This window comes from Trichocoleus sp. DQ-U1 (assembly GCF_039961925.1).
Lineage (GTDB): Bacteria > Cyanobacteriota > Cyanobacteriia > Cyanobacteriales > FACHB-T130 > FACHB-T130.
Genome location: NZ_JAMPKB010000026.1, coordinates 1 through 57671, shown reverse-complemented (window position 1 = coordinate 57671; position 57671 = coordinate 1). Strand labels below are relative to the sequence as shown.

At 45.9% G+C, this 57671-nt stretch carries 57 protein-coding genes and 1 pseudogene (1 of these 58 running past the window's edge); 32 read left to right on the top strand and 26 right to left on the bottom strand.

Annotated features, from left to right (window positions below; all coding sequences use genetic code 11):
- Positions 1 to 94 carry the 3' portion of an aldolase/citrate lyase family protein gene (locus NDI34_RS13145; protein WP_190685564.1) on the top strand. Its footprint begins 668 nt before the window's first position, so 94 of the gene's 762 nt are visible here — the last part of the coding sequence; its start codon lies off the left edge, out of view; it ends in the stop codon at positions 92 to 94.
- 220 nt (positions 95 to 314) lie between these two features.
- Positions 315 to 986 (top strand): 2OG-Fe dioxygenase family protein, encoded by a 672-nt coding sequence (locus NDI34_RS13140; protein WP_190410567.1) that lies wholly within the window; start codon positions 315 to 317, stop codon positions 984 to 986.
- A 305-nt stretch (positions 987 to 1291) separates the two neighbouring features.
- On the opposite strand, the gene NDI34_RS13135 is transcribed toward NDI34_RS13140, so the two are convergent.
- The 3 genes from NDI34_RS13135 to NDI34_RS13125 form a co-directional block, all read right to left on the bottom strand.
- Complete coding sequence (locus tag NDI34_RS13135; protein WP_348232877.1) at positions 1292 to 2878, bottom strand: glucose-6-phosphate isomerase; 1587 nt, start codon at positions 2876 to 2878, stop codon at positions 1292 to 1294.
- A 233-nt stretch (positions 2879 to 3111) separates the two neighbouring features.
- Positions 3112 to 3369, bottom strand: coding sequence for a cytotoxic translational repressor of toxin-antitoxin stability system (locus NDI34_RS13130; RefSeq protein ID WP_190410569.1), 258 nt, complete (start codon positions 3367 to 3369; stop codon positions 3112 to 3114).
- 107 nt (positions 3370 to 3476) lie between these two features.
- Positions 3477 to 3695, bottom strand: coding sequence for a hypothetical protein (locus NDI34_RS13125; protein WP_190410570.1), 219 nt, complete (start codon positions 3693 to 3695; stop codon positions 3477 to 3479).
- Positions 3696 to 3811: 116 nt separating this feature from the next.
- Between NDI34_RS13125 and NDI34_RS13120 the strand changes: the two genes are divergently transcribed.
- The 6 genes from NDI34_RS13120 to NDI34_RS13095 all read left to right on the top strand — a co-directional run bounded on the left by NDI34_RS13120 (position 3812) and on the right by NDI34_RS13095 (position 8976).
- Complete coding sequence (locus NDI34_RS13120) at positions 3812 to 4705, top strand: branched-chain amino acid ABC transporter permease (protein WP_190410571.1); 894 nt, start codon at positions 3812 to 3814, stop codon at positions 4703 to 4705.
- Positions 4706 to 4817: 112 nt separating this feature from the next.
- Positions 4818 to 5573, top strand: coding sequence for an ABC transporter ATP-binding protein (locus tag NDI34_RS13115; RefSeq protein WP_347276889.1), 756 nt, complete (start codon positions 4818 to 4820; stop codon positions 5571 to 5573).
- Between the two features lie 10 nt (positions 5574 to 5583).
- On the top strand, positions 5584 to 6777 hold the full coding sequence (locus tag NDI34_RS13110; protein ID WP_339380866.1) for an alpha/beta hydrolase: 1194 nt from the start codon (positions 5584 to 5586) through the stop codon (positions 6775 to 6777).
- A gap of 13 nt (positions 6778 to 6790) precedes the next feature.
- Positions 6791 to 7663, top strand: coding sequence for an alpha/beta hydrolase (locus NDI34_RS13105; RefSeq protein WP_348232876.1), 873 nt, complete (start codon positions 6791 to 6793; stop codon positions 7661 to 7663).
- A 136-nt stretch (positions 7664 to 7799) separates the two neighbouring features.
- Entirely contained in the window at positions 7800 to 8342 is a 543-nt protein-coding gene (locus tag NDI34_RS13100) for a CAP domain-containing protein (RefSeq protein ID WP_348232875.1), read from the top strand.
- Positions 8343 to 8352: 10 nt separating this feature from the next.
- The gene (locus NDI34_RS13095) at positions 8353 to 8976 is read left to right on the top strand and encodes a ribonuclease H-like domain-containing protein (RefSeq protein ID WP_348232874.1); all 624 of its coding nucleotides are present in this window, start codon (positions 8353 to 8355) and stop codon (positions 8974 to 8976) included.
- Positions 8977 to 9102: 126 nt separating this feature from the next.
- Here the strand turns inward: NDI34_RS13095 and NDI34_RS13090 are convergent, their stop codons facing one another.
- The 13 genes from NDI34_RS13090 to NDI34_RS13030 all read right to left on the bottom strand — a co-directional run bounded on the left by NDI34_RS13090 (position 9103) and on the right by NDI34_RS13030 (position 24007).
- Positions 9103 to 9480, bottom strand: coding sequence for a rhodanese-like domain-containing protein (locus NDI34_RS13090; RefSeq protein WP_348232873.1), 378 nt, complete (start codon positions 9478 to 9480; stop codon positions 9103 to 9105).
- A 971-nt stretch (positions 9481 to 10451) separates the two neighbouring features.
- A complete protein-coding gene (locus NDI34_RS13085) occupies positions 10452 to 10808 on the bottom strand; it encodes a DUF760 domain-containing protein (RefSeq protein WP_190410577.1) in 357 nt (118 codons plus the stop codon).
- 141 nt (positions 10809 to 10949) lie between these two features.
- Positions 10950 to 11438 carry an SMC-Scp complex subunit ScpB gene (gene scpB / locus NDI34_RS13080; protein WP_190410904.1) on the bottom strand — a complete coding sequence of 163 codons (489 nt, stop codon included), beginning with the start codon at positions 11436 to 11438 and terminating at the stop codon, positions 10950 to 10952.
- An 89-nt stretch (positions 11439 to 11527) separates the two neighbouring features.
- Positions 11528 to 12376, bottom strand: coding sequence for an ABC transporter ATP-binding protein (locus NDI34_RS13075; protein WP_190410578.1), 849 nt, complete (start codon positions 12374 to 12376; stop codon positions 11528 to 11530).
- 8 nt (positions 12377 to 12384) lie between these two features.
- Entirely contained in the window at positions 12385 to 12669 is a 285-nt protein-coding gene (locus tag NDI34_RS13070; RefSeq protein WP_190410579.1) for a TIGR02450 family Trp-rich protein, read from the bottom strand.
- 229 nt (positions 12670 to 12898) lie between these two features.
- Positions 12899 to 13093, bottom strand: a complete 195-nt coding sequence (locus NDI34_RS13065) for a hypothetical protein (protein WP_348232872.1) — start codon at positions 13091 to 13093, stop codon at positions 12899 to 12901.
- A 29-nt stretch (positions 13094 to 13122) separates the two neighbouring features.
- Positions 13123 to 14091, bottom strand: a complete 969-nt coding sequence (locus NDI34_RS13060) for a transposase (protein ID WP_348232871.1) — start codon at positions 14089 to 14091, stop codon at positions 13123 to 13125.
- On the bottom strand, positions 14088 to 16058 hold the full coding sequence (locus NDI34_RS13055; protein WP_348232870.1) for a S9 family peptidase: 1971 nt from the start codon (positions 16056 to 16058) through the stop codon (positions 14088 to 14090). Before NDI34_RS13055 ends, NDI34_RS13060 begins: the two co-directional genes overlap by 4 nt.
- Positions 16059 to 16426: 368 nt before the next feature.
- A complete protein-coding gene (locus tag NDI34_RS13050) occupies positions 16427 to 17209 on the bottom strand; it encodes a hypothetical protein (RefSeq protein WP_348232869.1) in 783 nt (260 codons plus the stop codon).
- A 161-nt stretch (positions 17210 to 17370) separates the two neighbouring features.
- Positions 17371 to 18282, bottom strand: a complete 912-nt coding sequence (gene truB, locus NDI34_RS13045; protein WP_348232868.1) for a tRNA pseudouridine(55) synthase TruB — start codon at positions 18280 to 18282, stop codon at positions 17371 to 17373.
- 20 nt (positions 18283 to 18302) lie between these two features.
- Positions 18303 to 19046 carry a DUF1963 domain-containing protein gene (locus NDI34_RS13040; protein WP_348232867.1) on the bottom strand — a complete coding sequence of 248 codons (744 nt, stop codon included), beginning with the start codon at positions 19044 to 19046 and terminating at the stop codon, positions 18303 to 18305.
- A 7-nt stretch (positions 19047 to 19053) separates the two neighbouring features.
- Entirely contained in the window at positions 19054 to 20913 is a 1860-nt protein-coding gene (locus NDI34_RS13035) for an alpha/beta hydrolase (protein ID WP_348232866.1), read from the bottom strand.
- A gap of 40 nt (positions 20914 to 20953) precedes the next feature.
- Entirely contained in the window at positions 20954 to 24007 is a 3054-nt protein-coding gene (locus NDI34_RS13030; RefSeq protein WP_348232865.1) for a response regulator, read from the bottom strand.
- A gap of 637 nt (positions 24008 to 24644) precedes the next feature.
- Between NDI34_RS13030 and argF the strand changes: the two genes are divergently transcribed.
- The 5 genes from argF to NDI34_RS13005 all read left to right on the top strand — a co-directional run bounded on the left by argF (position 24645) and on the right by NDI34_RS13005 (position 28685).
- Positions 24645 to 25565, top strand: coding sequence for an ornithine carbamoyltransferase (gene argF / locus NDI34_RS13025; RefSeq protein WP_190534898.1), 921 nt, complete (start codon positions 24645 to 24647; stop codon positions 25563 to 25565).
- A 136-nt stretch (positions 25566 to 25701) separates the two neighbouring features.
- On the top strand, positions 25702 to 26340 hold the full coding sequence (gene lexA, locus NDI34_RS13020) for a transcriptional repressor LexA (protein ID WP_190410589.1): 639 nt from the start codon (positions 25702 to 25704) through the stop codon (positions 26338 to 26340).
- Between the two features lie 262 nt (positions 26341 to 26602).
- Positions 26603 to 27862 (top strand): AmpG family muropeptide MFS transporter, encoded by a 1260-nt coding sequence (locus tag NDI34_RS13015; protein ID WP_190410905.1) that lies wholly within the window; start codon positions 26603 to 26605, stop codon positions 27860 to 27862.
- A 57-nt stretch (positions 27863 to 27919) separates the two neighbouring features.
- A complete protein-coding gene (locus tag NDI34_RS13010; protein WP_348232864.1) occupies positions 27920 to 28144 on the top strand; it encodes a hypothetical protein in 225 nt (74 codons plus the stop codon).
- 1 nt (position 28145) lies between these two features.
- On the top strand, positions 28146 to 28685 hold the full coding sequence (locus tag NDI34_RS13005; protein WP_190429519.1) for a GNAT family N-acetyltransferase: 540 nt from the start codon (positions 28146 to 28148) through the stop codon (positions 28683 to 28685).
- A gap of 180 nt (positions 28686 to 28865) precedes the next feature.
- On the opposite strand, the pseudogene NDI34_RS13000 reads toward NDI34_RS13005, so the two are convergent.
- Positions 28866 to 28964 (bottom strand): annotated as a pseudogene (locus NDI34_RS13000) (IS1 family transposase); the annotation flags it as partial.
- A 1344-nt stretch (positions 28965 to 30308) separates the two neighbouring features.
- On the opposite strand from NDI34_RS13000, the gene NDI34_RS12995 reads away from it, so the two are divergent.
- The gene (locus NDI34_RS12995; RefSeq protein WP_190410906.1) at positions 30309 to 31073 is read left to right on the top strand and encodes a HEAT repeat domain-containing protein; all 765 of its coding nucleotides are present in this window, start codon (positions 30309 to 30311) and stop codon (positions 31071 to 31073) included.
- 10 nt (positions 31074 to 31083) lie between these two features.
- Here the strand turns inward: NDI34_RS12995 and NDI34_RS12990 are convergent, their stop codons facing one another.
- A complete protein-coding gene (locus tag NDI34_RS12990) occupies positions 31084 to 31791 on the bottom strand; it encodes a uracil-DNA glycosylase (RefSeq protein WP_348232863.1) in 708 nt (235 codons plus the stop codon).
- Between the two features lie 262 nt (positions 31792 to 32053).
- Between NDI34_RS12990 and NDI34_RS12985 the strand changes: the two genes are divergently transcribed.
- Positions 32054 to 32770 (top strand): phosphoribosyltransferase family protein, encoded by a 717-nt coding sequence (locus NDI34_RS12985; protein ID WP_348232862.1) that lies wholly within the window; start codon positions 32054 to 32056, stop codon positions 32768 to 32770.
- A 112-nt stretch (positions 32771 to 32882) separates the two neighbouring features.
- The gene (locus tag NDI34_RS12980) at positions 32883 to 33182 is read left to right on the top strand and encodes a hypothetical protein (protein WP_190410594.1); all 300 of its coding nucleotides are present in this window, start codon (positions 32883 to 32885) and stop codon (positions 33180 to 33182) included.
- 114 nt (positions 33183 to 33296) lie between these two features.
- On the opposite strand, the gene NDI34_RS12975 is transcribed toward NDI34_RS12980, so the two are convergent.
- Positions 33297 to 33674 carry a VOC family protein gene (locus NDI34_RS12975; protein WP_348232861.1) on the bottom strand — a complete coding sequence of 126 codons (378 nt, stop codon included), beginning with the start codon at positions 33672 to 33674 and terminating at the stop codon, positions 33297 to 33299.
- A 147-nt stretch (positions 33675 to 33821) separates the two neighbouring features.
- On the opposite strand from NDI34_RS12975, the gene NDI34_RS12970 reads away from it, so the two are divergent.
- From NDI34_RS12970 to NDI34_RS12955, 4 genes are all read left to right on the top strand, one after another.
- Positions 33822 to 34940 carry an aldo/keto reductase gene (locus tag NDI34_RS12970; RefSeq protein ID WP_190534885.1) on the top strand — a complete coding sequence of 373 codons (1119 nt, stop codon included), beginning with the start codon at positions 33822 to 33824 and terminating at the stop codon, positions 34938 to 34940.
- A 205-nt stretch (positions 34941 to 35145) separates the two neighbouring features.
- Positions 35146 to 36228, top strand: coding sequence for a class I fructose-bisphosphate aldolase (locus NDI34_RS12965; RefSeq protein WP_190534881.1), 1083 nt, complete (start codon positions 35146 to 35148; stop codon positions 36226 to 36228).
- A gap of 317 nt (positions 36229 to 36545) precedes the next feature.
- A complete protein-coding gene (locus NDI34_RS12960) occupies positions 36546 to 37712 on the top strand; it encodes a pyridoxal phosphate-dependent aminotransferase (RefSeq protein ID WP_190410599.1) in 1167 nt (388 codons plus the stop codon).
- A 378-nt stretch (positions 37713 to 38090) separates the two neighbouring features.
- A complete protein-coding gene (locus NDI34_RS12955) occupies positions 38091 to 38348 on the top strand; it encodes a hypothetical protein (RefSeq protein ID WP_190429512.1) in 258 nt (85 codons plus the stop codon).
- A gap of 95 nt (positions 38349 to 38443) precedes the next feature.
- Here NDI34_RS12955 and NDI34_RS12950 read toward each other — a convergent pair whose 3' ends face one another.
- On the bottom strand, positions 38444 to 39490 hold the full coding sequence (locus tag NDI34_RS12950) for a 3-deoxy-7-phosphoheptulonate synthase (RefSeq protein ID WP_348232860.1): 1047 nt from the start codon (positions 39488 to 39490) through the stop codon (positions 38444 to 38446).
- Positions 39491 to 40090: 600 nt separating this feature from the next.
- Between NDI34_RS12950 and ggt the strand changes: the two genes are divergently transcribed.
- Entirely contained in the window at positions 40091 to 41647 is a 1557-nt protein-coding gene (ggt, locus tag NDI34_RS12945) for a gamma-glutamyltransferase (protein WP_348232859.1), read from the top strand.
- 8 nt (positions 41648 to 41655) lie between these two features.
- Here the strand turns inward: ggt and NDI34_RS12940 are convergent, their stop codons facing one another.
- Complete coding sequence (locus NDI34_RS12940; RefSeq protein ID WP_348232858.1) at positions 41656 to 41952, bottom strand: acylphosphatase; 297 nt, start codon at positions 41950 to 41952, stop codon at positions 41656 to 41658.
- A 141-nt stretch (positions 41953 to 42093) separates the two neighbouring features.
- Positions 42094 to 42441: a hypothetical protein gene (locus tag NDI34_RS12935; RefSeq protein ID WP_348232857.1), complete on the bottom strand. Its 348-nt coding sequence runs from the start codon at positions 42439 to 42441 to the stop codon at positions 42094 to 42096.
- 408 nt (positions 42442 to 42849) lie between these two features.
- Here NDI34_RS12935 and NDI34_RS12930 point away from each other — a divergent pair, with 408 nt between their 5' ends.
- Together NDI34_RS12930 and NDI34_RS12925 are read left to right on the top strand one after the other, a co-directional pair.
- Positions 42850 to 43455 carry a CPBP family glutamic-type intramembrane protease gene (locus NDI34_RS12930; RefSeq protein WP_348232856.1) on the top strand — a complete coding sequence of 202 codons (606 nt, stop codon included), beginning with the start codon at positions 42850 to 42852 and terminating at the stop codon, positions 43453 to 43455.
- A 514-nt stretch (positions 43456 to 43969) separates the two neighbouring features.
- Positions 43970 to 45475 (top strand): adenylate/guanylate cyclase domain-containing protein, encoded by a 1506-nt coding sequence (locus tag NDI34_RS12925; protein ID WP_348232855.1) that lies wholly within the window; start codon positions 43970 to 43972, stop codon positions 45473 to 45475.
- Here the strand turns inward: NDI34_RS12925 and NDI34_RS12920 are convergent.
- Positions 45468 to 45761: a DUF3593 domain-containing protein gene (locus NDI34_RS12920; RefSeq protein WP_190410606.1), complete on the bottom strand. Its 294-nt coding sequence runs from the start codon at positions 45759 to 45761 to the stop codon at positions 45468 to 45470. The two genes, NDI34_RS12925 and NDI34_RS12920, sit on opposite strands and share 8 nt — an antisense overlap.
- Positions 45761 to 46102, bottom strand: coding sequence for a DUF2499 domain-containing protein (locus NDI34_RS12915; protein WP_348232854.1), 342 nt, complete (start codon positions 46100 to 46102; stop codon positions 45761 to 45763). The genes NDI34_RS12920 and NDI34_RS12915 overlap by 1 nt, the downstream gene beginning before the upstream one ends.
- A 144-nt stretch (positions 46103 to 46246) precedes the next feature.
- Between NDI34_RS12915 and csaB the strand changes: the two genes are divergently transcribed.
- Complete coding sequence (gene csaB, locus NDI34_RS12910; protein WP_348232853.1) at positions 46247 to 47299, top strand: polysaccharide pyruvyl transferase CsaB; 1053 nt, start codon at positions 46247 to 46249, stop codon at positions 47297 to 47299.
- A 43-nt stretch (positions 47300 to 47342) separates the two neighbouring features.
- On the opposite strand, the gene NDI34_RS12905 is transcribed toward csaB, so the two are convergent.
- On the bottom strand, positions 47343 to 47897 hold the full coding sequence (locus tag NDI34_RS12905; RefSeq protein WP_190410908.1) for a GNAT family N-acetyltransferase: 555 nt from the start codon (positions 47895 to 47897) through the stop codon (positions 47343 to 47345).
- Between the two features lie 135 nt (positions 47898 to 48032).
- Here NDI34_RS12905 and NDI34_RS12900 point away from each other — a divergent pair, with 135 nt between their 5' ends.
- Positions 48033 to 49592 (top strand): hypothetical protein, encoded by a 1560-nt coding sequence (locus NDI34_RS12900; RefSeq protein ID WP_348232852.1) that lies wholly within the window; start codon positions 48033 to 48035, stop codon positions 49590 to 49592.
- A gap of 169 nt (positions 49593 to 49761) precedes the next feature.
- On the opposite strand, the gene NDI34_RS12895 is transcribed toward NDI34_RS12900, so the two are convergent.
- Entirely contained in the window at positions 49762 to 52005 is a 2244-nt protein-coding gene (locus NDI34_RS12895) for a flavin-dependent dehydrogenase (protein WP_348232851.1), read from the bottom strand.
- Between the two features lie 229 nt (positions 52006 to 52234).
- Between NDI34_RS12895 and NDI34_RS12890 the strand changes: the two genes are divergently transcribed.
- The 7 genes from NDI34_RS12890 (at position 52235) to NDI34_RS12860 (ending at position 57448) form a co-directional block, all read left to right on the top strand.
- Positions 52235 to 52465, top strand: coding sequence for a hypothetical protein (locus NDI34_RS12890; protein WP_190429539.1), 231 nt, complete (start codon positions 52235 to 52237; stop codon positions 52463 to 52465).
- 20 nt (positions 52466 to 52485) lie between these two features.
- On the top strand, positions 52486 to 53241 hold the full coding sequence (locus tag NDI34_RS12885; protein ID WP_348232850.1) for a phosphatase PAP2 family protein: 756 nt from the start codon (positions 52486 to 52488) through the stop codon (positions 53239 to 53241).
- Between the two features lie 41 nt (positions 53242 to 53282).
- The gene (locus NDI34_RS12880; RefSeq protein WP_348232849.1) at positions 53283 to 53768 is read left to right on the top strand and encodes a glutathione peroxidase; all 486 of its coding nucleotides are present in this window, start codon (positions 53283 to 53285) and stop codon (positions 53766 to 53768) included.
- A 12-nt stretch (positions 53769 to 53780) separates the two neighbouring features.
- Entirely contained in the window at positions 53781 to 54209 is a 429-nt protein-coding gene (locus NDI34_RS12875) for a DUF1824 family protein (protein WP_348232848.1), read from the top strand.
- Positions 54206 to 55027 (top strand): SDR family oxidoreductase, encoded by an 822-nt coding sequence (locus NDI34_RS12870; protein ID WP_348232847.1) that lies wholly within the window; start codon positions 54206 to 54208, stop codon positions 55025 to 55027. The genes NDI34_RS12875 and NDI34_RS12870 overlap by 4 nt, the downstream gene beginning before the upstream one ends.
- 245 nt (positions 55028 to 55272) lie before the next feature.
- Complete coding sequence (locus NDI34_RS12865; protein WP_348232846.1) at positions 55273 to 56442, top strand: pyridoxal phosphate-dependent aminotransferase; 1170 nt, start codon at positions 55273 to 55275, stop codon at positions 56440 to 56442.
- 70 nt (positions 56443 to 56512) lie between these two features.
- Positions 56513 to 57448: an aldo/keto reductase gene (locus NDI34_RS12860; protein ID WP_348232845.1), complete on the top strand. Its 936-nt coding sequence runs from the start codon at positions 56513 to 56515 to the stop codon at positions 57446 to 57448.
- Positions 57449 to 57671: the final 223 nt, after the last annotated feature.

The window sequence follows — 57671 nt, the reverse complement described above, 5'->3', positions numbered from 1 at the left end:
GATTGATGCCGGAGTTCAGTACATAACTCTCGGTGTGGATGTCGGTATTTTCCTGCGAGCGTGCGAGGCTTTGGTAAAAGCAGTGCGAACTTAAGGCTGCCAGTTCAGTAAAATCCCAGAGAAGGAAGAAATATGTAAAACTATATCTAAATTTTTACATTTCACTGAGTCATTGGGAGGGAATCTTTATCAAAAATTTGTATTAATTTTGTATCATAAACAACCAAATTAAAAATTCTAAGTTTATGCTTAAAGAATAGCCTTCCTAAAGTAGGAAGGAAAACTGGGGATCGAAGCGTACTGGAGAAAAAGCGATGCAAACGCTACCGGGATCGACGGATTTGGCTTATGCCATGATGTTCACCTTACACAAAGTCCATTCCGTAAAGATAGAAGGTTTTAAGCCATTCTTTAGCGATCTTCCTGTTGACCCTTACATCAAGAATAATTATCGTTTCAGAAGATTATCTCGGTTCAAAGTATTTGGAAATGACTTAGTCAAACTACCGCATGGTTACTTGTTTCAAAGCAAGCAATACAATCCATTAGTCGGCGATATCAAGCGAGAGTATGCCGAACTAGATGATGCCATTACGAAGCTTGAAGATTTCAAAAAACTTGTTTTGGCATTTATTGATTACTGCCAACTCGACCCAGAAGCTGTTGAAATAGGAGTTCATCAAATTAGAACGACCTGTTCGCCAGATAATTATGGAAACCCTGCCCCTGAAGGGATTCATCGGGATGGGACTGATTTTGTCGGCATATTTTCTGTAGGGCGGGAAAATATTCAAGGTGGAGAAACCCATCTCTACAAATCCAAAAAGCATGACCCGGTTTTTTCTAAAGTTCTTCATCCGGGCGAACTGCTATTAGTCAACGATCGGGAATTTTTTCACTATACAACTCCCATTCAGCCACTATTTCATGGTGAAGGAACAAGGGACGTATTTGTTCTGACTTGTCCCAGCTTATTGACAAATTAAGAAGGAGAAGGATTGAATTTCTCAGTTTTAGCTGTGCTTTTTTAGTTACTGTTTTGAGCAGCTTGAACGAGCGTCTCGGCATTGAGAGGTAGAGTCTCTAAACTTTCGTATTAGCCATAGGGGCACGGCATTGCTGTGCCCCTACTTAAACTTAAACTGAGGGGATGTAAAACTTAGCCACTCCCCTGTTTGCAGAAGCTAGCGGACAGACCTCAATTTCCTTGATTAGAGCCGTATTCAGCATCCTTTGAGTTGAAGCTTTGTCTTCGCTCTAAAATGCCAAATTTATGATAAATCAGAGCCATTTAAATGGCGGAAACCCTCAAACTGCTGGGTTTGCCCAAATTGCCTTGTAAAACAACACTCCGCTGATTGGCATCAAGGTGGCGCAGAATTTTGTAAATTGCCTCAATTTGATCGGAGGCACCCGCTTTCTGAGCCAACTCAGTTAAAGAAAGGGGCGCGCCTTCCTCTTGTACTGCCTGTAAAACTCGTCTTTGCAAGTCGAGAATGGCGGCGGCAGCCTTTTTACCCGCTTCTACCCCTGGCTGGTGATAAGCATTGATATTGACCAGGAAACCATAAAGTCCGACAGCCCGGTCATACAAAGCAATTAACGCACCTACCATCCGGGGATTTACCTGAGGAATCGTCACGGTGACAGAATCCCGCTGGTTTTCATACAGAGCTTGTCGGGTTCCCTGGAGTAAACCAGAGAGATAGTCGCCGGATGTAACTTCCGGCTCGACGAAGGGGGAGTTACCCTGTCGGTCTTTTAAGACTTCAATGAAGGTCAGAAAGAAATTCGGGACACCCTCTCGCAACTGCTGCACGTAAGCGTGTTGGTCGGTTGAGCCTTTGTTGCCATAAACAGCAATCCCTTGGTAGACGATATTTCCGTCAAGGTCTTTTTCTTTGCCCAAAGATTCCATGACTAGCTGTTGCAAATAGCGGCTGAATAGCAGCAGGCTGTCTTTGTAGGGCAACACCACCATATCTTTTTCACCTTTGCCATTTCCGGCGAAGTACCAGCTCATCGCCAGTAGTGCGGCTGGATTTTTCTTGACTTGGGGCAGGCGAGTGGCAGTGTCCATTTCTTTGGCACCGGCAAGCATGGCGCGGATATCGATGCCCTGCAAGGCGGCTGGGAGCAATCCTACGGCTGACAGTTCCGAGGTACGTCCTCCCACCCAATCTTCCATTGGGAAGGTTGCCAACCAGCCTTCTGAGTTTGCCTGTCGATCTAATTTGCTGCCTTCCCCAGTGATGGCAACAGCTTGAGGGGGAAAGTTCAGATTCTGCTCAGCAAAGGCTTTTTGCACTTCTAGCATGCCATTGCGGGGTTCTGGCGTTCCCCCTGATTTGGAGATGACTAAGACGAGGGTGCTGTTCAGCCGATCTTTGAGCTGGGAGAGGATACGGTCAATGCCCGCCGGATCGGTGTTGTCAATGAAATGGATGGCGAGGGGCGGGAAGTCTGGGGCGATCGCTTGGGCGACAAATTGGGGACCGAGTGCCGATCCGCCGATACCGATGGAAACAATATCGGTAAACTTAGGAGCGTTGGGTGGATGAATTTCGCCGCTGTGGATTTTTTGGGCAAATGCTTCAATCTGCTCTAAAGTTTGGACAATCTGTTGTTTGATTTCCGGAGTGGGCGCTAAATCCGGGTCGCGCAGCCAGTAGTGACCTACCATGCGGTTTTCATCAGGGTTTGCGATCGCGCCTCCCTCCAGTGCCTCCATCTCCTGAAACGCCTTCTCAAACCTCGGCTGCATCGCCTCGACAAACTCATTATCAAACCGCATCCGGCTGACATCGAGGTAAAAGTCTAATCCCTCATGGTAGTAGAGCCATTCTTGGTAACGTTGCCAAAGTGCAGCAGCATCCATAAGTAAATCTCAATAAGCGTGTTTCCAGTCAACACAAGTTTAAGGTAAGCTTCAGCATCACTTTTGACGAATTAGCCTGTCAATTCGTTAATTGGGTAATTCTCCTACCCCAAATTGAGATTCAGAATTCCTTTAGAGTCCTGTACAGCTAGATTTATCTGAGATAGCCAGGAAAATTCAATTAGACCGCTCTATTCGGTCTTACAACGACCAGCTTTCAACTCGAAAGCCTCTTAAAGACGCGGTTTGGGCAGAACCCGCAGAAATTTAACAAGATGCCCGGTCACTTCAATCGCAATCAGATAGTCATCTATCGTAAAGCGGTAGAAGATACTATCAGACCCGATTCCCCGGAGTTCCGGCAAATCGGTAATTCGCTCGATCCGCATGAACTCCTCAAAGACGAATTCATATATCCGCTCTCTAGCTGCGTATTCTAAGTTCTTCAGGTCTCGCAGAAAAGACCGGGCATAGCGCACTTCTAGTTTCACAGGGCAACTGGCTCTTACTCCAAATGGCAGATACTTTTTCTTTTTACTGCGAAATTTGACTAAAAGCGATTTTTACCCCTTGATTCAGCCGACGAACAGGGGAAAACTTAGGGGAAGTGCAACATCCGGAGAGCTTCTTCGCGAGTTAGGGTTTCCCCCGGCTGTACGGTATGCTTCGACTCTTGGATGGCTTTGAGCATATACAGGTCATAATAAATCTGTTGTAGAACTTTCCAGGCGTCATCCAAGTTGTCATCAGCGAGTTGATCGATTAAATCGGGTAGCTGAGCAGTTAAGCGTTGTAATCGACCTCTGAGAAAATTCATAATTAAACACTGGCGAACAACGTAACATTCCCTAGAGCCTTCTTGTTAGAGGGATCTTGGACAATCTAAAGCTTAGAGCTTAGAGTTTATAGTTTATTGAGTCTCACAAGCGTGGCATGGTTGGCTATCTCATCTTTTTGACAATTTCTACGACAATTTTTGCCCTGTTTAGCTTGGGTTTAAATTTACAGTGGGGCTTCACCGGACTGATTAATTTTGGGCATATTGCCTTTATGACAGTCGGTGCATACACCACAGTGTTGTTGAGCTTGCAGGGGGTTCCCCTAATTTTCGGGGTGGCTATCGGTGCTGTTTTAGCAGCGCTGCTAGGACTGTTAATCGGATTATCAACTCTACGGTTGCGCGAGGATTACTTAGCAATCGTGACCATCGGCGTTTCCGAATTGCTCCGTTTAGTTGTCAATAATCAGCCATTGCCAATGGGCAAAGAATTTCGGCAAGGATCGTTTGGGGTATATGGATATGCCTTGCCACCAGGAGATAAGCTTGGTTTGATGGTGTTGTCGCTGCTGGTATTGGGGTTGACGTTTTGGCTGCTGGAGACGTTGGTGCGATCGCCTTGGGGTCGAGTGCTAAAAGCGATTCGAGAAGATGAGCAAATTCCTAAAGCATTAGGAAAAAATGTCTTTTGGTACAAATTACAATCTTTCATGCTGGGAGGCGCGATCGCCGGAGTCGCTGGGGCTTTTTTGGCATGGCAGACGACAACGGTTTACCCGAATAACTTTGAGCCACTGACGACTTTCTATGCTTGGACGATTGTTGTCTTGGGCGGTGCGGGTAACAACGTGGGCACAATCCTGGGAGCGGTGATTTTCTGGGGTTACGATAGTTTGACTCGCTTTTACTTACCTCAGTTGGTGCAACTGGATGCCTCGCGGGAAGGGGCATTTAGAATCATGGTGATTGGTTTAATCCTGATGGTGCTGATGGTTTGGCGTCCACAAGGTATCTTAGGGAAAAAAGAGGAACTGACCCTTGGCAAATAACTCGCACATTCCGCCCAATCGGTTGTCTGAGGGGTCTTTAAACGGGGGCGGCAAGCATCTCGAAGAAAGCCCCGATTTAGTCGAAGCAGACCCAAAACCCCCACTCTCAGAAATCGCTTTACTCGCTGCCAGCGGACTCTGTAAAAGTTTCGGCGGAGTTCGGGCTGTCGATAATGTCGAGATTACGGTACCGCAAGGCAGTATCACGGGGCTGATTGGCCCGAATGGTGCTGGCAAAACGACGCTATTTAATCTCCTCTCAAACTTCATTCATCCAGACAAAGGGCGGGTGATTTTTGACGGCGAACCGATTCATTCTTTGCAGCCGTATCAAATTGCTCAGATGGGAATGGTTCGCACATTCCAAGTCGCGCGGGTGCTATCGCGGCTTTCAGTGATGGAAAATATGCTGCTGGCAGCTCAAAAACAGACGGGGGAAAATTTTTGGAAAGTTTGCTTTCAACCCCATCTGGTGGCTAAGGAAGAACGGCAGCAGCGAGAAAGAGCCACGATTCTGCTGGAATCAGTAGGGTTGGCCGCGAAGGCGCAGGATTACGCCGGGGCGCTCTCTGGAGGGCAACGCAAGCTGCTGGAAATGGCACGGGCGCTGATGACGCAGCCAAAGCTAATTTTATTGGATGAACCGGCGGCTGGAGTGAATCCGACGCTGATTAGACAAATTTGCGACTACATCACCCAATGGAATCAGGAGGGCATGACCTTTTTGATTATTGAACACAATATGGACGTAATCATGTCTTTGTGCGATCGCGTCTGGGTTGTCGCTGAAGGTCGCAATCTTGCTGTGGGGACTCCGATTGAAATTCAGCGCAATCCACAAGTCTTAGAAGCTTACCTGGGGCAATAGAGCAGCGATTGTGTCTCATTGGTTAGCAGTAATTACCCAGACGTTAGTTTTGCTCTTGAGTGGCGCGGCACTTTTCTTAAGTTCCTGGATTGTGGTTCCAGCGCCCACAATGTCCTTACTGCCATTAGGGGTAGGGGCACCGGAAGTCAGTCCTTGGTTGGTGATGATAAACGCGATCGCAAGTCTGTTGGTGCTGGTAACGATCCGTCGCACTCCGTGGCAATTTCTGGCTTTGGCTGCTAGTTTGCTAGCACTGCTTTTGAGTGTTTTGCCACTTTTGCAGATGCCAGCGACACAACAGCATCTAGCAGCAGCAATGCGCGATGGTCTTGGCGACTACAGCGTAAATTTGCCCAGTTCTCAGCAAAAACGGATGCGCCAACAACCGTTCGTGTTGGCTGATGTGTTTCGAGGCATCAATCCCGGTGAGAGTCGTTATACCTCTGGCATCGTCTTTTCACAACCAGATGGTGTCCCCTTGAGCATGGATCTTTACCGACCGCCGCAAGTCGGCAATTATCCAGCGCTAATTATCATCTACGCTGGGGCATGGCGGAGCGGCGACCCAACCCAAAACGCTGATTTCAGCCGTTATATGGCTGCGAGGGGCTATAGTGTTTTTGCCATTGATTACCGACACACGCCGCGCTACCGTTTTCCGGCGCAGCTAGATGACGTGCGTGCTGCCTTAGCCTTCATCCACCAACACGCCGCCGAGTACGAGGCCGATCCCGAACGGATTGCCATCGTGGGACGTTCCGCTGGCGGACATTTGGCAATGTTAGCGGCTTATGAGCCGGATGCACTGCCTGTAAAAGCAGTGGTTAGCTATTATGGCCCAGTGGATCTGCCTGGAGGCTATGCCAACCCGCCACGCCCCGATCCCATCGATACGCGAGCGGTTTTAGAAACATTTATGGGGGGAACGCCTGCGACCATGCCCGATCGGTATCGTCTTGCCTCACCGATTAGTTATGTTAGGCGATCGCTACCACCAACTTTATTTGTACATGGAAGCCGCGATAATCTAGTGCAATTAAAATTTATCCAGCAAATGCACCAACGGCTGCTTGCAGATGGAAATACATCGGTTTTGCTGGAAATTCCTTGGGCTGAACACGCTTTTGATGCTGTCTTCCAGGGGCTGAGCAACCAGTTAGCGCTCTATCATACTGAGCGATTTTTAGATTGGGCACTGCGTTAATTCAAAAATGACTATGTTCGCTAATTTTGATGTGACTAAAATTGATACCCCTGAAGCAAGAATCAATTTAGTCAAGGCGGGATCTGGCCCTGCACTACTGTTGCTGCACGGCTATCCTCAAACCCACGTCATGTGGCATAAAATAGCACCTCGTCTCGCTGAGAATTTTACAGTAGTGGCACCGGATTTGAAAGGCTACGGCGACAGCTCTAAACCGGAAGGCGAACCAGATCATCGGAATTATTCAAAACGAGCGATCGCGCAAGATCAAGTCGAGGTGATGTCAAAATTAGGTTATGAAGAATTTTATGTAGTCGGTCATGACAGAGGTGCAAGAGTCGCTCATCGCATGGCTCTCGATCATCCTAACCAAGTTAAGAAACTAGCATTATTAGATATCGCGCCCACCCATAAAATGTACGCGACTACCGATCGAGATTTTGCCACGGCTTACTACCACTGGTTTTTTCTCATTCAACCCGATGGCTTACCCGAAACCTTGATTGGCGCTAATCCTGAATATTACCTCCGCACCTGTTTAGAAAGATGGAGTCAAGATTTTTCTGCCTTTGTTCCGGAAGCCTTGGCTGAGTATATTCGGTGCTTTAGCGATCGCGCTACGATTCATGCCACCTGCGAAGATTATCGCGCCGCTGCTACCATCGATTTAGAACACGATACCCTAGATATGGAGAAAAAAATTCTCTGTCCGGTGCTAGCTCTTTGGGGCGGAAAAGGAATTATTGGGCGCAAATATGATGTTTTAGAAACCTGGCGCGATCGCGCAATTGATGTACGCGGTAAGGCTATCAATTGCGGTCACTTTCTACCCGAAGAAGCGCCAGAAGAAACTTATCTTGCCCTGTATGAATTCTTGGCAACGTGAAGGCGAGATCCCGGACTTTTTTAAGGAGGCGGGGATCTGAAGAGATGGCTGACAAAAAATAGAATTGCTACAGTGAAAATTTATATTCTCATCCTAAAAAAATTGCCAAATTGATTCTCAAATATATCCAGAACTCATGCAAAAATTAGCTGCGGGGCTTGTTTTCGGAATGCTTGTCCTGGCTGTTGGCGCTGGAGGCTGCGATTTGATCCCTAGCCCTGATGGTGAAATTTCGCCAGATGAAACATCACCAGCTACCCCAAGCCCCACGCCTACTTCCTCTAGTAATTTCCTAACCTTGGAAGAGTATACTCACGAACTCATCAACCAATATCGAAAGTCCCAAAATTTGCCACCTCTGACGCTAGATCCTCGAATTAGCAAAGAGGCAAGGGCACACAGTCAGGCAATGGCAAATGGTGCGGTTCCTTTCAGCCATAATGGATTTGAGCAGCGAGCGAAGGCAATTGGTAAATCAATTTCTTATGGCGGTGCATCTGAAAATGTGGCATACAATCAAGGCTTTAGCGATCCAGCCAAGCAAGCAGTAGAAGGTTGGCTAAAAAGCCCCGGTCATCTGAAAAATATTCAAGGTCAGTATGATTTAACTGGGGTAGGTGTTGCCAAGAACGCAAAGGGCGAGTATTACTTAACTCAAATATTCATTAAACGCCGCTAAGGAGAGAGAATTGGAAGATTTTCAAGTATACGATCGCGACCTTTCCGAGGAGATATTGTCTCAGTATCTGCAAGAGTCAGCGATCGCAGTGGATACGGAAACAATGGGATTGGTACCCCAACGCGATCGCTTATGCTTGGTGCAGCTGTGTGACGCTCAAAACCGGGTTACAGTCGTGCGAATTGCTAAAGGACAGATAGACGCTCCCAAATTAAAACAACTGATGGAAGCCCCCAATGTCCTAAAACTATTTCACTTTGCCCGTTTCGATGTTGCCCAACTACGGCAAAATTTAGGCATCTATGTAACTCCCATTTTTTGTACTAAAATTGCCAGCAAGCTTGCTCGCACCTATACTTCCCGCCACGGTTTAAAGGAGTTGGTGCAAGAGCTAGAGAAGGTAGAACTTGACAAAACGGCTCAAAGTTCAGATTGGGGAAATGCTGCAAACTTATCCGAAGAACAACTCCGCTATGCAGCGAATGATGTTCGTTATCTACTCAGCGTGCGACAAAAACTAATTGCAATGCTGCAACGCGAAGGGCGGTGGGAAGTTGCTCAGCAATGTTTTGAATGTTTGCCCACGATTGTGACTTTGGATTTGCTGCAATATAAGGATATTTTTGAGCACTAAAAACGTGGATACAATAACTTATAAAATTCACGTCCTCTAGGGGCATGGTAATGCCATACCCCTACACAAGAAATAGCGGTTAAATCTACGTTTCTCATCTATTAGCGATTACGGGTTCACAACTCATTAACAGCTAGCAGTCAGAATCGTCTCAACTGGAAAGCCTACTGCTTTCCACGCCGCTACGCCACCTCTGATTTCAGACACTTGTTGATAGCCAGCCTCACGTAGTTTTGTAGCACCAACTGCGGTTTCTTCATCGGTTTCACCGTAAATGTAAATATCACGGGTGAGTTCCAATTTGGTGAGGGCGCGATCGACTAATTCGTTCATCGGCATGGGGATAGCTCCCATGATGTGGCTAATATTAAATTGGCTGCGATCGCTTACATCAATAATCGTCAAAGCCGGTTCACCCCAGTCTAGCCGCGCTTTCAGGTCATAAACACGAGATTGGGCTTGCAGCGTTGGCGGTGACGGAATAATCCAAAAGAACTTATTCATCGCTGGGTATCATTCTTCTATGGCGTTCCCTGAAATTTAACAATAATTTTTAACATTTGCAAATTTTTATAGATAAAGTATTTACACTTGGGGGAATTTATGCCTATTTGTATAGGTGAAATTACTTAGAAAGTATAATCATTAGCTTTGACGATAAATGGTAGAAAAAATCTAAGATTTTGTTTTCCTGTATTGGCTGATTACTAAGTATTTTTTAAAATTTATTTTCTGAGAACTTTCAATCGTATTAAACGCAAAATAACCTTTACCAAAGGCATTTTGACAAAACTATAGGAAATTTTTTTCAATGAACTGAAAGCTTTAACTGCAAATCAGGCAAAAATGCTTGATAGAAAATGGCTGTAATAAGATTTAAAATATAAGGTGTTTCAGGACTGGCATTAAGTAAAAATGTTCCCTGTCAAATCCGTCTCATCATAAAGTAATCCAACCAGGCTTGGGGAGCCGGGTTAGGTTTCGGGAATTGCAGGAAGAGAATGTAATGAATTAGCTAGATTAAATTTAAAATATTTAATCTAGCTAATTCATTACATTTTGAAATCATAATTTATTCTGCTTATTGCTTCTGAAGAAACGATTGCCGTGTTAGAATCGCTATCGATTAGATGAGCTTTAGTAGTGGTGCAAGAAAATGGAATTCAATGAACTGTTAACCTTAGCGCTGATGCTTAGTCCGGGTCTTTTACTGTCAATTTTGATATTGGCTGCTTTTGCGGCTGGCGGCTAAGACTATTTTTAGGTTCAAATGGGAAATTCCCTGAAACAGGAAGCCAATTGGCTAGTTGCCAACTATGCGATCGCAAGTTGGTAATGGAACGAGCAACTTTAACCGAAGCGATCGCCTAAAATGCCAAAAATAGGCGATAACTTCTCATCGAAACAATATCCTCTCTTGAGCTAGAGACAGAATTGCGATCGCAGATGACATATCGCTGAGAATTTGACTAAATTTAATCAGCGAATTTTTCGCTGTTAGAAGGTTTGTGAGACAGGGAAGAACCAGTCAACGATTCATCCAGCTGCATCCGTTGTTCAAGCTGGCGTAAGAAATAGCCAGTCATCATGGCTGATGCCAATAGACCTGCTAAATTTTCTCTGTCGGTCGTAATTTGAACGTTAAAATTCTCTGAGGGAAGCATTCCCACCAATCCCTGAACGTTCTGCGAGACGATTTGCTTAATGTCCGGCGTGACAGATTTGGCAACTCGCGCTAAAACTTCTGGAGATTGGTGCTGAATATATTGGAGGAGCTGATTGACTTGTGCATCTTCAGGCTCGCGGTCGAACAATTCAGGGTTAAACACCATTGGAATAAAAAGATTTGAGTAGCTTTCCTTCTACTGTAAACGATTGTGTTGTTTGGCTACTCCATACTATTGGTTATCAAATGTAAGCCGATAGAGAGATTTTTTGAAAAATATGCTCTGTGAAACACCAAATGGCTGGTTTTACGGTACATCCTGCTGAGTCAGTTGGGGGAGTTGTTCGACTTCAAAATATTGATGAAATTTTTCCGTAACCTGTAACCAGTAGGAACGACCATCGGCTTGTCGGCGCTTGCGGATAAACCCAAGTTCGACAAGTTCCTGGACGTGCTGATAAGCTCCCGAACCGCGCAAATCGACCAACTCAGATTGGGTAATGGGACCTTTGAGGGCGATCGCTGCCAGCGTCCTTAAGGCTCCCACGCCTAAGTCTAGCGGCACTAACGCCTCTACCAAACCTTGGAAAGGCGAGCGCAATTGTAAGGTAAAGCCTTCAGGCGTTTCCACCACTTCTAGGGCGCTATCCCGGTGGGCATAGTCAGTCATGAGTTCAATCAGGGCATCTTCGGCGTTATCGCGATCGCATTCAGCATATTCGGCAATTTCGCTAACCGAGATCGGCTTACCCTTGAGATAAAGAATGGCTTCAATTTTCGAGGCGAGGCGAGGCATCATTAGTCATTCGTCATTAGTCAGTCATTCGTCATTCGTCATTCGTCATGGGGAAGAGACTCTGAACAAAAGACGAATGACTAAATGGATTAGTCTAGCTGGCGTCCTGTGAGTTCAACGAAAATATCTTCTAGATTGGACGGGCGAACCATCATACCAGTTTTATCCGGTGCAGCGTCAAGATAAGCATTGGCTTGTTCCAGATTGGGGAAGAATTTGTATTCCCAGCGATCTCCTTGTTGTTTCATCACCAACCCTTCGCCGTGTTTAGAGCGCAGCTGTTGCAAGGTGCCAAGTTCAATCAACTGACCGGCATCCATGATACCAATGCGATCGCACAAATATTCCACCTCATCCATATAATGAGTCGTCAGCAGCATTGTCATCCCTTGCTTATTCAAATCCCGGATAATTTCCCAAAGACGGCGGCGTGTTTGCGGATCTAATCCCACCGTTGGCTCATCCAAAAAAAGAATAGAAGGTTGATGCAATAAGGCTCTGGCAATTTGCAATCGGCGCTTCATGCCACCTGAAAGGGTTTTTACCAAGCTATCTCGCCTGTCTACCAGTTCCACATATTCCAGCCATCGATCGATGTCCTGCTGTCGCTGGTGCTGGGGAATATGGTGCATCCGCCCATGCAGTTCCATATTTTCCCAAACCGTCAAATCGGCATCCACGCTGATTTGTTGCAATACCACCCCAATATTTTGTTTTACCTGCAAAGGTTGTCGTACCACATCATATCCAGCGACCTCAATTTGACCTTCACTGGGTTTTGTCAATGTGGTTAGCATCCGAATTGTCGTAGATTTCCCTGCACCGTTAGGGCCAAGGAGTCCAAACATCTCTCCAGATTTAATCGTAAAGGAGAGGTCGTTGACGACAGGGATTTTGTTGTAGAGTTTGCGGACGTTCTCAAGGGAAACAGCAGTCATAGGAATTATTAAAAATTAGAAATGATTGGACTTTCAATATTTAATTCGCTATTTTCCTTTTCCTCCATTTCTTGCAAAGATTGCCAGCCTGCTTGCCACTGGGAGGGATTTTTTAGCAGCTTTGCGTTAATCCAGAAACGCACATTTGGGTCGCAGGAAGCAACCATTTCTGCAAAAACAAACTTGCCTTGGTTTTTGCGATTCACTACCTGAAAATGTCGCCATCCCCACGTTTTTTGCTGGGCTGTCCATTTGGAACCAACTAAGTAGGGAAATTTTTGTTTTTTCTGCATTTTCTATTTAATAAAATATTTTTCAACAAAAAATACTAAATCATGTTGCTAGATTTTTGGCACTTCTGAATTAGATTTATTGCACGGCATCATCAGGACAATTTGCTCTTGATTTTACGCACGCAACAGACGAGACGAATGAAGAAGTGAAGGATGCGATAGCGAAGCGCCGACCTGTCGGTTCGCTCTTCCCATCCCTCACAAGCGCGATCGCATCCTACTACTGGCTTTACTCAAGAGGGTGTTTTGAATCACTCTCAGCCAAGTAAACATTTTCTAGAGATTCTCTAGCCGTGTCGAGATTCTCTTGTTCTTGTGTGGTTCCCGCTGGTGATTCGACTTCGCCTGCTTCAATTTGCTGCTGAAATTCTAACAGCGTCTCATACATTTCTTCGTTAATGTTGAATATGGGTTCTTCAGTCATGAATTAATCTCCGTTTAAAAATTGTGACTTTAAGCTGTTTCCGATTCTTCCTGAGAGGGAAGCTGGGCGATCGCTTGTTGGAATTCTTCCACCGAGCTGATGGTAATTGCCCGTCTATGAAGCTGTTTTAGCAAAGCTGGATCTTCTATGCTAGTGACGCTCTCGACAATTGAGCTAGGTACCGTTTCAAACCGCGTCTCCAGAACTTCAATGATATTCTCTCTAGAATTCTGTAAGATTCCCTTGCGGATGCCTCTCCGCTCAATTGGCGTGATAAAGGGCATTCTTCTTTCCTCCTCGTAACGACTTAGTGTTTCTTCAAACCCAAACTGTAATTCCTCTGGTAACACCATCATCCATTCAATTAACCGGAACAACTCTAGGATGTTTTCCCGGCTGTAACCTCGTTCATATAGCCCTCGAACTAGGCTCAATTTCCACTCTAACCGCCCTTCGGGATTGCGGCGCGTTGCCTGTGCTTTCAGATGAGCCATGATGATGACAGCAAAAGGATTAGTGCTTTGCTCTAAACTTTGCCACTGCGCTTCATAGTCCACTAGTTTGACAGTGGGAAACCGCAAACTAACTCTTGCGCCCCAAATTTCATAGCCATAACTCTGCGGACGCCAAGACACTTGCTCGTCTGCTAAAACTGCTAAGCTGGCAACTTGCCGCCGGTATCGGTCAAAAAGGCGGTAATTATAGACATACATCCGCTCAGCAAAATTAGCATCGACTTTGCTTTGAACTTCGATGTGAATCAGTACCCAAGTTTCTTCGCCGTTTTGTCGCCAGACTTTTACCAGTTTATCGACCCGACGCCGCCCCAGTTCTGCATCGCGGACGACTTGTTGCAGTTCGGTGTCGAGAAATTCGTAGCCCTGCGACCAGTTGATGTCAGCATAAGCTTGGGGGAAGAAGAAAGCCATGAAGTCGGTAAAATAAATCTCCAAGGCTTCCTTCCAAGGGCTATCGTAATCAGCCTGAGGGTTGGTCATGATTCAGGAAGATTCGCGATCGCAACTGGCTCCACTGGATCGGCAAGCTCAAACCGGAAGACGCGAGAATAAAAGTAAAATTCCCCATCAATGGCGCGTTTAATATTCTCTGAACGGCGAAAACCGTGTTGTTCGCCCTCAAAAGGAACATAAGCAACGGGCAACCCTTTTGCACGTAGCGCCTCTACCATCATTTCTGCTTGGTTGGGTGGGACAACTTTGTCTTCTAGCCCTTGAAAGAAAATGACCGGACAAGAGAGATTCTCCGTAAAGTAAATAGGCGATCGCTCCTGATAAATATCTTGCCGTTCTGGGTAAGGGCCAATCAGCCGATCCAGATAGCGCGATTCAAATTTGTGGGTATCTCTAACCAGCGCCTCTAAGTCGCTGACGCCGTAGTAACTTGCACCTGCCTTGAAGATATCGCGGAAAGTCAGGGCGCACAGCGTCGTGTAGCCACCCGCACTACCACCAGCGATCGCCATCCGGTTTCCATCCGCCAAGCCTTGCTGAGCCAGATACCGCGCCCCATTCACGCAATCATCCACGTCCACAATTCCCCACAGCCCATCTAGCCGCTGATGGTAGGCGCGTCCATAGCCGGTGCTGCCGCCATAATTCACATCTAGATAAGCAAATCCCCGACTTGTCCAGTATTGAATCCGCAAGTTCAGCTGGCTAGAGGTGGCTGCTGTCGGCCCTCCGTGGCTTTTAACGACTAAGGGCGGCAACTCTCCATCTGGTGCGGTATAGTCGCGATTTTGGGGCGGATAGAAGAAGCCGTGAGCGGTTAATCCGTTCTCGGTCGGAAATTCAATCGGTTGCGGAACAGACAAATACCCAGAGTCAATTTCTAACTGGCTCGATCGCTGCAACACTTCTATTTGCCGCGTCGCCATATCCATTTGGATAATCGAGCTAAATTTGGTCGGTGAGCCAGCAATGAATCCCACACGACCCCCAGAGGCTTTGAGAGACGAAATCTCAGTGTAATCCGTCTCAATTTGCTCCAGTCCTGTCTCCGTGTCGAGGCTCGCCAAATGCCAAATGCCTCGCTGAGTATAGGTGCAGATAATGCGTTCTTCAGATTCAAAGGCATAGGTAGACATCCCAAAAACCCACTGCGGAAGCCCAAATTCAGCCTCCATCTCGCACAGCGGTTCAACCTCTTTTTCCCCCTTTTTAAGGGAGGTTAGGGAGGATCGAGATTGCCATCTGTAGAGATTCCACCAGCCACTGCGATCGCTAACAAAGTGTAAAATGCCATCCGGCGACCATTCTGGCTGAAAAATAGACTCATCAACGCCACCAGCAACCCGTTGGCTTTCACTCAAGGAACCATCCGCTGTTATCTTTGCGACCCATAATTCCGTTCCATCCCACGGCAGATTTGGATGATTCCAAGTTAACCAAGCCAGTTGAGAACCGTCAGGACTGAGGCGTGGAGATGAATAAAAGTCGTTTCCAGACACCAGCACCCGAATATCGTCCCCATCTTCCAAGTTGATGCTAACTAAGGTATTGACTGGTTCGCGATCGCCTGTAGTATGGTCTTCGCGCACAATATACAGCCGCTGCTGTTTCCGGTCAATTACTCCATCTGCATAGCAGAAGCTTCCTTCTGGTGTCAGCGGTTGCGGTTCTGCACCTGGAGTCTGCCGATAAAGGCGCTGATCCGCAAAATTAGAAAAATAAATAGTGCCATCAGCGACGCAGAAGGCACCGCCGCCGTATTCATTGACGCGAGTGCGGACGTTAAAGGGAGGTGGCGTGACATCAATGGTTTTCCCATCTGGGGTACGTCGCACAATGACACTCCGACCCGCTTCTGCGGGTCGCCCCTCAATCCAGTAAATATCCTCGCCATCAAGGGCAATCTGCCCTACTCCAATCGTCTCAGAAACAATTAAGTCAGAGGTGATGGGCGATTTCCAGGAACCAAAAGGTGCTACTTGGGCTAGGATCATTTATTTACTCTTATAGGGAAATATTAATGAATGTATCTACTTTAGGGCTAAATTACTTGCTTTTTAGGATTTGATTACTGGAGTTTAGTCAGTTGGTTTTCGTTCTTTAACCCAATACAAGGTTTTGGTTCCTGCATATTTAAAACCAAGCTACCAATTCAGGAATCTTGGGCACAAATAAAGTTTGTGTCGAGGTGAAACGTGGTATCTCTATCGCCATCTTATTTTGATTTTGAGAGGCTAGCGGTTCAGATATCCAGCTTCTCTAAGAAGGCGAGTATCTCGTTACAAATTATTTAGGACTTCTAGATAAAATTTTATATTCCTAAAATAATTTAGTGATATCTTAATATGCAATGGCTTAACTTCTATTGAGGAGGAAACTGCTGCTCATCGACGATAGCAAATTCCGAAGAAACCGAGCCGTAAGAACGAACCTTATCCAGAATCCTCACTAATTCCCTTGAAGCTTTCCGGGTAGAAATCCTCTGACGAGACCTTTTTTGAAAATTAAATACTTCTATGGGGCCTGGTTCGCTAGGATTCTCGCAGGCAAAAACTATCTCAGAAGATGAAATAAATCCTAAATAGGAATTGCTTTCAAATCCTTCACAATTAGAAAAAGCCAATATTTTATAGCGATTAAGAGTGTCTAAAACTAAATGATTAACCCAAGAATTATTTAATCCATCAAAAACATCTAATCTTAACACTAAATATCTATCATCCGGGGAAAAAGAGACTGGATTAGCAATAACGTAGTTATGAATATTGTTACTTAAGCCCAGAATATCTCCCAGCCTTGTTGTACTCGATAGTCCATCCTTTTCAATCACTAATTCTCCAAGAATTTTATCAGCAGTATTGGGATTACATTTTATCAACAAGTTATTGTTTGCCCGACTGTTGGCTTGACCAACTCTCCGAATATTCATATTCAGATAAACTGAATTACGACCATTCGGTGAGGTCAACTTCTGGGATTGATAACGAACTTGCGTAGAACCCCGACAATTCCCATTCAATCTAGTAATAATTTCCCGACTTAAAGTGACGAAATCGGAATCTTGAGCCGATGATTTGTTAATATAGCTCGCAACAAATCCTAGAGTAATTGCAATATAAATTAACGTTGATTTTAGCGATCGCATCCAAAATTCTCTCCAAAAGCAGCTAAGTCGCTCGCAGACAGCTATCATGCTGCCAGTTCTAACTCTAAAACGATTATCCTGACAATCGGATGGCAGAGGCATCGGTGCGATCGCGCACGCGAGAAAGCGGGTGTTCCTCTAAATATGGCTCAAAATATGGCTCAAAGTGGCTCAAATACCATCAGAGGAACCAGTAGATAGCCAGTTTCTAAGGCAAGCAAGCAACCTATGCCCAAAAAACGACCCTCTTCATCGTTCAGCCGCAACTTTCCCTCTTCAGCGTCCGTCAAGGCAGGAAAGGAAAGGGGGCGAAAAGGAATGCGCTGACCTTGGCACCAGGCTTTAGCGTCTGTTGCTTGTAAGGTGACAGCTGGGAGATGCCCCAAAGCTGCCGACGCTAGAATTGGATGAAACGTTCCTTGTTTGAGCTGTTCTTCCAATTCTTCAAAAGTCAGGCTATCTGATAGCTGGAAGCCGCTACTCTCAGTGCGAGTCAAGGCGGCAAGGGTGCCGCCAGTTGCACACGCTGAACCTAAATCGCGAGCGATCGCTCTAATATAAGTTCCAGGGCCACAAGCGATTGCTACATCTAATTCGGGAAAATCGCGCTCGCGCCACTCTAATATTTCTAGCTTATAAACTTCCACCTCTCGCGCCGGAACTTCAATGATTTCACCTGCCCGTGCCTTATCGTACAGGCGTTTTCCCTCAACTTGAATAGCGCTATAATTTGGGGGCACTTGCTGAATTTTGCCCTCAAATTTCTTTAGCGTTGCTTTCACTTGTTCTAAGGTTAATCCTGATACTGGCTGGGCGCTGATAATTTCTCCTTCCAAGTCATCAGTCGTTGTCCTTACCCCCAGTCGAATCGTCCCCCGATAAGCCTTATCCTGCCGCAGATATTGCAACAGCCGCGTCGCCTTGCCCAGGGCAATTGGTAACACGCCAGTCGCAGCCGGATCTAAAGTTCCCGCGTGTCCCACGCGCTTGAGGCGCAAGAGTTTTCGCACCTTGGCGACACAATCGTGAGAAGTGAATCCAACTGGTTTGTTTAAGTTAAGAAATCCTTGCATTTAATCCTATAAGTTTTTAATTAGTGGCACTGCCACACTAAAGTAACTTGTTCCTTATGTTCTGGGCATTGTAGGAGATATGCTGCTCCCATATCACCCCAGTTATAAGGAATATTAATAGTGTCATCTCCTGAATCAATTTGAAAAATGAATTGATTCATTTCGTGGTTACAAGTTGGACAATTTGGATATTCAGGATCTTGTACCCAACTAGGCCAACCAGCCAACTTGTCTTCTCTTCGAGGGCGCTTGTAGACAATATCAAAAGCTTTATTATCTAGTGTATTGTTATCTAGCTCTATCTCTTGCCTGTCAGGGTACTCGTCCCTTTGTTCCCATCCCGTAATTAACTTAGCAGCAAATAAATCTTCTATTTCTGGTATGTCCATCTCTGATGGTGTGGTGTTTGGTTGAATAATTCTCGCAAGTTTAGTTTTTGCAAATGGTTCCCAAGCCTCACAATCAACCTCGCAAAGAGGCTCGTCGTAGCTAGTACAATAAAAAAATTGTACTAAACCGCTGCCAAACTTTCCATTCAAGCTTTCAGGCAACTTGTCAAGATTCAGTTGCAGAAAAAACTGCATTGGCTTTTGACAATTAGGACAAGTAGGCCAAGTCTCATTGGCACTCAGCCAAGGTTTTCCAGCAAACTTTGATGCAGTTAAATCTCCATAACCTTCTTGAACGATAGGTTTCCAAGCTGAACGCCTAACACTGCTTAGTTTTTGTTTTAGTTGAGCTAATTTCAAATCATCCGATTGCATATTCTAGTTAAGGTGTAGGAGCAATATTTTTCGGGTAAGGCACACCTAACGCCTCTACCCTATCCCCTGGCAGAGAAGGGGAAGAATTCCTCTCGTCCCCTTGCAGGGGAAGGGCTGGGGGAGAGGTTAACTGAAAAGTATTGGGTGTAGGAGATGGGATTGGCTGAGCAGTAGAAGTATTGCTGATTCCCTGCAATTGTTCCTCTGTTAAAGACTGAATCAAAACTAAAGGAATCTCATCTCGACTGATATATTGAGCGTAAGAAGCATTCAGGTAGCCTTGATATTCTGGCTCGTTAGAAACATAGGTTTTAAAAAAAGCTAGGCTCAAGGCTTTCACATATCCAAAAGCAGTCACGGGATTTGGCCCGGCAACTTGCGGCGGGATTTTAACTACGCCAGTGCCTTCAAACGCTTCTCCCAAAGTGGAAAAATGCGTTGCCTTTTTCATTAAAACCAGATATTTGTTGGGAGTTGTCAGCCAGGTGAAGGGTTTAATTTGTTCTGATAAAGCAGGTGCGGCGGTATCGTTACTGCTGGCAAATAACATTATCGGAACTTTGATGCCGCTCATCTCAGTTTTTCCGAAAATACTACTATCAACTGGATTGATCGCGATCGCTGCCTTAATTCGGTCATCCCCCAATTGATAATCAATTTGCGGCAACAGCAGCGCCCGACACTGGAGCAACAGCGACAGATTCAACGAACTATTGATGGCAGTGCAATCTTTTTCCAGGTTCTCAAAATTAATTTCTGCACCTGCCAGTGCCAACGCTGTGTAGCCGCCAAACGATTGACCAAGGACGCCGACGTTTTGCATATCTAGTCGTCCTCGATAAGTAGCTGCCAGTTGATCTAGCAAATACTTCATATCCAGAGGACGGTCAACTGCCTCGCTGGGAGGAGCCGCATCGCTTGTCAGACCGCTAATTAGAGCCTGCAACTGCTGGGAATTACTGCCTGGATGTTCTGGTAGAGCCACTGCAAATCCATGAGAGGCTAGGTGTCTCGCCAGGTAGGCATAGGACAAGCGATCGCTTCCCAGCCCATGAGAAATTACAATCACGGGTGCGGCTCGTCCGCTCAACTGCGGCAGATAAACATCGACTGGGAAGGTACGGCTGCGGCTGAGGTCATTGAGCGTCAGGGTTTGCATTTCCCAGCTTAGCGGCCCTGGTTGCTGTAAATCCCGCCCTGCGGGAATATTAGACGGTGTTGCCATTTGTGGCCCTTGAAAGGGCAGCTGAGTGGATGACTGAGCTGAGATTTCAGCCAAAGCTTCCTGTTCAACAGCAGCGATCGCTCCTTGCGTTTTCCCAATCAGGTTGCTCAGTTCATCAATAATCTCAAAGCCCCGATCCGAATTAATCCGAATTGCGTAAGTCGGAAACTTTCGCAGTACATTCAATGGCGTCAACCCTGCGGGATCGGCAGCAGCTTGAATTAAAGCAGCTCGAATTGCATAAAAACCTGGTTGAAATGCTTTTGTTTGAATAATTTCGCCGACTCGTCGCAGCAAAATTTCCCCCTGCGGCGTGTAGAGAAATTGAGCCACTGCCACCGGACTCACATTCGCACGAGTTTGCAAAATCCTCCGTAACTGCTCTAGCTGTTCCGGCTTAAAAAATTGAGCATAAAACCCTAAATCCTGATTGATTTTGCCTTCCCTGGCATATTCTTCCAGTGCCGAAACCGGAAGGGATAACTGTATCGGTCCATAGGAAATAAATATTTTTTCCGCAGCCAAAACCCGACTCGGCATTAAAGTCGTTACAGAAGGTAAGACCATTCCTAGACAGAGACCTGGAAGGCTTAAAAGCAAGCGTTTAATTACGGAATTGGTAATCGGCGATGCAGGTTGCAAAAGCAACCCCCTCTCTAAACATTTTCTCCTGTCGTTTTGCCTAAAAGGCTTCCTCGAAAGACTCAATTTCGTCCCATCTTTCATCGGTTCCCTGTTTTTGCAATCTCTGGCAACGTTTAACATAGAGGCTAGCCGCTTTATCTTGATTATTTTGCTCTAAGACGTTCTTGAAAATTTCCTCCGCAGAGGCATATTTTTTGCTGTAATAGAGATGAATTCCCCATTCAAAAGAGCTTCTGGTTTCGCTTTTTAGCTCTAAAGCCTCTAAGATAACACCATCAAAAACTTCAAAGATAGGCGATAAATCTTTACGACCTTTAATATGAACTTTATCCAAAAATCTATAGTTATATCGAGTGGGATCTGCTAAATCCAGCAAAGTCTTTTCACTAATAATAATAGAAGCTCCGTAGGCTTTGGTCAAATCTTCCAGACGAGACGCCAGATTCACTGCATCTGAAATCACTGTCCCTTCCATACGCTGTTCATCTCCAATTGTGCCTAGCATCAAACTGCCGCTATGGATGCCAATGCCGATAGCGATAGGAGGTAAATTGCTTCTTCGGCGTTCCATATTGTACTGCGAAACTTGTTTTTGCATTTCAATCGCTGCCCGCAAAGCATCTTCAGCGCTTTCCGGGAAAAGCGCCATCACCGCATCTCCAATATATTTATCTATAAAACCATTATTATTCCGGATAACGGGACTCACCCGACTCAAGTAGGAATTAATAAAATTAAAATTCTCTTTGGGTGACATCGCCTCTGAAAGGCTCGTAAAGTTGCGAATGTCAGAAAAGAGGATTGTCATGTCTTTCTGCACTTGATCGCCTAGCTTTACATTAACAATGCTTTCTTCTCCCAGCAAACTAATAAATTGACGGGGCACAAATCGACCATAAGCAATATTTATTTTGGAAAGCTCAAGATGAGTCTCTATTCGTGCTATCAATTCGTGTCTAGAAATTGGTTTGGTTAGATAATCATTGGCTCCTGACCCAAAGGTTTCTAATAAATTAGCAACGCTATGCGCTTCTGTCACAATCACAATTGGTAATTCATTGGCAGGGAAAGTTTGGCGAATTTTTTTGCAAACTTCATAGCCTGACATTTTTGGCATCATTACATCAAGTAAAATTAAATCAGGCTTTAGACCTTGCGCAATGGCTTCTAAAGCAGCGATTCCATTCCTCGCTTGATAAACCGTATAATTTTCCAAATAGAGATAATTGTTAAGGATCTGAAGATTAACCGGATCGTCATCTACAATTAAAATTTTAAATTTTCCTTCTTGGGGTGCAGGTTGTAGGTAATCTTGTAACCTTTCAAACTGAAAGTTTTGAATTTCAACCTCTTTTGAACTGAGTTCTTTGGAAAGCGTTTGTTGTATACTTTCCAATTTTCCTGCCAGCGGTAGCGTAAAAGTAAACCGCGAACCTTTTTTTAGAATGGATTCTACGTAAATTTTGCCGCCATGCAATTCCACCAGTTGTTTAGTAACTGCAAGGCGGATGCCCGTCCCCACGTAAGGTCTAGAAATAGATTCTTCGGTAAGTTCAAAAGCATCAAAAATGGTATTTATTCTATTGATTGGAATGCCAATTCCGGTATCTGCAACCGTAATTTCCATGTAATTATCCGCAACTGAAGAAACAACTTGTATACTACCTGTATCAGTAAATTTAATCGCATTACTAACTAAATTATGCAGGATTTGTTGAACTCTATTTTCATCAGCACATACCATTGGTACAGTAGGTTCAATTCGATTAATCAAGCGCAAACCTTTGATATCTGCGAAAGGTTTAGCAAGAGTTAAAACTACATCGGCAATTTCTTGCATTCCTACTGGTTTGAGTTTTAACCCCAGTGTTTTATGCTTAAGTTTTTCTAAATCAACAATATCGTTAACCATATTTGCTAGCCGTTGACCGCTTTGCAAAACCATTAACAAGTTTTGCGTTTGAATTTCCGACAGTTCTCCAGCAGCTCCCTCTAAAAGAGAGTCAGTGATACCGATTATTTCATTTAAAGGGGTTTGTAGTTCTTGGGAAGTATTAGCTAAAAACTCATCTTTTAGTTGATTGATTTGTAATAAATCTTTGTTTTTGGATTCTAGGTTTCGGGCATAGTCTCGAATCTCAGCTACCATCGAATTAAAGGCATCTGCCAGTAGTCCTAGCTCATCTTTGCTTTTAACATCTATAAAGATGTCAAAGTTGCGATCGCATACTTTTTGAGCACCTTCTAATAATTTTTCGATAGGGTTTCCCAACCAACGCGCCAGCAAAAATGCGACGAGCAGTGACAGGACTAAACTAATACTAATAATACTGATGCAAATATATCGTAATTTATGAATTTGATTGATTTCGTGGGTACCGTCATACTCTAAAACTAAAACAGCAATAACATTATCTTTTTCATCTTTAATGGGAATGGCTGCTTTGAGAAAAGTGCCAATTTCATCTGTATAAAATTTCTTGCCAGCTTGTGCTTCCCCCTCAAAAGCTTGCTGTAGTTCATTTTGCTCAGTTGCGTATAAATCCCCAATCAATTTTTCTTTCTGAGCTAGTGTTCTTTGAGAATTGTCATGAGCCAGAAACTTGACAATTCGATATCTCGGAGATTCTGGAATGCTGACAATAAGATAGGTTGAGCGAATGAGCGGAATCTTGTCTTTTGCTTCTGCTGTTTGCCTCAAGAATCTCACAGGAAATACTTTTCTCCGGCTGCTATTTCTGATTTTTATCAAAATTTTTACAAGAGCTTGATACTCCGGGGAATTTATATATTCTTGAGCAATTTTAGGTAGTAAAGAAGCAGTAATTTCTCCAGGTTCTAGGGTTCTGATTTTTTCGCTTATAGGCAGAGAATTTTTTTCAAGGGACTGACGAAGCTGCTGAATTGTTTGTTTTTCGTCTTGCTCTAACGAAGATGCTCCCTGACGACCTACATCTTTAAGTCGCTCTGACATCTGGTTTAAAACAATTTGATTTGTTTTTGAGTAGAAAAAATAAACGCTAGTGCTGGTGACTCCAACTGAAAGAAGCGAGATAGCCAGCCCTATTTTCACCGCGAAGGGAAATTTCATATTCGGGATTCTGGAAAAGTTATATTTCTGTGATATTTCTAATTATTTTTATGAATCAACGATTATCTTAGTAAATATCCTTAAATGGCTTAAGGTTATACTAAAAATTTTAAGTCTAACCCCCCTAAGCGGTATACATCAGTTTGTTAATTCTTGCAACCTATTTTCTAGGTAGGGGAAACAGGCTGAGCTTTTGCTTACTTTATTTGCTGAAAGGATACAAAAGGAACTTTTACCATATCAATACCTTTTTTAAGGTTTATTTTGACTCTATAGTGGTTTATTTCTCGGTTGAAAAGATATTTTCGATGACTAGGGTTGAAAGAGACTGGAGAAGCCTAAATTTGGGATGAATAACTCTCTATTAAGCTGCTGGAACAGAAAAAACATTTTCCCTTCAAACCCGTTAAATTCTGCAAAAATGGGTTGCTATCCCGAAAGTTTTACCCTGGATGTACCTGGAAACACTTCTGGTTACTCATGAACTTGTCCTTACAATTCTCTGCCACAGCTAAGTTGATAAAAATCTGGTAGGGTTTTAAAACGGTATAACAAGAGCCAAGTAGAGTCTAAACGACGCGCTCCGTTAAGACTCACGCTGCGGGAACGCATTTTACTTCACTCATCGGGGATAAAAATGGAAGCATTGAAAGGACGAGATCTCCTAAGTCTGGCAGACCTCAGTGCTGAGGAAATGAAAGAACTTTTGGATTTGGCAGCTCAGCTGAAGACGCATCAGCTAAATTTGCGCTGCAATAAGGTGTTAGGGCTGTTGTTTTATAAAGCGTCTACACGGACTCGCGTCAGCTTTTCAGTGGCAATGTACCAACTAGGCGGTCAGGTGATAGACCTTAATCCTAATGTTACCCAGGTGAGCCGGGGAGAACCGTTAGCCGATACAGCACGAGTGTTGGATCGCTATCTAGACATCTTAGCGATTCGGACATTTGAGCAGGAGGATCTGCAAACTTTTGCGAACTATGCCAAGATTCCGATTATCAATGCGCTGTCGGATTTAGAACATCCCTGTCAGGTTTTAGCTGATTTATTAACTGTTCAAGAATGCTTTGGAACGCTAGATAGGCTAACTTTAACTTATCTGGGAGATGGTAATAATATGGCAAACTCCCTGCTTTTGGGCTGCGCGTTGATGGGGATGAATGTGAGAATTGCTACACCTACGGAGTATCAACCCGATGCGGCAATTGTCGAGCAAGCGAAAAAGATTGCACAGACTAACTCTGAGGTAACAATTACTAACGACCCTGAAGCTGCCACCAAAGGTGCCCATGTGCTTTATACCGACGTATGGGCAAGTATGGGTCAAGAGGAACAAGCAGATGCCAGAATTCCAATTTTTCAACCTTACCAAGTGAATGAGCAGCTGTTGAGTATTGCCGATCCTGATGCAATTGTGCTGCATTGTTTACCTGCTCATCGAGAGGAAGAAATTACCGATGCTGTTATCGAAGGTTCTCAGTCGCGGGTTTGGGATCAGGCAGAAAACCGAATGCACGCGCAGAAGGCTTTGTTGGTGAGTCTTTTGGGAGCAGATTGATAATTTGCTAATCCCTAATCGCCAATGGCAAATGGCTAATTGTTTAAAAAACATTAGCCATTAACCACTGGACAGACGTGGATTTTAGTAGTACGAATGTTCTATAGGACGTAGATTAGTATTCCCCTATTGTTTTATGGAACCCCTAACTGATGCTCAGCAGCAACTTTATAATTGGCTGGTGGAATATATCAGTCAATATCAACACGCGCCTTCAATTCGGCAGATGATGCGGGCAATGGAACTGAAGTCGCCTGCGCCGGTTCAGAGCCGCCTGGAACACTTGCGTGCGAAAGGCTATATTGACTGGACGGAAGGAAAAGCCCGCACGATTAGGATTGTGCGCTCTGGTGCGGGTGGAGTGCCGGTTTTAGGAGCGATCGCTGCCGGTGGTCTTGTCGAACCTTTCACCGATACGGTCGAACAGCTGGATTTGGCTGCCCTGTTTCGTCAGCCGGATTATTATGCCCTTCGGGTGGTCGGAGACAGCATGATTGATGACCAAATTGCTGAAGGCGATATGGTCATCATGCGACCCGTACCCGAACCGGATCGCGTGAAAAATGGCACGATTGTGGCAGCACGAGTCGAAGGACACGGAACGACTTTGAAACGCTATCACCGGCAGGGAGAGCAAATTACGCTCAAACCAGCCAATACCAAATACGACCCCATTAAGGTAAAGGCGAACCAAGTGGAGGTGCAAGGTGTGTTGGTCGGCGTCTGGCGCGGCTATGAATTTGCTTCCATGAAATCGGGATCTCGAAGGCGATAGCATTCTTCGCGTTCCTCTTATCAAAGTCTCCGGGAAAAGGTTTCTCTCTATGGGATGATATCTCAAGACCAAAAGAGCCATTCTCCTGAGTCATTAGGAATTGGAGAAACGGTAATTGGTAATTGGTAATTCATACAAGGCATTACCGATTACCGATTACCCACTAGCAAGGACAGCAAACTAATGACTCAAAGTTCGTAAGGAGCCTTTGTCAGTCGTGAAAGCAACCCAATCTTTTTTTCAAGTTTTTCAAAGCCGCAAGATGGCGGCTCTTTTGTTTCTGGGCTTTGCGTCAGGTTTGCCCTTGTTCTTGACGAGTAAGACGTTGCAAGCCTGGATGACAGTCGAGAACGTGAATTTAAGTGCGATTGGGTTGTTCAGCTTGGTAGGTTTGCCCTACTCGCTCAAGTTTATTTGGTCGCCCTTACTCGATCGCTTTGTGCCGCCGTTTCTGGGGCGTCGTCGTGGCTGGCTAGTTCTGACGCAAGCGGCATTGTTGTTAGCGATCGCAGCAATGGCGCTCCAAAAGCCCTCCCAAGCTTTGCAACTGTTAGCCGTCAATGCTTTATTCATTGCCTTTTTCAGCGCGACTCAAGACATCGCCGTTGACGCCTATCGCACGGATGTCCTGGAAGAACGGGAAATGGGAGCCGGGGCAGCGATTTTTGTTTTAGGATATCGCGTTGCCTTGCTGATTACGGGTGGTTTGGCGCTGATTTTAGCGGAAAAATTGTCTTGGCCTACAGTTTACTTGTTGATGTCGCTGTTGATGGCAATTGGGTTCGTGAGTTCAATTTGGGCACCGGAACCCATACAGCGCGATCGCCCACCCGATTCCTTATCAGAAGCGGTGTCTTTGCCATTTATTGAATTCTTTCAACGCAATGGTCAGAGCCAAGGATTTTTGATTCTAGTTTTCATTGTTCTCTACAAACTGGGTGACGCGCTCGTTAATAATATGTCCACGCCCTTTTTGTTGGAAAAGACCGGCTTAAACTTCTCTTCCGCAGAAGTTGGTGCAATTCAGGGCGGCATGGGATTATTGGCAAGCATTGTTGGCGCTCTTTCAGGCGGTGCAATTCTCAGCAAAATCGGTATTAATCGCTCACTTTGGGTATTTGGTGCTTTGCAAGCAGTGAGTAATTTTGCTTATTTTCTCCTTGCACAAGTCGGGAAAAACTATCAGTTACTTGTACTGACTATTAATATTGAAAACTTTTGTGCTGGACTCGGAAACGCCGCTTTTGTAGCCTTTTTGATGAGTCTTTGTAACCAGCGCTTCTCGGCAACCCAGTATGCTTTACTCTCCAGCTTAATGGCAGTCAGCCGCGATATTTTAGTTGCCCCAGCGGGTCGAATCGCAGAAGCCACTGGTTGGCCTTCCTTTTTCCTAATTAGCATCGCCGCTGCCTTGCCTGGATTACTGCTGCTGCCTATTTTTGCTCCCTGGAATTCGCGTTCCGTGCCAGAAATGCCTAGAGAGGTACTAGATGATGAAGACGATGACTCTCAACAGTTGTAGGATAGAAACAGAGAGCTTAACAAATCTTAAACACAATTCTTAGAAAAGTCTTTCTCTATGGCTATCTTTCGTCAGTACATTGTTCCATTGATCGTGGTGTTGATCTTTTTTGTGGCGCTGGTGGCAGTTAGCGCCCGCATCTTTTTACCCTCTGACATGGCAGCACCCGCACCTATTGAGGAAGTCAATCCTCCTGGGGAACACGCTCAGGCACCGACATCTGATTTTGGCTTAGAAAGGATGGATTTAGGATTGATCTCCAATCTAAAATCGATAGTCTAAAATGCCTTGTCTGTTATTGCCGGGGTATCAGCTGCGCGAAGGATCGAGTCTGAATCGAGCAAGTCTCGTGAAATTCATGCAGCTGACTTACCAGGAGCTTTTTCCAGAACAAAAAGATTTTTCTCATCTAGCGGAAACGGTTGAGCAATACTTTTCTAAAAAAACGCCTTTGTGGTGGGTCGAACTAAAGGAAGAAGGAAGAAAAAAGGAAGAAACAGATTCTTCAATTCCTGGCTCATCCGTTCATCATCCTTCCCAAGTAGCTTGTCTTTGGTTGGGAAATGCCGTGGATCAGGTGACAGGCGATCGCCATGCCCACATTTTTTTACTCTATGTCTTGCCAGAACACCGCCGACGTGGCATAGGAAAAGCTTTGGTCAATCATGCCGAAGACTGGGCGCGGGCAAGAGGCGATCGCCAAATGGGTCTGCAAGTCTTTCAAACCAATCAACCCGCGTTGAATCTTTACCGCAGCCTCGGCTACCAAACCCAGTCTTTGTGGATGCTGAAACCGCTGTTTCCTGAGACACCGCAGCCATAAGGAAGACCAAGCAAGCTATTTTGTTTTGGGTCGTCCAAAACCTTTTGCCTGTTTCTTCCCTTTGCCCTTAGAAGTTTTTTCCGGTACGGCAGGAACGCTGTGCGTCTTTGGCAATGCCTGAGCTTCAGATGTTACAGCAGGCTTTGTCTGCGTTTGTGGCTCGGCTTCTTCACCAGCATCAGCGGCAACAAACTGTTTCCCACAGTCTTTACAAACATATCTTTGCTTGTTTTTATAGTGCCCATTTTTCCGAACCTCAGTAGCGCCGCATTTTGGACAGTTAATCTGAGGTGTTTCTATTGCTTGGGCTTCTGGGACGGCTGCGGGTGCTGATTCTACCGCGGGTTCGTTCTGGTCGTCTGCTTCTGGTTGCTGGTTGAAAACAGATACCACTGCCTCAAGCGCTGATGCAGCTCTATCTAATAAAGTTGGTTGAGGGGCGTCTGGTTCATCATTGGGAGCGATCGCTTCCTCCGAAGACTCAGCAGCCGTCTCCTCGTCTGGTTGAACTGACTCTGGAGCTTCGGCGGTTGGTGTTTCGGTTTCGACTTCCGATTTGCTGGGGATCTCTTCGACTGGAACGGATGTAGCCGCTGATATTTCGGCTTCGACTGGAGGTCCTGGTTCTACAGTAGGCTCTTTTTGGTCGGCATCTGGCTTGTCGAAAACAGATACCACTGCCTGAAGCGCCGCCGCCGCCCTGTCTAATAAAGAGGGTTGTTGGGTATCTTTTGGTTCCTCTATCGGAGCGATCGCCTCTGGCGACTCAGCCTCAGCAGCAGTCGTCTCCTCAGTCGGTTGAACTGACACTTCCGGTGCCGCCGTTGGAGTTTCAGATATTGCTTGTGGAAGGGCGCTGGGCGTCTCCTTGACGGGTTCGGGAATGGGTGCTGCTTCCGTCTCTGGCACTGAACTGGGTGATGACTCAACTTCCGGTGCCGCGACTGGAGTTTGGGCTTCTGTCTGTGGCACTGAGCTGGATGGTGACTCTACTTCCGGTGCCGCGACATCTGAGGGAACCGTAGAACTCGCGTCTACTGGCTGCTCCCAACCAGGTACTGGAGGGGCAGGCTTCCAGTTGGGGTCAGGCTGGGGAATTTTGAATGCTATAATTTCCGGCGGTTGCGATCGCGTTGGTTTGGCAGCAGTCAGTCGGCTGATGCGATCGCCGAGATTTTCCGCGATCGCATAGGTCACGGGAAGCACCGTCGGTTTCGAGACTGCCTCTCGCACCAAGCCGCTAACGTGTTCGGACGGATCGAGGGCAGGTTGAGGGGCAGGTTGAGGGGCAGGTTGAGGGGTAGATGGCACTGACGGTGATAAATTGACCTGCGGCAATGGCATCACCGGCTGCTGAGATTGGTGGGTAGGTCCCAAGGCGGGAACGAATCGAATGGAACGAACCATCCGGCGATATGGCTCTAGGTGGTCTGTCACATTACTCCCCCTGTTATCAAGGATCACAATAGAAGGCTCTTGGTGTCGTGTACTATACCAAATTCAACTTTTTGATCGGGTCTAGCAACTCATAATGTTAGTTTTCTTAACTTTCGTGCCTCTCTCAAGCAGGCATTGCCAGTAGAGACTAGAGGAATGGGAGCGGTAGTGGTACTTTATTCAAATATGTATGACGACGATGACGATTTGAGCTTACTCGATCCAGAGATAGAGCTAGAAAGCCCTCTGGATCAAATAGAGCCGCTTGATGCCGACGCAGAGAGCCAACCTAAACCAGATCCAGATGCGATGCTGGCACTGTTAACGGCTCCTGGAACGCAGCAACGGATGCTAGCAGCACGAGCTTTCTGCGAACTCCAGGATGAACGAGCGATTCCTCATTTAATTCACTTGCTGAGTGACCCCTGCCCGTTGCTGCGGGTGAGTGCTGCTTATGGACTGGGGCGCAATCCCAGTTCTACAGCCGTAGTGCCGTTGATAACCCAGCTCAACAACGATTGGAATGGCTACGTCCGCAAAGGTGTTGTTTGGGCTTTGGGAAACTGCCGCGATCGCCGCTCGCTAGAACCTCTCACCGACGCCTTAAAAACCGATATTTCTGCCGTGCGTCTGTGGGCAGCCAGTGGGTTAGCTCAAATGGCTGAACTGGGCTACGAAGCCATTGTGGCATCAATTCCACCCCTGATTGAAGCTCTAAGGCAAGACCCGATCGCCGCAGTCCGTAGCAACTGTGCTTGGTCGTTAGGACAACTCTGCCGCGAAATGCCTTCTAATGCCGTCTACGCGGGTGCTATTGATGGATTAATTGAGGCATTCGCAGAAGATGAAGAGATGGGTGTCCGAGAAGATGCAAAAGCTGCGCTTTTGAGAGTCGGCGATCCCAGAGGTCTTCAGCTGATTGAAACCCTAGAACAGGAAGGACTCGTGTAAACCGACAACATTACGCTGGAGAACTGCGGATTTCATCCAACTTTGCCCGTACTGCTTGAATATCCTGCCACATTAACCATTTGGGGCTGCCCGCTTCACGGGCAGGATTCCGCAGCAGGTAGGCTGGATGGAGAATCGGCATACACAGGCGTCCTTCCCACTCGATCCAAGTGCCGCGAATTTTAGTAATGCCTCTTTTGTCGCCAGTCAATCCTTTCACTGCTGTAGCGCCCGTCAATAGGATAATTTTCGGGTCTACCATGCGGATCTGTTCTAACAGATACGGTTTGCAAGCAGCGATTTCATCGGGGGTGGGAACCCGATTAGCGGGGGGACGGCACTTATTAATATTGGCGATGTAGACGTCCTGTTCGGTATTTAGCTGCACCGAAGCGAGTATTTTCTCTAGTAACTGTCCCGCTTTACCGACAAATGGCAAGCCAGTTTCGTCTTCATTTTGACCGGGCGCTTCCCCCACAATCATGATGGGTGCCTGGAGATTGCCGCGTCCAACTACAGCGTTTGTGCGGGTTTCGCCCAATTGACAGCGATAGCATTGGTTGCAATGCTCAGCCATCTGAGCCATTGTTTGATAGGTGCCAGCAGGAATAGGAATTTTGGCACTTGTCGGAATCAGTTCTAGTGCTTGAGGCTGGGCTGTGGTAGATTCGCTAATCCCTGAGGTGTCAAAAAGGCTGAGTTGGTCTTCGCTTGGCATGAATTTGGCGGATAGTCTATGGTTTTTCCGAAATAATCCTAACAATATTGACACTCCGCTGACCTAAGTCGGAAGCTCACTCTTCCGACTTAGGTCAGCGTGAGGCTTAGGTTCTCTGAGCTTCCGGTTACTCTTAGGCTGAAGGTGGGTTCACACTTGCCCTTTGATAGTTCATACTTTGGATGGACTCTCGATTTCTGCCTTATCTGGCGAAGATCAGCCATTATAGAGGCGAGCGCACTGCCAACTTCTGGAGGGTGCCATGTCATCAGCCCCAATTTTCCGCGATCGCATTACTGCTGGCGAGCAGCTAGCTCAGCCTATTCTGGCAGAGATTAAGCAGCTCCAGGCTCAAGGCTTGAGCGTTCAGCCGATCGTTTATGCACTGCCTCGCGGCGGCATTCCGGTGGCTGTGCCGGTAGCACGCTGTCTGGGTTGCCCGGTGGATATCGTTGTCGCTAAAAAAATTACCCGTCCTGAAAATCCAGAACTGGCGATTGGTGCCGTCACGTCAGATGGGCACGTTATCTGGTACCAGGCAAAGCGATCGCGGAAAGATCCCGAAAATAATCAGCTACGGGAAGCGGCGTTGCACCAAGCCCAAGAAAAAGCTGCGGCGCTCTACAGTCAGCTTTCTCCTAGCTGCTTATCCGTGAATCCTCGCGGTGCGATCGCTATTTTGATTGACGATGGCATTGCTACCGGCATGACAATGGCAGCCGCCGCTTACGCTTTGAAAGCCCAAGAACCTGCTGCGGTTTGGGTTTGTAGTCCGGTGGCACCGATAGGATTAGGCGATTGGCTATTATCTTGGAGCGATCGCGTGATTATTCTCCAAACACCCGATCCTTTCCTCAGTGTCAGTCGCTTCTATGAGGCATTTCCCCAAGTTGAGACACAAGAAGCGATCGCTGACTTACAACAGCACAATCAGCAGATTTTCCCTGGAACTCCTCCAGATACACCTCTAAGCAGATAGCCAAACTGTTTAATTTTGATTATCTTAACTAGTAGTCCTAGATTGATTTTTTTATTAACGATTAACCGTTAGTTAATCGTTAATGGCTCTTTTAAAAAATAACAACCGATTGATGAGACCTATACAATTTTGGTGGCGCACTTTAGTTTTTTCTAGCCAGTACAATCCACCTTGGTTCGTTGAGTTGCTGATGACCGGGTTAGCTATCGGCTTACTGATGAGCTGGGAAATTACCAAAGACTGGCCTTATCTGCTTTTAAGTTCAAGCTATGCCATTGGAGCTGCGATGTCAATGTGGGTACGCGAAACTCTCATGCCCTCGCCCCATTTGCGCGTGATGCAGATTCTCGCCATCCTGTTACTAATTTATAGTTTTTGTAGCTTTTCTGACTTAGCCGTTTACCTCAAGTAATCCTGTTTCAAATTTAGATTTCAAAATGTAATTTCACACACTATTGGATAATTTTAAATCATGCAAATTTAAAATTATCAAGCGATAGCTTTCCTTCGAAAATAAGTAAAAATTTTAACAAATAGCAAATACTTGGTGAAGAATTAACCGATTTCCTATGGGATCGTAAGCATAGACTTCTCTGCCATGAGAAGCGATAAAAATTTCTCCTGGGGGTGGGTATCCGAGGGCAGTTAGGTGAGAAATTGCCCCTTCTAAGTCAGTCACTTCTAAACACAAGCTCATTCCACTTTTAGCTGAGTCAAACTCTGATAAGTGCGTTTCTTTAGGTCTGAAAATTCCTAAGCGAAATCCAGGCAACTGAAATTCAGCGTAAATATTCGGGATGTAGGGATTTGGGTTTTGGTTGAGCAGATTGGTATAGAAAAGCACTAGAACTTCAAGGTCAACGGTTGCTAAAGTGACGAGTGCGGCGGTGCATTGGAAAAGCATATTTGTTAGGAATCACCTGAAAAAAAGGTTAAGCCTTAATAAATTGGATTTTTAAGAGAAGTGAATAACCTATCTAGAGACGGGTGAAATACACTAACAAAAATATTAATTCTAGGAAGAAATAAAAGAAATCAGCAGGGTCAGTTCATGCCAGATGCACATGATGATACCGCAGCCCAGAATCGTCGCCAAGAAATTCTGAACTGGAAGCGCAGGCAGTTTCTGCAACGACTCGGCGTTTTGGGAGCTGGAGTCGCGATCGCCGATCGGATTTTGCTACACCCCCACCAACAAGTCAATGCTGAAACGAATCTATCGCCAACTTCCCAGGCGACGCCCATCAAAGCAGGCGAGATTCCCCGCCGAAAACTCGGACGCACTGGCGTAGAAGTTTCCGCGCTGACACTCGGCGGCTTTCACTTGGGAGTTCCGAACGAACCCGAAGCGATTCGGATTGTTCAAGAAGCGCTGGATGCGGGTGTCACCTTTATGGACAACGCCTGGGAATATAACGAAGGTGTCAGCGAACAACGGCTGGGGAAGGCGCTGCAAGGGCGGCGGGATAAAGCTTTTGTGATGACCAAAGTTTGTACCCACGGACGCGATCGCAAAGTCGCCATGCAGCAACTAGAGCAATCTTTGCGGCGTCTGAAGACGGATTATATCGACTTATGGCAAGTTCACGAAGTTGTTTACGACAACGACCCGGAAAGGCATTTCGCCAAAGGGGGTGTTATCGAGGCTTTAGATGAAGCCAAGCAGCAGGGTAAAGTTCGGTTTGTTGGCTTTACAGGTCACAAAGATCCGGCAATTCACCTGAAAATGCTTTCCTATGATTACCCCTTTGATACGGTGCAACTGCCGCTAAATTGTTTTGATGCCAGCTTTCGCAGCTTTGAGAAACAAGTTCTCCCAGAACTCAACAAGCGCGGGATTGCCGCCATTGGCATGAAAAGTCTCGGCGGTGAGGGCGAACCGATTAAAGCAGGCGTTGTCACCGTTCAAGAAGCGTTACGCTATGCCATGAGTCTTCCCGTGGCGACGACAGTGAGTGGGATTGACTCGCTACAAGTGCTGCGCCAGAACTTGAATATTGCCAGGGGTTTCACGCCGATGACTCCAGAGGAAATGCAAGCCGTGCGATCGCGTTATGCAACCTATGCTGCTGATGGGCGCTTTGAACTTTACAAAACATCAAAGAAGTACGACGGGCCACCGGGTAGAGAACAGCACGGATTTCCACCAAAAGAGCAAGTTGAAACTTGAAGCGGTACGCTAGCTTTTAAGGATACTTCTCTCGTTGATTAAAGACGGGTGGTAATTGGAATTGGAGTGATGAGTTTTGAATAAAGCATTTTAAACTCAAAACTCAGAATTAAACACGCGCTACTCTAACAAAACTTTTGATTGATTACCCCTCTTCCCTGCATCAGTACTGCCCACCAAAACTCAAGTTTTTAGGAAAACGGCTATGACTACTACGCTATCTATGCCCAGTTTTCTAGAGTCGAATCTTGGTCAAGAAGCAGAAGACCTTCTGACTCACAAAGCGAAGATTTCTAAAGATTTACTGCATCTGCCAGGGCCTGATTTTGTAGACCGAATTTTTGCTGCTAGCGATCGCAACCCGCAAGTGCTGCGGAGTCTCCAGCAACTGTATTCAACCGGGCGTTTAGCCAATACTGGATATCTTTCCATCCTGCCAGTAGACCAAGGCATCGAACACTCAGCGGGTGCTTCTTTTGCACCCAACCCGATGTATTTCGATCCTGAGAATATCGTCAAACTCGCGATCGCTGCCGGTTGCAATGCCGTTGCTACCACGCTGGGCGTTTTGGGCATGGTTTCTCGCAAGTATGCCCACAAAATCCCCTTCATTCTCAAGATTAACCACAACGAACTGCTCACTTACCCCAATCAATTCGACCAGATAATGTTTGCCTCTATCGAGCAAGCATGGAATTTGGGGGCAACTGCGGTCGGGGCAACCATTTACTTTGGTTCAGATCAATCTACCCGCCAAATTCAGGAAGTCAGCCAAGCTTTTGAACTCGCCCACGAATATGGGATGGCAACGATCCTTTGGTGCTATCTCCGGAACAACGCTTTTAAGCAAGACAAAGACTATCACCTGGCAGGAGATCTCACGGCTCAGGCGAACCACTTGGGCGTGACCATTCAAGCAGACATCATTAAACAAAAGCTGCCTGAATGCAACAACGGATATGCTGCGGTTGCCAAAGCCGCAGGTCAAAGTTACGGCAAAACCCACGATCGAGTTTACACCGACCTAACGACCGACCATCCGATTGACCTCACTCGCTACCAGGTGCTGAATTGCTACTCTGGTCGCGCTGGATTGATTAATTCCGGAGGTGCGTCAGGTAAAAACGACTTTGCCGAAGCAATCCGCACCGCCGTCATTAACAAACGGGCTGGAGGTACTGGATTAATTTCCGGTCGTAAAACCTTCCAGCGTCCGTTTGAGGAAGGAGTGAAGCTATTTAACGCCATCCAAGATGTTTATCTGTCACCAGATGTAACCATTGCTTGAGCGCGGGGTCTGTTTATCCAGATCCATAAGCGCCAAAGCGTGTTTTCAAAGAACCTCTAAGGTACAACGACACTAAAATGGAAAACTTTGTGTTTCCTGAGTGTTTTTGTGCCTTGGTGGTTAATTGTCAGGATGCAGGTAAAAACAAGGAATTCGTTTAAAAAGTAAAAAAAATGCCAACCTGGAGCCTGATTGCAGGCTACTCTGAAAGACTAGAGAGTTACCAAGTGCGAACTGGCAAGTCAGCGCAACGCGATCGCACAAGCTAAGTTACTTTGGCAACGGCTCTCTAAGTTAGTCTCAAGAGTGGGGTAAGGATGAAGCTGGCAGCACGAGTGGAGCAAGTACAGCCTTCTTTAACATTGGCGATCGCAGCTAAAGCCAAGGCGATGAAGGCAGAAGGAATGGATGTTTGTAGTTTGAGTGCTGGGGAACCGGATTTCGATACCCCAACGCATATCAAAGTCGCTGCCCAAAAAGCGCTAGACGAGGGCAAGACCAAGTACGGGCCAGCGGCGGGGGAACCGAAGTTAAGGCAAGCGATCGCTCACAAGCTACAAACTGATAATGGACTCAGCTACATGGCTGAAAATGTCATCGTTACCAACGGTGGCAAACATTCCCTCTATAACCTGCACATGGCGCTGATTGAGGCGGGGGATGAGGTGATTATCCCCGCTCCCTACTGGCTCAGTTATCCGGATATGGTGGTTCTAGCGGGTGGGACTCCGGTGATTGTGCAGACAGATGCCTCCACCGGCTATAAAATTACGCCGGAGCAACTCCGCTCATCTTGTACCGAACGGACGAAGCTCTTTGTCCTCAATTCCCCTTCTAATCCCACCGGCATCGTCTATACGCCAGCAGAGTTGGCAGCATTGGCAGAGGTGGTGGTAGAGAAAGATATTCTGGTTGTCTCCGATGAGATTTACGAAAAGATTATCTATGATGGAGTGCAACAGATTAGTATTGGTTCCCTGGGACCAGAGATTTTTGAGCGCACTCTCATTAGCAATGGGTTTGCAAAAGCTTACTCAATGACGGGTTGGCGAATTGGTTATCTCGCGGGTCCCGTAAAATTGATTAAAACAATGAGTACCATCCAAGGGCACAGCACCTCGAATGTGTGTACTTTTGCACAATTTGGCGCGATCGCTGCCTTGGAAGGTTCTCAAGAGTGCGTGGAACAAATGCGCCTCGCCTTTGCCGAACGGCGACAGGTAATGTTAGAGCGTCTCAACGCTATTTCTGGACTCAGTTGTGCCAAGCCTGACGGTGCTTTCTATTTGTTCATTAATATCGGCAAGACGGGTTTAACTTCTCTAGAATTCTGTGATGCTTTACTAGAATCTCAGCAAGTTGCTGCCATTCCAGGGATTGCTTTTGGTGCCGATGACCACATCCGTTTATCTTACGCGACGGATATGACCTCGATTGAGAAAGGCATGGACAGATTAGATAAGTTTGTGCGATCGCTAGTTTAGTCCAGAGCTGGGGAAAACGATAGCTGGGGAAAACGATCTCGTCACTCACTAACTGAACAAAATTGGTAAAGTAGCACCCGCGATTCTTAGGGTTTCTGGGATGCTACTTTGCGATCGCTTTGTCTAAAATTTGCCACGAGCAAAATACAAAGGAGCTGCTTCTTGTGATTTGCATCACATAAGCGGAAGATAGCGATCGCATTTATTGAGATTGCTGTCACTCAATCGAATGCGACTTTAAATCTTATTTATTAGTTTCATCACTCATAAGGTTGATATGCGTCACTTTTTTTGTAGACAGCTATCACTTATCCCGACAGAGATTGCAGTGCATAGTAAGAATTAAGATACAGAATTTCACAAGCGGAGATAAATAAAATGTTAGTAACTTCCAATTTTATATATTCTCACAGCCGTTACTATGGCGATGTAAAACCAGAAAATTTAGTTTTTAATGCAAATCTACAAGAATTTGCTCAAAAAGCAACTTATATCAGTTGTCTGGCAAGCAATGGCAAAATTCCTCTAGAGAAAGCTTTCCAAGACCTTGAAATGCTTTGGAAACAGTTAGAAGATTCAAAAAAGCAGCTAGGTGTAGGCGAATATCCATTCCAAGCAGAAGGAGAAAACACTTAGTTTTAGTATCGGTGAAACTACCTTCACCGATACTACAAGCACAGGCGAGAGCGTTGCGCTGACTTGTCAGTTCTCAGTCTTAAAAAACTGCTTTTTTACTTTAGCTTCTCGTAGGCAGCTAAAATAATTCTTTCTGTTTCCTCCCAATTAATACATTTATCTGTTACCGAAACACCGTATTTTAATTCTTCTAATTGGCTAGGAATGGGTTGATTGCCTTCGTACAAATTTGATTCCAGCATCATGCCAACGATAGAAGCATTCCCCTCCAATATTTGTTGAATAACATTTTCAAAAACTGCTGACTGTTTTTTATAGTCTTTATTTGAATTTCCGTGACTACAGTCAATGACAATTTTTGGAGGCAAATTAGCTGCTTTTAATTTTTCCTCCGCAATTTTTACATTTGCAGCATCAAAGTTAGGCTGTTTGGCACCGCCCCGTAAAATAATATGACCGTAAGCATTTCCTTTCGTTTTAAAAATGCTCACCTGTCCCGTTGCATTAATCCCTAGAAAATGGTGAGGTTTTCTAGCTGACTCCAGAGCATTTAAAGCGACTTGAACGCTACCATCAGTACCATTTTTAAAACCTACAGGCATTGAAAGTCCGCTTGCCATTTCGCGGTGAGTTTGCGATTCGGTTGTGCGTGCCCCAATTGCAGACCATGCAATCAATTCGCCAATATATTGTGGAATTATAGGATCGAGAGCTTCTGTAGCAGCGGGTAATCCCAATTCAGTTATTTTGATTAATAAACTCCGTGCAGTTAATAAACCCTTTTCTATGTGGAAAGAATCATCCATATCCGGATCGTTAATTAATCCTTTCCATCCCACGGTAGTCCTTGGTTTTTCAAAATACACTCTCATGATCAGCAGCAGCTTATCGTTCACTCGATCGGAGAGATTTTTTAGTCTATAGGCGTATTCTTCAGCCGACTTTATATCATGGATAGAACAAGGGCCAACTACAATAAATTTTCGACTATCTTTCCCATCTAGGATATCCTCTATTTCATTCCTAAAGTTTAAAACGGTTTTTTCTGCCTCATCTGTTAAAGGTAATTTTGATTTAACTTCATTTGGAGTTAAGAGAATATGCGATTCTTCAATATGAGTGTTGAATAATTGAGTTTCCATCGGGTATAATTCCTGGTTTTTGTATGCGTTAGGGATTGAAGTCCAAATGTAATGTTATAGACAGGGTGAAAAAATTCATCTAACTTAGATAAAAAAATTAATAAAAACGCTGAACCCTAGCTGCAAGGATTCCCCGAAGCACATCTTAGCGAAGCGATCGCTACCTGGATGCACCCTCATCCAAGCTGAGAGCGATCGCTTCCCTGAATCTCTCCGGGTTGCTAAACCATCTATTTCAGCAACGGCAACTCCTCATCGATTTCCGCGATTTCTGCTGAGATGCTTGGAGTGCTAGCCCTCTCAGGTAGTTTTTCATGTGTTTTAAATCAACGAGTTTATCTTGTGTAGATTTCCTGTTTTGCCCTTACCAAGGGATACCTTTCAGCAACCACTGTTGTTTTTCGAGGCATAAGGCACAGATAGAATCCTCGATCTCTAGTAAAGTCGGTAATATCATTTCGTTTGTCCTGCCAATTTTATTATATTCAATCGCGATCCGGCGCTCGTGGCACTCTCATCATGCAAATATAAGAAAGCGCGATTGCCCTACATACTGACAACCTAGCTTCTATTCACTCTAGCTTTTCGTACTCAATATTTATGTATAAAAAAACTCACGGTGTTATTGCTGCTGGACATCAAAAAACAGCCGAAGCTGGAATTGAGATGCTCCAATTAGGGGGAAACGCATTTGATGCAGCGGCGGCTGCAATCCTAGCCTCTTGCGTTACCGAAACTGCCCTGACATCTGCGGGGGGTGGTGGGTTTCTTTTAGCCCATACTCAGGATAATCAAAATATTTTGTTCGACTTCTTTTCTCAAACACCACGATACAAAATAAGTCAGGAAAAGCTTAATTTTTATCCAGTTGGAATTAATTTTGGCGATGCAGTTCAAGAGTTCCATATTGGGCTTGGTTCAATGGCTGTTCCAGGCAACCTCAAGGGCGTTTTCCACGTTCATCAGAAATTAGGTAGATTACCTTTTAAGGTGGTTGCTGAACCGGCAATCCGTTATGCAAAAACGGGTGTCGAACTAAACGATTTTACCTATTACTGTTTGACAATCCTCAGCCCCATGCTGCTTGGCTCTAAAGAGATGCAGCAGGTTTTTGCCCCAGAGGGGAAACTTGTCCAGCCTGGAGGAACAGTTTTGATGAGTAATTTTGCTGATACGTTAACTTATTTATCTGAAAGTGGAATTAGAGAATTTTACGAGGGTGAAATTGCCCAACGCTTAGTCAAGGATTGCCAAGATTATGGAGGTTATTTAACCTTAGAAGACCTTAATAATTATCGAGTAATCGAGAGAAAGCCTCTGGTGATGAATTACCGGGGGAACACCTTCTTAACCAATCCTCCGCCCAGTTCTGGCGGCATTCTGATTGCTTTTGCTTTAGAACTGCTTTCAAAAGTTGATTTAACTAATATAGAGTTTGGCAGTTCTGGCCATTTAGCAATATTAGCTCATGTGATGCGCCTAACCAATGAAGCCAGAACGGATAGATATGACGCTTATACTCATACAGAAGAGATTGCCCAAACTTTCTTATCATCTGAACATTTGGCTATTTATGAAGATAAATTAACTGAAGTTGTCAATAAATGGGGAAGCACTACTCATATCAGTGTGGTTGATAGCGAAGGTAATGCGGCGAGTGTTACCACTTCCAACGGAGAGGGTTCTTCTTATGTGATTCCGGGAACTGGGATTATGCTGAATAATATGCTAGGAGAAGCTGATTTAAATCCGCATGGATTTCATAACTGGGAAGAAAATACGCGGATTTCTTCAATGATGGCTCCGACTATTGTACTTAAGAATAATCAACCAGAGATTGTTTTAGGTTCTGGTGGCTCGAATCGAATTAGAACTGCAATTTTACAAGTTATTTCCAATATTATTGATTTTAAAATGGACGTTGATGCAGCAGTGAATCATCCTCGCGTTCATTGGGAAAGTGATATTTTTAATCTTGAACCCGGCTTTAGCGAAGAAGAACTTAAAAATCTGATGCTTCCAGGTAGTAATGAATTGATTTTTTGGAAACAGAAGAATATGTTTTTTGGTGGCGTTCATAGTGTCATGGAAAATTCGGAAGGATTAATAACCGGCGCTGGCGATCGCCGTAGAAGTGGAGTCATCGCGACCTGCTAAAATTGCCTCTATCGCCACATTTCAAATCCGCGCAATCCTTCTGGCGTTTCGTACTCAACCGCCACCGCTTTCACCACAGCAGCAGGTGGCCCTTTGTGACACCATTGAATTACCTCTTCAACATCTGCCTTGCTTCCTTCAAAAACAGCTTCTACACGCCCATCGGGGAGATTTTGCACCCAGCCGCTGACGCCTAGCTGGATCGCTTCATCTAACGTTGAGAACCGAAAACCAACTCCCTGAACGGTTCCTGAAACGATTACGTGGGCGCGGATTTGCCCCGTCGGGGGTGATGAATTCTGCATCTATTTTTTCCTGTCTACGATAGCTTTTAAGCTTAAAAGTATTGCCTGGGTTCATTTTAAGCAGGAATGGCGTCAGCTATTGAGCTAACGCCATTTAATTCTTTAGCAGATTGTGTGGATGGTTAATCCAACCCAACCATTTTAATCGTCGTCATCATCGTCATGGTGTTTGCGGCGATGGCTATGCTTATGTTCGTCATCATCATCGTCGTCATCATCATCGCGATGTTCACTACGATATCTATCTTTGCGATCGTCATCATCGTCATCATCATTTCCGTCACGATACCTATCGCGATCGCGGTATTCCCGATCTTCATTGCGATCGCTATACTCCCGATTTCGATCGCGGTACTCCCGATCTTCATTGCGATCGCTATACTCCCGATCTTCATTGCGATCGCGGTATTCTCGATCTTCATTGCGATCGCGGTACTCCTGATCTCGATCGCCTCCTTCCCTATTCAAACCCGGTATGTTTCTGAACATATCGCCGATTCCCATAATGTCCCTCCAAAGTTAAGTTGAGAATTTCATTTATTAAAGCTGTCGTAATTCTAGAAGTTTGTCACAGGAATTTGGTCAATATCTCTTCCAACAGGTAGAGCTTCTCATCCAGAAGAAGCTTCGCAAACTTGCTTAACAATATGTTTTTCAACACCAAGGGTGCAAAGGTTTACGCAGACATACCCAGAGTTTAAGCTTTCCCGTACGTACTTCTTGTGCTACCTTTTTTCTTTAGATGATTTTTTATTGTATTGGCAATTTTTGCCCTTTATAAGAAAGCTTTATAAAGTCTTATCGTCAATAACACTGAAACATTACTGAACTTAACGAAAAAGCTATCGGTAGTATAATTTCATCTGCAAAAAATATCTATCTGAGGAAATATTTTTAATGGTTAACGTATATATGAGTAATGTGCCAGCTATCGCAGGGCTATTTGAGCTTTCCGTAGATGCGATCGCGCTTTCGCCAAGCCTGGGAATTGTCTCTCGCTTAATTACAGCCGCCTCTACAACTCCTGATGCCAAAGCGTGCCTATATTCTGCTGCTTTGGTACTGATATATACCTTAATTTCACTACCTATTGGATTCAAATTTGGTTTTTTAAAACTTGATGTAGAAACATCCTGGGAAATGATTATTGGTGTAATGGCGCGTTGTCTGTTGTCTCCCGCCATATCTGAAGAGCTATTTTTTCGGATCTTACTACTTCCTCACCCTACAGAAAAAGCTACCCCTACTACTCTATGGCTTTGGGGAGGTATTAGTTTAGCAATGTTTATCATCTACCATCCGCTAAATGCCGTAACTTTCTATCCCGATGGACTCCGAACTTTTTTTAATCCAGTTTTTCTATTCTTGGCAGCACTTCTAGGTGTTATTTGTACTCTTGCCTATTTTCAAAGTGGCTCTCTATGGATGCCCGTGGCAATTCATTGGCTAATTGTGGTGGTTTGGCTACTTCTATTGGGAGGATATAAAACCTTAAACTCGTAGCATTTTTGTCTTGAATGTTTATCAAAATTCTTCAAACAGTATGTAGATTTAATGGGCGAGCGCTTATAATAATGTTCGTTAATCTTAGGTATTTTATGCGAAATTTTAAAATTGTTTGTTTATGGCGATATTCAAATTATTATTGCTAGTATTTAGATTGGAATAAAGTTTTTGTGGTACAATAAATTTAATAAAGAAGAACTTGTCTACTAATAATAGTATTGAAAATTTATATTATTTAAGTCAATTCAAAGTGTGCCAACGTTTAGTCAGTAAAATCTAATCCTAATTTAGATAAAAGATAGATAAAAAAATGGGTGTAAAACCTTGACATAAGGCATTTTTTCAGCGTGGCGCTAGAACAAGCCTCAAACTTTTGCTCTTTTGCAAAGTCTCCGGAAATTTAGCCTGACTGCGGTAGTCTAGTTAGGCTTGTAGTAGCTTAAAACAGAAGCTAAAGGGTGTTCTGCTTGGAATATAAGGTATCGCTATATGAAACAGTAGGAGAGATTCGATGACGCTGCAAGGCTCCCGTGTAGATAGGCGTACAATTCGCCAGTCAATTGCGAAAAGTCTAGCAAAAATCATTCAACTGCTAAATAAACAGACAATTCTGGTCTTGACACTCCTATTGTGTGCTGGAGTAGCGGGAGCTTTGTGGAATATGTCCCATCTCTCGTCAAACCTAATTCAATCACAAGCACTTCAGAATGCAGCCTTGTATGCCCAAGCGATAGAGGAAGCACGCACTCTCTACAGCTCCGAGATCCTGAAGCGGATAGAAGCAGTTCCTGAAATCACCATTACCGACAACTACACTGCTCTAGAAAAGGCAATTCCCGTACCAGCGACATTCTTGATAGAACTCAGTCACCGCCTCGTTCAAAAAAACCCTGGGATGTCAGTCCGACTTTATAGTGAGTATCCCTTTCGCCAGCGGCAAGCGACAGGTGGCCCCAAAGACAATTTTGAGTGGGAAGCGCTTCGCGCCTTGAGGCAACATCCCGATCGACCCTTTGTTCGCTTGGAGAAGTTTCAAGGGCGTTTGTCATTGCGATATGCACAAGCCGATCTCATGAAGGCTAGCTGCGTTGCTTGCCACAATACTCACCCGGATAGCCCTAAAAAAGACTGGAAAGTAGGGGATGTTCGAGGGATTTTGGAAATCTCCAGTCCTCTGGATGAGTTCATGGCAAAAACTCATGCAGGACTGCGAGGAACTTTCGTAATGTTAGCGCTCCTATCTCTATTGGGGCTGTTAGGAATTGCTCTGGTGATCGGCAGGCTGCGCCAAACTTCCAAGGAGCTAGAGTTGCGCGTCATCGAACGCACGGCGCAATTGCGGGAGTCAAATCAGCAACTGACGGTAGAACAGGAGAAGTCTGACAACTTGTTACTTAATATCTTGCCAGAGCCGATTGCCAGACAACTCAAAGACGGGCAAAGTAACATTGCCGATGGATTTGCTGAAGTGACGATTTTATTTGCCGATCTGGTTAACTTTACTCAGCTTTCAGAAAAGATATCACCGAAAGAACTTGTCTGGTTGCTGAACGAAATTTTCTCCGGGTTCGATCGCCTCACCGAACGGCATAACTTGGAGAAAATCAAGACAATTGGCGATGCCTACATGGTGGTAGGAGGTCTTCCCGAACCCCGACCCGATCATGCAGAAGCGATCGCCCAAATGGCAATCGATATGCAACAAGAAATTGACCAATTCAACGCCAAACATCATCAAACACTCAGTATCCGCATTGGCATTAATACTGGCCCGGTAGTTGCTGGAGTTATCGGCACTAAAAAGTTCATCTATGACCTTTGGGGGGATACCGTGAACATCGCCAGCCGGATGGAATCCCACGGATTGCCCGGTGAAATTCAAGTAACGGCTACAACTTACGAATACTTACAGAATCGATATGCGTTGGAGCAGAGAGGCTCGATTCATGTCAAAGGCAAAGGAGAAATGGAAACTTACCTTCTAAAAGGGAGAAAGCGTGAGGTTTCCCTTACTTAATGACTTGGCGTTTTTGAATCACTGCCTGCCGAAATCCCAACACAATCAGAATATTAGAAAGCGTCAGAAAAACCTCTGCGCCACCGTGCAGCCAATCGACATTTGCTAAGGATTCCCCATAGGCAACTTGGGCATAAATTCCAGCCGGAATTGTGACGCCCACAAAAACCAAGGTCATGTAGAAACCAATTAAAGCTAAACGCGGCATCTGCCCGCTTCGCGTCAGAAACCAGAGAAAGCCTAAATAGGGGAATAGAGAGAGTGCAAAAAGGGTTTCTTTAGACATTACCGTGATTTTGGAGAGATAATTGGCGCATCGTCTTTTTGATTAGCCACGGCTGATGAACGCCAAATCCACCAAGCAGCCGCCAAAAGGGTGAAGTTACCCAGCAAAGTCATCGCCGCCTGAAGCGTAACCAGCCATTCTAAGGATTCTGGGTTGTCAAAATAGTGCCAAGTGCAAGCACACATGGCGCTGACTAATGCCGGTAGCATGGCGAAGGATAACGCCCACCAAGCCCGATTGCGAGTCACTTCGCCGTAGATCCAGATCAACCAAATGGCGGCAATCCACTCGATGACGCTGGAAACGTGAATAATCCAGGTAGGAATTGAGAGTGCGTGCATAAAGAAGTTTTTGAGGGTTGAGGTTGAAGTTTTGAATTAGAAGTCTTAACTCAACCCGTGCTAGGCACCGCTTCGCTAACAAAATTCAAAACTCATCACTCTTTTTCTTATAGTACCGCTCAGTTTTGCTGGTAAAGTTTGAGCATGGGACAGATTCGAGCGGTTTTGTGCGGATATTATGGGCAAGGCAATGCAGGCGATGAGGCATTGCTGGCATCGCTGCTACAAATGTTACCGCCTTATGTGACGCCGATTGTGCTTTCTGCGAACCCTAAAAAGACGCGCGATCGCTATGGTGTAGAAAGTTGCTCGCGCAAAGCTTTTTTCCCAGTGCAGCAAGCACTCCGTAAATCGGATGTTTTCATCTGGGGCGGTGGGAGTCTGATGCAAGACGCCACCAGTGCCCTAAGTCCCCTCTACTACGCGGGATTAATGGGATTAGCCCAGAAGCGGGGCTTAAAAACCATTGCTTGGGCGCAGGGAATTGGCCCTTTAAACCGCAATTTGACTCGCTGGATAACGCGAAAAGCGATCGCGGGTTGCCATGCCGTCAGCGTGCGCGATCGCGCCTCTGCTGCCCTGCTAACGGATTGGAAAATCCCCTATATCCAAGCCCCAGACCCGGTTTGGGCGTTAGACTCAAAGCCAGTGAAGGGACTGTGGGATTTACCAGCACCCAGAGTCGCTGTCACCTTGCGATCGCATCCCCAACTGACTCCCGCCCGACTTGATAACTTAACTCGCGCCTTGATTGACTTTCAAAAAGCTACTCAGACCTGCATTTTACTGGTGCCATTTCAAGCAAGTCAGGATCTAGCGATCGCTCAGTCAATTCAACCGCAATTACCCGGTGCCAGTCATATTTTTTCTCTCAAAGACCCTAGAGAATTGAAAGGATTATTCCAAGGCGTCGAAATGGCAATCGGGATGCGCTACCACAGCTTAATTATGGCGGCGGCACAAGAATGTCGCTGTTTTGCCCTCAGCTATGACCCCAAAGTTAGCTTGCTGATGGAAGAACTCAATATGCCAGGGTGGGACTTAACGCAATTGCCTGACGACCCCAACTTGATTAGTCAAACTTGGTTAGAACACTACGTCAACGGCGACCCCCTGTCACCCCATCAAATACAATCTTTAGTCGATCGGGCACTGATGCATCGGGATTTGTTGAGTGATGCTTTAGGGGCAAAATAGTCCTGTCGGAGCGCAACGCCTTCTGCCCTAAGTTTGAAAAGTATTATTGTGGGGCTAACCTTTGCCAATCGCGTGCCAACATCCCGTAAACAACCAAATCTACAAAATGGTCGTATAACCAACAAGCTTGGCGAAGCGTTCCTTCATTGGTAAATCCTAGTTTCTCTGGAATCGCTCGACTTTTAGAGTTCTCCACGGCAGCGCGAATTTCAACTCGGTTCAGCTTCAACTCAACCAGAGTATGATTTACCAAAGTGCGACACGATTTAATCATTATCCCGCATCCTGGGAAATTCTCGCCCAGCCAATACCCAATGCTAGTGGCTCGATTTTCCCAATCAATTTCGTGACATCCAATTGCTCCTGCCATTTTGCCCTGATACCAAATGCCAGCATGAAATCCATTATTGGCGGCAAATTGTTTCAATGCAGCCTCAATGAAAAACTTGGTATCTTCAGGACTTTTCGAGCCATCAACCCAGGGAAGCCATTCCCGTAGGGAGGTGCGACAAGAATCAACCAAAGCATAAACTTCTTGTGCGTGTCGCACCTCAAGCAATTTGAGTTCGATTTCCTCGTCGATGCGAAATTTGAAAATGGTAGAGTGACTCCGAGAGCGTCGTGGAATAATCTTATTAGAATTATTGCAATCTAGGCGCAACTAAAGCTGTGAATTGATAAAGCTACAGCTAGTCCATTCCAAGCACCCATGACCTTCTCTTAAATCAGAGCAATGAGTGAAGCTGACACCCCCCAAGAAGCTAACCAGTCCCAGTCCTTCCCCCAATCAACCGATTCTCCAATGGACGATCCTGTGGAAGATCCGGTGAAGGATGAAACAGATCCTAACCTTGATCCTGTACAGGAGACAGCACCGGCACAGGACGAGACTCTCGTGGAAGTAATAGAAGTCGTCAGCTTAGTGCATCGTTCACCCGCGCTAGTAGACGATGAGGCGAATGCCGCAAAGACAACTGATGATGGGGATGGGGTGCATCGGGAAAAGTCTGAGCCGCAGTCATTGCCAGCAGAGGCGGGAAATTTGTTTCCACTGTTGGCGGAGATGCGTCAGCGCAATCGGGACTTAGTCAGCCGAGTGAATCACCTAGAGAAGGCACTGGGGGATTGTCAGGAGGCGTTGCAATTGCAAAGACAGCGATCGCAAGCTCAAGAAAATATCCTCACCTCTACAACCCAGGAACTCAACGGGACGCAAGAACAAGTCACCCGGATGTTCCGAGAACTAGAATCGTCTCATCAAGCTGCCCAGCGCCAACAGATCTTAATTGAAACCGTAACAGAACAGCTGGAAAACAGCCAAGAACGCATCGCCCAGCTAGAACGGGAATGTGCCTTCACCCAGCAACGCTATAACGAACAATCTCACGCGCTGTTGCAAAGCGAAAATACAATCCGCGAACTCCGTACCCGTTTGCAACGCCAGCAGCGCCAAACCCTGCAATTCAAGTCGGCGTTAGAAAAGTGTCTGGAAATGCCTCCCCCCACCCAAATCGAACCAGATACCAGACCTTCTCCCACTTGGGCGCATCGCCATCTTAAAAACGCCCACGATTCTCAATCTCTGCTCCCCAAAGCGCCGCCTATTCAACCTTGGTCAGCGCAACCTGCATTTCAGGAAGACCCCGCCCAGAATGAGGAAGATTGGGAGATTTCAGTACCATCTCCGGCTTATGCACCGATTACAGAGCCAACTGCCTTCGTTTCGAGGGAATGGGAGCCGTTAGAAGAAATACCCGCCTCTGAGAGCCTCGAAGCCACCGATGAAGAGGAGATATGGCAATGGGGAATGCTAGACTCAGACTCCGATCCGCTCATGGATGATTTTCTCATGCCCCCTGAGCTGGAAATCTCTGGTAACGACGATTTCAGCGATGAATTAGCGATCGCTTCTACCCAGGAAAGTATCGCGATTGAGAACGAACTGGAAGACCTGCTGCTGGCTGTCAGTTTCGAGCCAGATGAGAACGATGAAGCTGGAACGATCTATGCCCTAGAAAATACCGAATCAGCTTCTCCTTCCTCGTACATCTTTGAGCCTTCTGAACCAGAGGCAATCTGGTCAGAAGATGCGAGTGGAGACAATGCTGAGCAAGAAGAGGAGGTAATATCTCGCAGAGAATTTCCGGCTGCTGTGCCCACCCAGCGCCCTGATGCCATCCCCTCCCAACCAAACTGGCCTTCCCCTCTCCTTTATCCGACACGTCCCCCGAAAGGGCGGAAATCCTTGGCGTCGATAGAATTGCCAACGTTTCCCAGAAAAACTGGCGCGTAGAAATTAAAAATCAGGACTTACGCATTGAAAGCTTGAAATCTAGATCCCTCTAGCCCCCTTTTTTAAGGGGGCTTTTCCGGTTCCCCCTTTTTAAGGGAGATGCAAGGGGGATCTCGGCGTAAGTCCTAAAAATACAAAATTAAACATTGTTCTTTTTAATTTTGCATTTTTAATTTTTAATCGCGACCCGCTCGGAAGACGTTTGCCTCTGCTCTTTCCGCGTAGAAAGCTGATGGTTCTTTTGAGGACGCCCCATCCCAGCAGTGAGGGCATAGCTCTGAGCCAGCAGCCATAACCACAAAGCAGGATAGTGTTCTTCTAGTGAAGGTTGTAGACGCCGGAGGGCACCCGGAAACCAACCCCCCAGCAACCAAACAACTAGGGCATGAAGTGTAAAGCTGAAATAGCTGCCCAGCCAGCGGAAGATATCTTTAGCACCGGCAAGTTGCCAAATCCATAACAGCAAAGCTGGATTGATCCAAGCGGCTTTTAGCGCCAGTCGATTGAAGGTTAGCCAATTCACTCGGTCTTTAATAAACGTGTCTGCCACCTCTGGGGGTTCTGTCGCCAAAAGCCCGAAAAAGGTATTCAGCATCGAGTTAATTCGCTGCGGCGGTAAGTAGGTGCCGGTGGGAACCATCATGCCTTTAGAAAATAACCAGGTAACGGAGACGTTGCTTTGATAAGCGCGAATCTGATTTAAGTGATGGGCTTGGAGCAAGTCATGTTTGAGGGCGGTATCGAGAAGGTTGGTTAAACGGGAGAGATTGCGAACCAGGGAACCAAAGCCGGTAAAAACGAGGGGAGATTGGAGAGAGGCGGCATCGCCAATGCTAATTAGCCGATCGAAAGCAACCGTGCGATCGCGACTTCCAACACTAAAGTGACCCGGAATATACCCAAATGTCGGTTTTTTCCACACCAGCTTCTCCATATCGCAGCGGCGATACTCCGGCAAAATGTTGAAAAAATCTTCATACATTTCTAATAACGAGCCGGGGTTATCGGGATGCACTTGATGATAGTGGAATAAGTAGAAGGTCACTTCTTCACCTTCAGCGGGGAATAACTCCCAAATCAGCTGCCGTCCCCGCGAAATATCGCCGTGACTGTTCAGCACATCCCCGTATTGGGCATCCCACACCCCCGGCTCAAACCCGCTGGCAATCACAGCCCCAACGGTTGGGCAAACACTATCAAAAGTGCGACCCCCATTCAACTGCCACGCAATCGGCGAAGCAGTGCCCATCGCATCTACTAGCAGGCGTCCGCTGGCTTGGCGTTGAGCTTGGCTGGGCAGATGTTTCGCTTGCACGGTAACTTGCGATCGCTCAATATCAGCCCGGATAAACTCCGTCTCATCCCAAATTTCCCCACCGGCTTTGGTGAGTTTTTCCCCACACAGACGCAGCAGTTTCTCGGCGTCCAATCCCACATTCAGCACGGTTGGGGTATGCAATACCTGTGCTTTGAGCTTGGGCGGATTATTGGCATCGAAGAATTTGTGAAACCCATCTACATACTCCGCGGCAATAATGCTTTCAAATTCCGCCGGGGTAAATAAGCCTAAATCAATCAAGCTTTGAAATTCATCGCGGGAAATGTTCCACTCCCGGTTCATGCGCCCGAAAGGGAGCCGTTCCAGCAATAGCACCCGGTAGCCGAGTTGAGCCATGACAGCAGCGTGGATGACGCCCAAGGCACCACCTACATAAATCAGGTCGTAGGAAGAGGACTGAGGACTGAGGACTGAGGACTGAGGACTGAGGACTGAGGGCTGAGGGCTGAGGGCTGAGGGCGCTTCGCCTTCCCGAAGGATGGACTGAGAGGGGAGGGAGGAGGAGTCAGTGAAGGCTTCATCTCCCTTTTGATTCCTGATTTCCCTGTCTCTTCGGAAGATAACCTGCGCTGGCTGTTTCGGATTGCGAACGCTCTCGCGCCAACGTTTCTCCCACCAATAGACGCGATTCAGGTCATATTCCCCGTTCGGCATTTTTTGAAAGAAGCGGACGGTTTCCGGGTAATCATAAGCCAAAGCTTCAAAGATAGATTGCTTTGACAAATCAATCGCCGGTGGTTCTGGATATTGTTGGGGAAACCGGCTTCTCAGATTGGAGGTAAGTTGTTTCAGGATCTCTCTTTCATCGGGGATAGCCTGCTGTGCCCAACGGAAGACCTTCAGATACGTGGTTCGCTGCACCGACCAAATAAAAATTGAGAGTTCGGGTTGCGGAATTGCGGGATTTTGGGTTGTATCCGTTTTCTTAAGACTCTCAGGATTGGGAAATTGCAGTCTGATACCGTCAGGCGTGAGCATTTTCTCCCCTGCTCCTGGATCGTACTCTTGTTGCAACCAGGCACGGACGGCGGCTATATCCGGGGTAGGAACTTCTAAGTAAAGTATTTCTCTCATATTGGCGATCTGCATTAGGGAACCTATTCCTGAGAAAGACAGAGTGAACCGGGGTCAAAGTGCGCTAAACTTCCGGATACGAATTGCTTAGAATCGATTAAAAAACTTTACACAATTCTCATTTTCTTAATGTACAGGGGTGCAACTGTTGGACGGGCGGGGAACCGCTCACGACGAAAGCCCTGAGCGATGAATCCTTTAAACCCGCCCATAGACTATGACCTACGCCATGAATTATCCCATCCCAGCCAGTCCTCAAGAAATTGTCGCCTTACGGCAAAAGCCCGTTGATGAAGAATTAGTGGCAGCAGCGATCGCTGGAGTCGTTCAAATCGCCCGTCAAGAGGGGCAGTCTTTAGACGAATTAACCGCTCAAGTGCTAGAAGAAGATAGTCTGCTGGATCAGGCACAAAGACACTGGCTTAGCGACATCGTTGCCCAAGCTTGGGCTAGCCTCTAGCAAATTAGAACCGCCAGATCATGCGCGAAATTGCCAAGCGAGTTATCTCCGCGTTGCCGCAGTGGTGGCAATCGCACATATTGCCCTTGTTATTTACGATTCCAGCAGCGGGTCTATTCGTTGCTGCCCTAGGGATGTGGGGATTTGCCCAAATTGCTGACGAAGTTTTAGACAAAGAAACACAAGCCATTGATACGGCAATTTTAGTGGTTATCAGAAGCCTGCACGCGCCGCTGCTCGATCGGCTAATGCTGGGATTCACATTTGTGGGAGAACCCACGGTGTTGCTGGTCATTTGCTTGGGCTTCGGGATTTGGCTGTACCGAGACGGTCGGCGAGGGCAAGCCATAACACTTGCGATCGCTGGAGTGGGTGCGGTTGGCTTAAACTATTTACTCAAAGTGGTATTTGGTCGCGCTCGTCCGGCGCTTTGGGATCGGGTCATTGATGTGGGTCAATACAGCTTCCCCAGCGGTCATGCGATGATTTCAATGGTTGTTTACGGCGCACTTGGCTATTTACTGGTCAAGCAGTTGAGTAAATGGCACATAGCGATCGCTAGCGGGACACTGCTATTGGTTACGGGTATTGGTCTGAGTCGGCTTTATCTTGGCGTCCATTGGCCTACGGATGTTGTCGCTGGCTATGCAGCAGGGATTGTGTGGTTGATGACCTGTATCCTCAGCCTAGAAATTTGGCAAGAATATTACAAGCCAGCCCCTCAAAAAACGCCCATCCCTAACGAAGAAGAATCCAATATCGCTAACCGCAGATAAGGGAAAACACAGCTCAATCAGGGTGTATAGGAATGAAATTAATGAGCAGTACAGTCTCTGATATCGCAGTAAAAACTATCAACGGTGAAGATAAGCAACTTTCCGAGTACGGCGGAAAGGTACTTTTAATCGTGAATGTCGCTTCCCAGTGCGGCTACACGCCTCAGTACAAAGGATTAGAGCAGTTAAACCAAAAGTACCAGGATCAGGGATTGCGCGTTCTAGGATTCCCTTGCAACGACTTTGGAGCGCAAGAACCCGGTAGCAATGAAGAGATTGTGAATTTCTGCACGACCAACTACGGCGTCAGCTTTGAGATGTTTGACAAAGTTCATGCCAAAGGTCAAGAACAGCATCCGCTGTATGCTCGGCTTACCAGTGCAGTACAGCCTACGGGAAATGTTTCTTGGAACTTTGAGAAGTTCTTAGTCAGTAAGCAAGGTGAAGTCGTGGCTCGATTTAATAGCAGTGTGAAGCCAGATTCACCAGAATTGATTGCAGCGATTGAGCGGGAATTAGCCCAGTAAGTCAAGGAATTTATGTCTGTCCAGAATTTGTCAAACTTAAACGTTCAAGAAGCACATAAAATCCTCAAAGTTTTCGACTGCTTAAGGATAGATTCCAGTGAAGATGCACCGGATAAAGATTCAATTCGCCAAGCGCTACTTTTGGTAAGTGAGCTTTCTGATAACCAAATACTAGGGGTTTGTGCCGATACAACAGAGCAAGGGATTAAAGCTTTAAAAACCTATGCAATGGCTTTAGGTTATGAAGTCAATAAAGATTTAGCACCGATTGATGGCTCTGTTTATATTAAATTTAACCCCAAGACTAACTTGTGTTATCTCAATCCGTACATAGGAGAACATCGCGGAGTTTTGGTGTCCTGCCAGTCTGCGAATGAAGACGGAATTAACGAGATGTACGGTCATTTACCTTTAGATTTATTTACATCGGAATCTTCATGAACGTTGCAATCATTGGCTGTGGTTATGTGGGTAAGACAGTTGCCCAATATTGGCGTCAGGAGTTAGGATTTACTGTCACCGCAACCACAACTTCTTCCGAACGAATTTCAGAATTAGAAGCAGTTGCTCAACAAGTCGTCCTTGTAAAAGGCAAGGATTTAGCAGGTCTACAATCGGTGCTGGAAGATCGGGATACTGTACTGCTCAGTATTGGAGCAAAAAATGCCGATGTTTACGAAGAAACTTATTTAAAAACTGCCCATAGCTTAGTCTCAGCCTTGAAACAAACTCCTTCGGTGCGACAGCTAATTTACACCGGAAGTTATGCGGTCTACGGGGATAAAAATGGGGAATGGGTGGATGAAGAATCACCCGTTACACCTGCTAACCAAAATGGTCGAATTCTCTGTGATACTGAGCAAATATTGCTCTCAGCTTCCACTGAAAAGTTAGGCGTTTGTATCCTTCGTCTAGGGGGAATTCATGGGCCAGGTCGTGAATTATCCAAAATATTTAGTCGAGTTGTTGGTACAACTCGCCCAGGAAACGGCGAAGATACAACAAATTGGATTCACCTAAATGACATTGTTGCTGCTATCGAGTTTGCCCGCAAGCATCAATTGCAAGGTATTTACAATTTGGTGGATGATGCACATTTGACCTATCGAGAACTTCTTGAGCGAGTGTGCAACCAACATAATCTACCCAAAGTTTCTTGGGATGAATCCCAGAAAAGTGTTCGACCTTACAATGCGCGAGTGTCAACTCAGAAGCTAAAAGCCGCTGGGTTTCAATTAAGCCATCCAGAAACAATATAGCAATCTTATTGGAGTTATGAGATGCCATCGGTTCAGATTCCCGACTTCTTAGAGAAGTCGGGAATCTCGGCTTCACTGTATGCAAATTTCCAGCTTTCCCGTTTAAAGTGGGCTAGGGGATTTAAGCTTGTACAATTCACCCTTTGATTCCTAAACTCCTTTAAAAAGGAGAACAAGAAAAAGGTAATTGTTAAATTTTAAATAATATGAAATACGCACAATAAACCCTGAACGATGAGTTTTGTATGCTTACCGAATCTTCTCGAATGCAGGCGGTGCAGTCGCCAATTGTTCCCGTTGTTGGGGAATTGATTCGTAGCTGTCCGGGAACGATTTCCTTGGGACAAGGCGTTGCTTATTATAGTCCGCCGCCAGAAGCGATCGCGCAACTGTCCCATTTCCTGCCAGATCCAGAGAATCACAAGTACAAACCCGTGCAAGGTATCTCACCGTTGCTGGATGCGATCGCTCAAAAATTAAAATTTGAGAACGCGATTGACATGAATGCTGAGAACTGCATTGTAGTTACGGCTGGCAGTAACATGGCGTTCGTGAATGTGATGTTAGCGATCGCAAATCCCGGCGACGAGATTATTCTTCAAACGCCTTATTACTTCAACCAAGAGATGGCAATTACGATGGTGGGTTGTCGTCCGGTTCTGGTCGCGACGGATGAGAATTATCAACTCCGTCCGGAGGCGATTCGGCAAGCAATTACCGAAAAAACGCGGGCAGTTGTCACAATTTCACCTAATAATCCCACGGGAGCTGTGTATTCGGAAGCTGCATTACGCGAAGTGAATCAAATTTGTCGCGATCGCGGCATCTATCACATTAGCGATGAAGCCTATGAATACTTTACTTACAACGGCGTGCAGCATTTTTCCCCAGCAGCGATTCCAGACAGCCACCCGCATACAATTTCCCTCTTCTCGCTGTCTAAAGCTTACGGTTTCGCGTCCTGGCGCATCGGGTATATGGTGATGCCAAAACACCTCCTCATCGCCGTCAAGAAGATTCAGGATACGATTTTGATTTGTCCCCCAGTGATTTCCCAGTATGCCGCATTCGGAGCATTGCAAGCGGGAGTAGATTACTGCAAGGAAAAGCTAGAAGCGATCGCCTCTGTGCGAGAAATTGTCCTCAACGAATGCGATCGCATCCAACATTTATGCACCATTCCCCCAGCAGATGGAGCTTTTTATTTTCTGCTGAGAGTCCATACAAAATTACCTGCAATGGACTTGGTAGAAAGACTGATCCGCGAACATGGTGTCGCGGTTATTCCAGGTACAACCTTTGGCATGGAAGACGGGTGTTATCTGCGCGTTGCCTATGGTGCCCTGCAAAAAGAAACCGCAGCCGAGGGGATTGGGCGATTCGTGAGGGGTTTGTCAGCGATTTTAAGCGCATAATCGTCAAGGGGGCATTTAGCGAAGAATTACACCTTTTTGCCATGAATTGCAAGGAATATTGACGGAAAGCATGAATAGCCAAGAAAAATCCTCTTTAATTGTCGGCTGCTGGCAACTCGACGATCGCAGTTGGAAACGAATTCCAGAAACCGATATTGCCCGTGCTTTGGATATTTACTTAGCGCTGGGTACTACTCATTTTGATACCGCAGACATCTACGGACGCAGCGAAAGTGTTCTCGGTCGCTTGCTCAAAGGAAGCGACTGCACCATTTTGACCAAAGCTGTCTTTTTCGACAATATTCCGAATTCAACACAAATTCGCAGCAAAATTGAGAATTCTCTCCGCAATTTGCAGCGCGATACCCTCGATTGCGTACAAATCCACTGGCACAATCCAGAATTAGATTTTGCCTCTACTTTTAGGGTGTTCGCAGAACTTTTAGAACAAGGTAAGATTCGCAAACTTGGCGTTACTAATTTCAATACGCCAATGTTAGAAAAAGCTTTGCAATACGCCACAATTAGCACTCATCAAGTGCAATATAGCTTAATTGACCGACGCGTAGAAAACTCAATGCAAAGTCTATGCCTCCAGCATAATATTGCTTTGTTGTCCTACGGTTCTCTAGCAGGCGGCTTCTTGTCGGATAAGTTCCGGGGCATCTCGTCACCCCCCAGCGAAGGCTCTCATGCCCGTGGCTTCTACTACAACAGTATGATCCGCGCCCACGGCGGCTGGCAACCTGTCTTAGAGATGTTGGACACTTTGGCAGAGGTGGCAAAAAAATATGAGAAAACAATTTCTCAGGTGGCTTTAAACTGGGTTAAACAACAGTCTGGTGTTACTGCTGTCATCTCAGGCTTTACTCAAGATCGTCAGCAGATCCAAAAAAACATAGAAGCGTTGAGTTTTCAATTAGACAAGGACGAGCTGCAATTGCTTTCCGCTCGTTCATCTACCCTATTCAAGCAGCCTGGAGATATTTACTCTTACGAGCGATAGATGAGCTGAGCTTTGCTAGGAGGCACTGTTAAGTTAACTCAAAATTTAGCTCATCAACCCAAAAAATGAGCAGAATGCATCCCATTTTTCTAAAAATAAGCCTACAAGCTGAAACCTGCTTTCGTCAGGCTTCGTTTGTATATCCGCGATTTTAGCCATCAGGAGTTTTTACTCTGATTGGGATGCTCCTAACCCTAATTGCTTTCTGGATAATTATGCAACC

Coding starts and splice junctions, on each gene's coding strand:
- NDI34_RS13140 (WP_190410567.1), top strand. CDS start 315: ATGCAAACGCTACCGGGATCGACGGATTTGGCTTATGCCATGATGTTC.
- NDI34_RS13135 (WP_348232877.1), bottom strand. CDS start 2,878: ATGGATGCTGCTGCACTTTGGCAACGTTACCAAGAATGGCTCTACTAC.
- NDI34_RS13125 (WP_190410570.1), bottom strand. CDS start 3,695: ATGAATTTTCTCAGAGGTCGATTACAACGCTTAACTGCTCAGCTACCC.
- NDI34_RS13120 (WP_190410571.1), top strand. CDS start 3,812: ATGGTTGGCTATCTCATCTTTTTGACAATTTCTACGACAATTTTTGCC.
- NDI34_RS13105 (WP_348232876.1), top strand. CDS start 6,791: ATGTTCGCTAATTTTGATGTGACTAAAATTGATACCCCTGAAGCAAGA.
- NDI34_RS13100 (WP_348232875.1), top strand. CDS start 7,800: ATGCAAAAATTAGCTGCGGGGCTTGTTTTCGGAATGCTTGTCCTGGCT.
- NDI34_RS13090 (WP_348232873.1), bottom strand. CDS start 9,480: ATGAATAAGTTCTTTTGGATTATTCCGTCACCGCCAACGCTGCAAGCC.
- NDI34_RS13085 (WP_190410577.1), bottom strand. CDS start 10,808: ATGGTGTTTAACCCTGAATTGTTCGACCGCGAGCCTGAAGATGCACAA.
- scpB (WP_190410904.1), bottom strand. CDS start 11,438: ATGCCTCGCCTCGCCTCGAAAATTGAAGCCATTCTTTATCTCAAGGGT.
- NDI34_RS13075 (WP_190410578.1), bottom strand. CDS start 12,376: ATGACTGCTGTTTCCCTTGAGAACGTCCGCAAACTCTACAACAAAATC.
- NDI34_RS13070 (WP_190410579.1), bottom strand. CDS start 12,669: ATGCAGAAAAAACAAAAATTTCCCTACTTAGTTGGTTCCAAATGGACA.
- NDI34_RS13065 (WP_348232872.1), bottom strand. CDS start 13,093: ATGACTGAAGAACCCATATTCAACATTAACGAAGAAATGTATGAGACG.
- NDI34_RS13060 (WP_348232871.1), bottom strand. CDS start 14,091: ATGACCAACCCTCAGGCTGATTACGATAGCCCTTGGAAGGAAGCCTTG.
- NDI34_RS13055 (WP_348232870.1), bottom strand. CDS start 16,058: ATGATCCTAGCCCAAGTAGCACCTTTTGGTTCCTGGAAATCGCCCATC.
- NDI34_RS13050 (WP_348232869.1), bottom strand. CDS start 17,209: ATGCGATCGCTAAAATCAACGTTAATTTATATTGCAATTACTCTAGGA.
- truB (WP_348232868.1), bottom strand. CDS start 18,282: ATGCAAGGATTTCTTAACTTAAACAAACCAGTTGGATTCACTTCTCAC.
- NDI34_RS13040 (WP_348232867.1), bottom strand. CDS start 19,046: ATGCAATCGGATGATTTGAAATTAGCTCAACTAAAACAAAAACTAAGC.
- NDI34_RS13030 (WP_348232865.1), bottom strand. CDS start 24,007: ATGAAATTTCCCTTCGCGGTGAAAATAGGGCTGGCTATCTCGCTTCTT.
- argF (WP_190534898.1), top strand. CDS start 24,645: ATGGAAGCATTGAAAGGACGAGATCTCCTAAGTCTGGCAGACCTCAGT.
- lexA (WP_190410589.1), top strand. CDS start 25,702: ATGGAACCCCTAACTGATGCTCAGCAGCAACTTTATAATTGGCTGGTG.
- NDI34_RS13015 (WP_190410905.1), top strand. CDS start 26,603: ATGGCGGCTCTTTTGTTTCTGGGCTTTGCGTCAGGTTTGCCCTTGTTC.
- NDI34_RS13010 (WP_348232864.1), top strand. CDS start 27,920: ATGGCTATCTTTCGTCAGTACATTGTTCCATTGATCGTGGTGTTGATC.
- NDI34_RS13005 (WP_190429519.1), top strand. CDS start 28,146: ATGCCTTGTCTGTTATTGCCGGGGTATCAGCTGCGCGAAGGATCGAGT.
- NDI34_RS12995 (WP_190410906.1), top strand. CDS start 30,309: ATGTATGACGACGATGACGATTTGAGCTTACTCGATCCAGAGATAGAG.
- NDI34_RS12990 (WP_348232863.1), bottom strand. CDS start 31,791: ATGCCAAGCGAAGACCAACTCAGCCTTTTTGACACCTCAGGGATTAGC.
- NDI34_RS12985 (WP_348232862.1), top strand. CDS start 32,054: ATGTCATCAGCCCCAATTTTCCGCGATCGCATTACTGCTGGCGAGCAG.
- NDI34_RS12980 (WP_190410594.1), top strand. CDS start 32,883: ATGAGACCTATACAATTTTGGTGGCGCACTTTAGTTTTTTCTAGCCAG.
- NDI34_RS12975 (WP_348232861.1), bottom strand. CDS start 33,674: ATGCTTTTCCAATGCACCGCCGCACTCGTCACTTTAGCAACCGTTGAC.
- NDI34_RS12970 (WP_190534885.1), top strand. CDS start 33,822: ATGCCAGATGCACATGATGATACCGCAGCCCAGAATCGTCGCCAAGAA.
- NDI34_RS12965 (WP_190534881.1), top strand. CDS start 35,146: ATGACTACTACGCTATCTATGCCCAGTTTTCTAGAGTCGAATCTTGGT.
- NDI34_RS12960 (WP_190410599.1), top strand. CDS start 36,546: ATGAAGCTGGCAGCACGAGTGGAGCAAGTACAGCCTTCTTTAACATTG.
- NDI34_RS12955 (WP_190429512.1), top strand. CDS start 38,091: ATGTTAGTAACTTCCAATTTTATATATTCTCACAGCCGTTACTATGGC.
- NDI34_RS12950 (WP_348232860.1), bottom strand. CDS start 39,490: ATGGAAACTCAATTATTCAACACTCATATTGAAGAATCGCATATTCTC.
- ggt (WP_348232859.1), top strand. CDS start 40,091: ATGTATAAAAAAACTCACGGTGTTATTGCTGCTGGACATCAAAAAACA.
- NDI34_RS12940 (WP_348232858.1), bottom strand. CDS start 41,952: ATGCAGAATTCATCACCCCCGACGGGGCAAATCCGCGCCCACGTAATC.
- NDI34_RS12935 (WP_348232857.1), bottom strand. CDS start 42,441: ATGTTCAGAAACATACCGGGTTTGAATAGGGAAGGAGGCGATCGAGAT.
- NDI34_RS12930 (WP_348232856.1), top strand. CDS start 42,850: ATGGTTAACGTATATATGAGTAATGTGCCAGCTATCGCAGGGCTATTT.
- NDI34_RS12925 (WP_348232855.1), top strand. CDS start 43,970: ATGACGCTGCAAGGCTCCCGTGTAGATAGGCGTACAATTCGCCAGTCA.
- NDI34_RS12920 (WP_190410606.1), bottom strand. CDS start 45,761: ATGTCTAAAGAAACCCTTTTTGCACTCTCTCTATTCCCCTATTTAGGC.
- NDI34_RS12915 (WP_348232854.1), bottom strand. CDS start 46,102: ATGCACGCACTCTCAATTCCTACCTGGATTATTCACGTTTCCAGCGTC.
- csaB (WP_348232853.1), top strand. CDS start 46,247: ATGGGACAGATTCGAGCGGTTTTGTGCGGATATTATGGGCAAGGCAAT.
- NDI34_RS12900 (WP_348232852.1), top strand. CDS start 48,033: ATGAGTGAAGCTGACACCCCCCAAGAAGCTAACCAGTCCCAGTCCTTC.
- NDI34_RS12895 (WP_348232851.1), bottom strand. CDS start 52,005: ATGAGAGAAATACTTTACTTAGAAGTTCCTACCCCGGATATAGCCGCC.
- NDI34_RS12890 (WP_190429539.1), top strand. CDS start 52,235: ATGAATTATCCCATCCCAGCCAGTCCTCAAGAAATTGTCGCCTTACGG.
- NDI34_RS12885 (WP_348232850.1), top strand. CDS start 52,486: ATGCGCGAAATTGCCAAGCGAGTTATCTCCGCGTTGCCGCAGTGGTGG.
- NDI34_RS12880 (WP_348232849.1), top strand. CDS start 53,283: ATGAGCAGTACAGTCTCTGATATCGCAGTAAAAACTATCAACGGTGAA.
- NDI34_RS12875 (WP_348232848.1), top strand. CDS start 53,781: ATGTCTGTCCAGAATTTGTCAAACTTAAACGTTCAAGAAGCACATAAA.
- NDI34_RS12870 (WP_348232847.1), top strand. CDS start 54,206: ATGAACGTTGCAATCATTGGCTGTGGTTATGTGGGTAAGACAGTTGCC.
- NDI34_RS12865 (WP_348232846.1), top strand. CDS start 55,273: ATGCTTACCGAATCTTCTCGAATGCAGGCGGTGCAGTCGCCAATTGTT.
- NDI34_RS12860 (WP_348232845.1), top strand. CDS start 56,513: ATGAATAGCCAAGAAAAATCCTCTTTAATTGTCGGCTGCTGGCAACTC.